Genomic DNA, 50,003 nt, shown 5'->3' on the forward strand with positions numbered 1-50,003 from the left:
ACGCCGGACCAGTGGTGGTGGTGTGGTGCGGGTGGGTGTGGTGGCGTTCAGGTGGTGCGGTGACTCAGCACGGCACCACCGACGACGGCACCGAGATCAGCAAGAAGCTCCCGCAGCGGCAGGGACGCTTGGTCGACCTGCCGGCGTAGGAGTACGCGGGCGAGCGGGGGCGCGTCGTCGAGCAGGATCGGATCGAGCTGGGTGGACATCGCCAGCCCGCCGAGGGTCACGTCGAACGCGTTCAACCGTTCGTGGTTCCGTAACCGGTAGGACAGGCGGGCCCACGACCAGGCGGCGGTGTTCATGTCCGCCGGCACGTAGGCGGTGCGCTGCCGCCACCACCGACCCACCTGGTGCTGGCGCAGCAGCCCGAGCTGCCACATCCGGGTCGCTACCTGCTCATAGGCGGTGGTGCCCAAGAACGCCAACCACGTTCGCGTCGCCGTGTGCTGCGGCTCCGCCAGCAGACGATCGAGGACAAGATGTTGCAGCCAGTCCGCCGGCGGCGACGGGTCGATCACCCGCACATGCCGGCCCACGAACGTGATCCGCCCCTCCCAACCCAGCTCCGCCAACAACGCCGCAGCCAGACCATGCGCCGTCGCGGACTCGAACAGACGCGACCGACCCGTCTGATCGTCGTGCGCCAGATAGAAGAACTCGTCCGCCAGACGCATCGGTGGAGCGGCGGCACTACCCACCGCACGCACCGGCCGAGACGGCCCCACCGACTCGGAATACCCACGCAGATACTCCGGGTAGCTGTCCGGAGCGACGAAAGGTGTGGCGTTCACCGCGGCTGACCTTCCTCAATCGAATCGTCACAGGAAAGGGGAAACCCGAGCTGCCGAAGAAGCTTCCGCCCACCGGCATGACGACCAAGCTCCTCGACCGCCCAGGCGTACTGCCCACACCGGCCCTGCCGGCAGTGGAAACAGCTACCGCCGTCGCAATGCTGCAGCGCGCTGCCACGCGCCGACTCGAAACGATCAACAGAGCAGTCACCGTCGTCGGTGCCGGTCATGAAGCGGAAACCTGACGGTGCAGCGCATCGACCTCGACCCGCACCTCCATACACGGCGGATGCCGCTCGACGTGCGGGTAGTCGCACTCGGGACGATGCCCGAGAACCCACACCCACTCGGTACTGCGATTCGGCAGGTCACGAACCCCGACAACGGTGACAGCAACGGGAGTGCCCGGAGTCAGATCACGGCCGTAAGACCAATCGCCCCCATCGAGCCGCAGCAGGGCGCCTGTCGGGACATCAGGCAGATGCCGAGGACTCCGATTCACGGCCACGTCGCCCCTCACCCCGAACCCTGCCGCAGGCCGAGCTCCGGGAAAGACCCGCCGTGACCGACCCAGAACGTGCGGGCGATTTCGTCGGTGTCCATAGGCGGCGAGGCGTCGTCGCTGTGCCCGCTGAGCGCGGACCCATCGGCCTGAGCACCGAGCGTCACCGCGTCACGGCACTCGATGCCGAAGGGCTTGAACGACTGCTCGTCATCGCTGGGGACGAACCACTTGACGCGCACTGCCCTCACCTTCCGAAGCGGTTCGAGATGCGCGGCCGGGGCCCTCCCCGGCACCGACCGCGCATCTGGCCGATGGAACGCAGTTGCCTGTTGCCGAACGGTCGGCCGACACTGCGCCCGGCTTACTCGTAACTCCGGCGAATCCCTGGCCTTGAGGGGGACGAGGTCAACGTGGAAGCCGGTTTGAACCATGGCAACAGGTGCCGCTGGCATGGAACCCGCGCGGCCGGTCAGGACGTCCGGAATGGCTAGGGCTGCGGCAGACGACTAGCGCGACTAGTCGTCTTGGCTAAGGTGAGGCGAGTGAGGGTGGCTGGGCGATGACTGGCGGTTATGCTGCTCTCACTTCCCTCCGTCGATGGGGCTGTCGTGAACGTGGACCGTCTTTCGCAGATGACGCACCCTGATCAATCGTGGTGGGACGAGCCAGCGATGCGAAGTGCCCTGGGGCGTCGCGACGTAGGTCAAATCTTCATGCTGCTGAATCGGCGTCACGGCATGACGCAACGGCGTATCGCCGAGCTTGCTGGATTCGCTGCATCCGAGGTCTACGAGATCACCCGTGGACGGCAGGTCATGGCTTACGACGTTCTTGTGCGAATTGCAGAGGGCTTGGGCATACCGCGAAAATTGATGGGTCTCGGGTATGGAACAGAGTCGACTCAAGAGTGTCGTCCCGAGCCGCTTCCCTTGGGTGAAGCTGAGCAGCGGAAGCAGTTCATTGCTGCGCTGGCCGGCTTCGCCGTGGGCGGCTCACCGGACGTCGAGGTGTGGCTTCCTCAAGCCGGAGAACGGCCCGCTTCGGTGCCGGAAATCGTAAACCCGGAGGCTATTGCCACCGTGCGGGAAATCAGTCAGCGCCATCGAGAGTTGGACGCCGCATACGGCGGGGGCTCATGTCGCGATTCAGCGCGGGGCTACCTGGCCTGGGCGAGCTGTCTCGCCCGGAGTCGCTGCCGTACCCCCGAACTCTCGGCGGACCTACATGCCGAGCTGGCAAACCTGCACAATCTTGTCGGCTGGATGTCCCATGACCTGGGTGAGCACACGGAGGCGCGTCGCCATCTCGCGCAGGGTCTCGTCTATGCCCAGAAAGCGGGCAGCGCAACGCTGATGGCGGACGCCTACTATCGGTTGGGCCGTGTCAGCATTCATCAGAGCAACCCGGCCGAGGCGCTGCATCTGTTCCAGCTTGGCCAGATCGTTGCCACCAACGCGAACTGTCTGATTTCGGTGGCAATCTTGCATGCAAACATCGCCTGGGCTCACGCCAGAATGGGAAACGCATCCGGGATGCGCGACTCTTTAGCGCGTGCTCATGACGAAATCGGCCGGGCCGACACCACACAAGCACCCCAATGGGCACGGTTCTTCTGCGAGCCAGGCGACTTCGAGGGGATGTCAGGAGTCGTCCACGCGGCTCTGGCTCGCTATTCGCGGCACCGCGAGCAACACGCTGCCCTCGCGCTGACCCACGCGGGCCGGGCGTTAGAGAGGCGAACCAAGACATCACGCAGCGGCGCGTTTGACCACGTGACGATGGCGCTGGGGTACGCGCTACTCGGAGAACAAGACAAGGTTGCACCCCACGCCCGAGCAGTCCTGGATGCGGCGCGACATGTGCGTTCCCGCCGGCTCCTCGACCGGCTCAGCGACGTCGCGGACGTCATCGAACCGCGTCGCGACAAGCGGTTGATGGAGGTGGTGACGGCAATCCGGGCGCGCGTGGCAGCGTGACTTAACCTGGCGGGTATGTCGACCACCCTGACCGCTGAGGCTGCCGACGAGATCCAGCGGGGACTCGACGCCGTCCGCCAGCAGGCCGGACTCGCCTCAGGTGAGGCGCGTCTCATGCGATACACGATCAACGCGGTCTACCGGATCGGCGACAAGGTCCTGCGGCTCTCCCACGGCGAGGCGGCACGAGAGCGGGCACATCGAGTGGTCCGGGCGATGGCACTACTCGCTGAACACCAGGTGCCATCGGTCGAACTGGATACCAGCGTTGCGCAGCCCGTGATGGTGGACGAGTGGGTGGCTACGGTCTGGCACTACGTTGATCATTCGACGCACCGTCCCGATCCGATCGAACTGGCTGAACCGCTGGCGCGGCTGCACGCCATCAGCGAGGTACCACCGTTCCTGCCTCGCTGGTCGCCTGTCGCCACGGCGCGGCGCCGGTTGTCCGGGCTCGCCAGTCTTCCCGCTGACGAACTCCTGTTCACGCAACGGTGGGCTGCCCGTGAACTCGCGCTATCTCTCGATGGCCTCGTGGCGCAACTCGATGAGCGCTGTGAGGAACTGGAGCCCCGAGTTGCGTCTGCCAGATGGCAACTGCCGACGGGTGTCGTGCACGGTGACGCACACGTGGGCAACGTCCTCGCGGGTCGATTGTGCGACTTCGATTCACTGGCAGTCGGGCCGCGAGAGTGGGACCTTGTCCCGCTGGTGCACAGCGCCATCCGTTTCGGTGACCCCAGGGAGCCGTACGAGAGGTTCGCCGAGGTCTACGGCTTCGATCTCGCAACATCGCCGTCCTGGCCGCTATTGCGGGAGGTGCGGGAGCTCCAACTTGTGACCAGTGTGATGAACAAGCTTCTCGGCAGGCCGGAAGTGGCGCAGACGCTGGGCCATCGGCTACGTACCTACCTGGCGGGTGACAATTCGACAGTGTGGCAGCGTTACCGATAGCGAACCGATACCCGACGATCGATGCTATCGCCTTCTGTCGGGCCTCTGGCGCGGCGCACAGCAGATGTTGACCCAATCTGTTTGAAACACGGTGGTTCGAGCCATGGCGATCGGGGCGGCAGGGCTTAGGCTGAAGGGTATGTCACCCCGACGTGTGTCCACTTCCCGTTCAACCGCGCCCCGGAAGGTGAGAGAGCCCCGGAGTCCATTGCCTCCGTCCGAACTGGTTCTCTTTGAGGCCGGCGATCTGGAGTCCGAGTCGGAGCTTGAGGGTCGGGCTTTCTATAGCCTGAACTTGTCCGGGCAGGATGCTGACTCGATGGCGTTTACTCAATGCCGATTTCGCGGTGCGGATTTGTCTAGTTGCCATTTAGATCAGGTGGCGATGACTGACTGCCTGGTGACGGATTCCAGCTTGGCGAACCTCCGTACCGACGGTGGAAGCATGACCCGGGTTCGGCTTGCCCAATGCAGGATGACCGGCGTGAACTGGGCTGATGGACTTCTACGGGATGTCACGATCGCGGAGTGCCGCGCCGACTTGTCCGCTTGGCGGATGACGAAATTCGATGCGGTCAGCTTCGTGGAATGCAACCTCAATGGCGCCGACTTCACCAATGCTGACCTGAGTGGAGCAGTGTTTCGGGATTGCGACTTGACCAGTGCGGTATTTCACCATGCCTCTATGCAGGGGGCGCGATTCCGTGGCTGCAACTTGGCTGGCGTGGGTGACGTTTCCAATTGGAAGGGAGCGATTGTGCACCACACCGACTTGATGAGTCTGTCGTACGGGCTCGCGCGAGCCGCAGGGATTCGTATTGAGGACGAGGATTGATGAGATCGGGTAGGCGCGCACCAGTGGTCCGGCGTGCTGTCACCAGTGTCGACTGGCCGGACCCGGAAACGATTTCCGATGGCTCAGCGCGGTTTGTGGGGCTGCGCTACGAGGGGGCTGCGATTCGGGAAGTCGATCTGTGCGAGGCGACGCTTGAGGGCTGCGTGTTCGAGTCGTGCACATTTACCGCTGTGCGGTTCAACTGCGCGAAGCTCGTTGGGTCGACGTTCGCGGCGTGCCGGTTCGCTGGCTGCAACTGGTGGGATGCGTCAGTGACGGACTGCACGCTGACCGCTTCCGTGTTCGACCGGTGTGACCTGTCGGGTCTTGAGGTGGAGGGTGGGGACTGGTCGGACGTCGAGATGTTGGGTGCCGAGTTGGGCACAGCCGAGTTCACGCGGGTGCGGATGCGTGGGGCGAACCTGAACGGGGCCCGGTGTCAGGGTGTCGTGCTGCGGGATGTGGATTTGTCCGGTGCGAGCCTGCGGGAGGCGGACTTCGCCCGCGCGGATCTGCGGGGCAGTGTGTTGACCGCGTTCGACCCGCGGGAGATGGAGTTGCGGGAGGCGATCATCACCGCTGACCAGGCGGTGGATATCGCGATGAGCCTCAACATGTCGGTGCGTGTTTCGTGACGAGGTACGGCCCGAGTTGAAGGTAGGCCAGGTCAGAACGCCGAAGCACGGTGACGGCGTCGGCAGCTGTGCGGGCGACGGGGTTGCCGTGCAGGTTCAGCGAGGTGTTGAGTAGCACGGCCCGGCCGGTACGGACGTGGTAGGCGTGCAAAATCGCGGCGAGACCGGCGGGACTGTCGTCGTCGACGATCTGAGGCCGGCAGCTCAGGTCGGCGGGATGAATGGCGGCGATCATGTCGGCGACGGCATCGGGTTGGATGTCGAATCCGAGCATCATGTAAGGGCTGTGTAGCCGGCCGGGGTTACAGATGTAGCGCAACTGGTGGCTGCGGAGAATCGCGGGCGCGAACGGCATCCAGAAGTCCCGCTGTTTGACGAGCTGGTTCAGGCGGCGGGGCACGTCGGCGTCGGCCGGGTTAGCGAGGATGGAACGGTTACCGAGAGCTCGGGCACCGTACTCCATGCGGCCGGCACAGCGGGCGACGATCTGCCCGTCGGCGAGGAGCCCTGCCACCACGTCCTCAATGCGGTCGGGTTCGTGCAGGTATAGACCGGTGCCAGCCACGGCGTGCTGGGCGGCCTCGGGAGTGATGTCGTCGCCGAGGTAGCAGTCGGCCAGCGGCTGCACGCGGTGGTGGCCTTGGGTGGCGGCGAGGCGGTGGTAGAGAGCGCCCAGCGGGAGGCTTTCGTCACCGCAGGACGGGAACGCGGCGAACGTGTCTACGCAGCCCAGGTCGGCGATGCGCTGATTGACCTTAATGTTCATGAATACGCCGCCACCGGCGAGCACGTCTCGAATGCCGGTGGCGGTGACGGCGTTGCGTGCCCATCGGGTAAGTAGGTCTTCGGTGAACAGCTGCAGGCCGGCGAAGAGGTCGTCGAAGCGCCGACCCCGCAGGTGTTCTGCGATGTCGGGCCAGGCCCGCTCGATGCTGGCGGTGGTGGTGCGTTGCAGCCGAAGGCCGCTGGGGTCAAGGCCGAGGAAGGTATGCAGGATGTCGGCGACCTGCCGGGCCCGGTCGAGGCGGGCGTGGGGGGCCATGCCCATGAGCTTGTACTCGTCCTCGTGAGGGGTGAACCCGGCGGCGTGGGTGAACCAGAACCACAGCAGGCCGATGGAGTTACGCATGTCGGTGCGGGCGATCTCGGTGCGCTGGCCGGCTGTCCAGGTAGAGACGGTCGCGCAGGCGCCGTCACCGAACCCGTCGCAGGTCAGCACGAGGTAGGGGCGGTCGGGGTCGGTGCGTAGCCCGTAGTACGCGGCGGCGGCGTGTGCGGTGTGATGGTCGACGTAGCTGACCCGGGCGTCGGTGAGGCCGTCCTGCCGCAGCAGCTCGGTGATCCGCTGCGGTAACCCTCCGGGTGCGGCGCCCATCAGGCGCTCCTCGGCATCGGTTAGGGCCGGTTGCTGGTGGAAGGCAGCGAGGCGGCGCAGCCATTCGTCGCGAGGACAGTGGTCCACCGGCCCGGAGCGGCTGCCGTAGACGACTTCGGTGACGTCGGCGGGGTCGGCCCCGGCCGCGTGCAGACAGGCGGCGATGGCCTGGTGCGGGAAGCCCATGTAGCCCTTGATACCGGTGAGCCGTTCCTCCTGCACGCAGTGCGTGAGGTGCCCGTCGACGGCGATGGCAGCGGTGGCGTTGGCACCGCCATGGATGCCGAGTAACAGATCACCCATGAGAGGCGGCCTCCCGGTCGACAGTCTCGGTGAGCCAGGCCCACTCGGCGATCTTGAGTTCGGCGAGCCGGTCCAGGCTGCCGGGGTCGACTTCGTGCAGTCCCGCGAGTACCGGCGCCGCAGTCGTGGCGAACCACTCGGTCAGGGCGTCGGCCACGGCGGCGGCAGCCGGGTCCGCGATGGTGAACGCGCGGTGGAACGGGGCGGTGATGAGCAGCTCGTCGGCGGCGATCTGCCGTTCGATGACGGTGCCGGGGATGACCTCCAGGCGGCTGCGGGCCATGAAGTGCGGGATCCGATGTCGGCCGAAGCGGTCCAGGGCGTCCAGCTCGGTGCGGAGCCCGTCGAGGGTTTGCCAGGGATGCCACAGGATGTAGCTGGCCACGGTCGTGACTCCGGCATCGTCGGCGGCGGCCACCACCTCCTGCAGGTGCGTGAGGTCCTGTCGTTTGCCGTAGACGCGGTGCAGGGTGTCCGAATTGAACGACTCCACGCCGATGAGCATGGTACGAACCCCTGCGTCGGCCAGTACGCCAACGGTGTGCGGGTCGAGGGTTTCCGCGCGCACACTGATCGCGAACGTGAGCCTGCTCGCGAGTCCGGCCGCCCGGAGGCCGTCGCGCAGGCCGGTGGCGCGGCGGGCGCACTCTCGACGGGTGCCGCCGAAGTCGGAGTCCGAGAACGCGAACGTCGTCGCGCCAATTGCTTGGTGCAGGTGGGCGATGTCGTCGACGACCGGGGCCATGGGCATGTCCCGCCAGCCGCCGCCGGGCAGGTCGGCGTTGTAGGCGCAGAACGTGCAGCGGGACCGGCAGCCCCGGCTCGCGGCCACCGACACCACCGAGTCGGCGCGGTAAGGCAGGTCGGCTGCGGTGAGCGATCGCAGCGGTGTGTACACGACCAGGTGCGCGCGAAGGTGTGTGAGGAGTCCCGCGACGAACGGATCGGCCCCGAGGGTGGTGGGCCCGGCGACGACATGGTCCACCGCACCGTGCGCTGTCAGTTCTCTGGCGGCGGACACCGCTAGAGGCCCGAAGCCGATGACGGTCAGCCGGGGGTGGCGCAGACGCGCGGCCAGCAGTTCGTCGGCGGTGCGGCGTAGTCGGAGTCCGTACGCGTCCGAGGTAAACAGATGCACCACGAGTACGTCGAACCCAGCGGCATCGTCGAGGGTGCCGGCCAGCGTCGCGGCGGGCCGGCCCCGGTAGTAGGCGTCCAACAGAACGCTGTCGTAGCCTGCGGCGCGTAGGGACGCTTGTACCGCGAGGGCATCACCGTCGACGTGGCGCTGTTTGAAACCGGACTCGTGCAGCGTCGGTGCCCACACCAGCACCCTCGCCTGGCCTGGATCGATCAACGGGGGCACGGCACCTCGCATCGCCGGCACGGGGTGGTCGCCTCACCGCGGAACGGCTCCCATACCGCGGCGTTGAACCACATGCTGTCCAGGTCGTCGGTGAGGAGATTCCCGGCCCGCAGGGACTGGTTCTCCACGCCGAAAATGCACGGGTAGACGTCCCCGCGCTGGTCGACGGCGAAGCCGATACTGCCGCTACCGCACCCTTCGGCCGGGTTGATCGTCTCGATGTCCACGTCGTACGCCTCGGCCAGGCGCTGGCACTCCGGCATCAGCACGGTCAGGATCGTGGTGTCGTCCAACGTCACCGCTGGGTTAGACCGCCCGACCGGCTTCTGCGGGAAGAACTTGAACCGACGCACGCCGGCACCGAGCCCAACCTGCACGACCTGTTCCAGCTCGCCCAGGTTGACGTGATTGACCACGGTGTTGATGGCGACCTCGGTGAACTCGCCGAGGGCGCGAATACCAGCGAGGGTCTTGCCCCAGGAGCCGGGCGCGGCCCGGATCATCTCATGCGTGGCGGCTTGGCCGCCGTCCAGCGACACCTGCACCGGGGACACCCCCAACTCGCGCAGCCGCTCCAGCCGGCCGGCGTTGAGCACCGTGGCGTTGGTCGACACCCCGAAGCCCAATCCCCGGCCGATGATGTCGGCCGCCAAGTCGAAGAACCCCGGCAGAAGCAAGCTCTCCCCACCAGTGATGTAGATGTCCGGCACGCCGTAGTCGTCTAGCCGACGGATGATCTCGTGCCACTGCACCAGACGCAGGAGGAACGAGTCCGCTTTCGGACCGCCGGAGCAGTAGCAGTGCAAGCACTTCTGGTTGCAGACCGTGAAGGGTTGCAGGTGCACCCAGAACGGCTTTAGCACCGCCGTCCGAGGTCGGGCCGCCTCGGCTTCGTCCGCAACCGCGTGAACTCGCATACCCGTCACCGGCTCGACCGGTACGCCGTCGGCTGGCGTGAGAACACCCGCGGAGTGCAGGTCATCGACGATGGTGGTCCACCGGTGCTCGTCGAGGCCGAAACGGTCGCTGAGGGCGGTCTGGGCCAACGGCGGGAACTGCGGGGCCAGCGGCTCGCGTGCCAGCAGCGCGACCATGGCCGCCGCGCTCGGCAGTTCCACGAAGCGGCGGGGCTGAGTGGTGGACCAGGCGAGGGCGCCAAAGTACTCGTGGCGGAACCGCATGTCCGCCATCCGCAGCGCCGGGGGAAGTGGTGACGTCACAAGGGCCTCCCAGACTGAGGACTGCCGGCCCGCGACAGCGATCGCGGGCCGACAGCCGTCTCGATCCGCTTCAATCAGAAGCGGGACGGATCACCGCGCGGACGTCACCGCAGGAACGCCGCCGCCACCCTGAAAGATGGTGCCGGAGTAGGTCTTGCAGCCCAGCGCGAGCGTCGCCTCCGCCACGGAGGAGAACTGCCGGACCTGGTCGGAGCCGCCGCCGGTCGAGGTGGCTGCGGGGGCCGTGGACGAGGTGTTCGGGACCATTGATCTGCCTTCCTACGAGGATTGCAACGACGAGAGTCACTACACCCCGCCTACCCCACGGCGCGTAACCCTACGAGGGGGGCACCACTACGGGGGTCACGCGCGCGGGAATGTCGGCGATACAGTCCATCGACCGGCATCCGCGTCCAACAAGGAGTGCTGTGGATCCGTCGGCGTCAGCTCGGATGCTTCCCCGCCAACTGCTCCGCGACTCCGTCGTGGTGCACGCCCTACGAGACCGGAACTTTCGTGTGGTCTTTTCCTATGCAAAGACGGCGGGGCTGAGCTGGAACGCGATGGCCGCCGCAACCGGGCTGAAAGCCGAACGGATCAGCCTCATTGCCCGAGGCGAAGCACGGATCACCGGCATCGAGACGATCGAACGGATCGCGGACGGGTTACGAATCCCTGGTGCCATGGTGGGCTTGGCCGCGCGCCCCTGGGAGAGCGACACCCCCGTCGCACCAAAGCCCGCGAGGGAGGATGAATCTATGCATCGGCGAAACCTCGTCCGATCCGTCCTCGCCGCTGGACTGACCGCCGCCCCGCTCACCGAGCTGGCCGACGTGCTAGCCAAGGCCGACGATGCCCTGGCCGTCACCGGCCCGGCTGACCTGGCCGGGCTCGAAGCCGCGACAGAGCGGCACAGCTACGGCTACGGCGGCCGGGTTCCCACCGACGTTCTGGCGGACTTGGTCGCCGACGTCACCGACGTGATCCCTCTGCTGCAACGTCCTCAACGCGCCGTCACCCGCGTCGCGCTGACCCGGATCATGGGCCAGCTCGGCGGCATGGCCGCCGTCGTCCTGCACGACCTCGGCAACCAGCGCGAGGCGCACGCCTGGTTCGGGGTCACTGCCCGCTCCGCCGAAGAGTCCGGCGACCAGCAGCTACACGCCTGGATCCTCGCCCGCAAGGCGATGCTGTCGCTGAACTTCGGCGCACCCCACGCCGCAGCCGAACTCGCCGAGCAGGCCCGGGACATCGCGGGACAGGGATCCACGGCCGCCGCAGCCCTCGCCGCCGCCGTCTCCGGCCGCGCCTACGCTCTCGCCGGACGCCGCGAGGAAGCCGCCGCAGCCTTGCGCTACGCCGACCGCCTCGCCGACATGCTGCCCGAGGCCGAACGCGCGGACACCTGGTTCGGGCACTGCGAACAGAAACACCACGTCCACCTCTCCCACGCCCTCACCACACTCGGCGAGACGGACCGAGCGCGGGAGAGCCAAACCCATGCCCTCGCACTCTCCGCCCCCACCAGCACGCTGACCCGCACCCTGCTACGCCTCGACGCGGCAACCTGTCAACACCTCGATGGCCACACCCTCGACGCCTGCCACGCCGCCACCACAGCCCTGACCGGCATTCCCGCCCGCTACCGCAGCGGCCTGACGCACCGCCGCGCCGCGGACCTTTACCGAAGGATCCCCGCCGAACTCCGCTCAAGGTCAGCCGCACGGGAACTCGCCGAGGTGCTTGCGGTGTAGCTGTTCTCGTAGTTTCGGGTGGGAGAAGAGAAACATGGGGCGTGAATGCAAACTACATAGGGGTGTTCTCCTACTGCCCTGAAAACGCGGCAGGCCGCCTCGAAATTAGGTTCAAGAGGGTGCCTGTCGACGGGTCGACACAATCGGAGGAAATTATCGACGAATCTCGATAATTTTTGGAAGGATGAGCTGCCCCTTGGTCTCTCGACCTTTCCTGTGCTCACGCGTCCGGTGGTACTGCGCTATGTCGGAGATGGCGTAGATGGGGCCGTTTGCAGTTTTGGCGACTGGCTTAGGGAAATCCGGTTGTTGCGATAGTTGCTGAGCGCGTTGCCGTGACACCTTAAGTGCGACACCGACTTCTGACAGGGTCATCACTGGCGGCACCGGCTCGGGCTCATGTTCGGGGTGCATCACGACGGCCAGTGGTGGGCAGTGTGGCCCAACCCTTTCCCGCATGCCCGCGATCAGGCTACCTGCTTCCGACATGACCTCCTCCGGGTAGGTGCATTGGTAGCTTCGGGTAACGAGAACTGTGGGTCTGGGTTCTCGCTCGAACTCCGTGACGACCAACTCCAGCTTGTTAGCCGCCTTGTGGAGGGCTGCAAGAGTTGATGGTGTTCGTTCGTATTCGATCTTCACCAGCCAGAAACTGATAGCCACGAAGGATCTCCGTCAGTGTTGTCGGCTACTCGCCTAGCCAGTGACTGAGAAAGCCATGCATGACCGGAAGTGTTGCAGCCGTCAGTAGGGCATCGCCGCTCCTGCTCTGCACTGCCGTGGCTCCCGCGAGGCAGACAGCGGCGATGACGAAGTTCCGCAGCGGGAGTCTGCGAGGGGTTTGCGTTGCCCTCATGGACGTTCCTTCCAGTCCAGTTGATTGGAGACACGATGGCGTCCGAGAGGTAACCTCGGCCATGGTCTTATTGGTATCCAAGGGGTGATGGTCGACGCCGGACAGACTGTGCGATTTCGGCTGTGCCCGCCGGTAAAACAGCCTTGCTCCCCGTCATTGCCCTTGTCGGTGACAAGGATCTGGCTTGTCACCGACAAGAGCAGAGCTGGCAGATCCCATCCAGGTTGGAGCGGGTCACAGCCTGTCGACCAGGCAGGCAGGTGACGAATCACTAGAATCGCTGAGAGCGGGCAAGGCGCGCGGCGCAGAGAGGGTGGCGGCACAAGCTTTCGCCACCCTCTCTGCGGTTCAGTCCTTTTCGGTATTCGGGCCAGGGGTTCGGTTACCGAGTACACGGACAGTGGTGCTCAGTCTGATCGGTAGGTCCTCACCACCTTTAAGGAACGGCTCGATCTCGACGGTGCGGCGCAAGCTTCGACCGGGTCCGTACGCCTGTTGGCGCTGATGGCCGGAGACCCAGAACCGGTGATCCGGCTTTGCCCGGATACGAGCCCTGCCGTCTCCGCTGAGTGGCGGCGGGGTGCTGTTAGGTCTGATTCGTGCGATCTTGACGTCGGGGGCAGGACGGCCTGCCCGCTGGTATGCCTTGGTGACGCCTTTGGGCAACTTCGCGGGCACGGTCTCGGCCATCTGTTGTTTGATCAGCAGCCAGGTGGTGATGAGTGGGCCGAGGGGATGTCCTCCGTCGAGTGTGGTGCGGCGCGGGACGTGCTCGGCATGGATCGGTATGAGCCAGCCGATGTCGTGTCGCAGTGCGGGCATCAGGTCGTCGTCGAGGGCGGTGCCGCCGATGCTGCGGTAGCCGATGATCTGCCACCCGTCGTCGTGGGGCGTCCAGGAGACGGCGGCGAGCTGCTGGCTGTTGCCGATTGGTTCGGGCCAGGCGAGCAGCCCAGCAGGTGAGGCTGTTATGTCGTCGGTGATGGCTGCGGGTGGCTGGTCACCGCTGACTTCGTTGACCATGTCGGTGAAATCCTGGTTGATCCAGTACATGGACGCGCGGTCGAGTTGGCTGGCCAGAGCCTGTCGCTGCTCGGGGCTGTTGATCGGCGCGGGCAGGTCCACCCGGCTACGCAGGAGGCCGGTGAACCGATCGCGGATCTTCGGCAGCATGACGGCGGTGAACCGAGCAGCAGGCCAATCGGTGGTCGTGAGTAGGGTGCGTCCTTCGCGGCCGAGGACGATGCCGCGGTGCAGGGTGCGCAGCACTGTGTAGGCGTCGCTGTCGGGTGGCCAGTGCATGACGGCGGCACAGTGGGCGGTGAGGGCGTCGGAGTCGTCGGCTTCGATGTGGTGGGCGCACCGGGAGCAGACGTGCCACCGGTCGCTGTAGGTGGTGAGGATTCCGGCGTTCAGGTCGCCGATCTGGATGCGGCCGGTGCGGTATGCCCAGATCGGCAGCCCGACGGTGCAGGTGTGGCAGCGGTCGATGACCTGTCCGAGTCCGGTGGCGTCGACGGGCACGACGTGGTGTCGGTCCTCGGTGACGGGATGCCGGTAGACGGTGCGGTCGCCGTCGAGGCGGGCGGTCAGGACGTGCCGGCATACGGCGCATGCGGTGCGGGTGGTGAGGTTCATGCGCCGCTGCCTCGCTGCCGGCGGCGCAGGTCCCGTAGGCGCAGTCCCCGGCGGCGTTGGCGGGTGGGCATGGTCATGCCGGGGGTGTAGAGGACGTGGCGTGCGCCGCCGTGGTGTTTGGCGTGGTACATGGCGATGTCTGCGCGGTGCAGCGCGACGTCCTGCAGCGGGTCGGTGCTGGTCACGCGGGCGATGCCGATGCTGGCGGTGACGGCGGTGGTGGCCAGGCCGGTGTCGGTCTGCACTTGCACGGCGGCGCTGATGGCGGTGGTGATGCGGGTGGCGATGTCGCCGATCGGGTGGTGGCGCACGGGTAGTAGGGCGGCGAACTCGTCGCCGGCGAGGCGGGCGACGGTGCCGCCGTGGACGTGGGTGACGTGGCTGAGGCGGTCGGCGATCTCGGTGAGTAGGTCGTCGCCTGCGTCGTGGCCGTGGGTGTCGTTGACGTCTTTGAATCCGTCGAGGTCGATGAGCATGACGATCAGTGGTTGCGGTCCGCCGGTTTCGGTGATCGCGGTGTGGATGGTGTGCAGGCCGGTGCGGTTGAGTAGGCCGGTCAGCGGGTCGTGGGTCAGCTGCCATGCGGCGTCGGCCAGGTGGGCGCGCATCCGGACGGTGGCCGGTCGGGTAGCGAGGTAGCCGGCGGCGGCGCCGAGTAGGACCGCCACGATGGTGGCGATCACGAGACCTGTATTGAACACTGGGTTCCTCCATCTCATGGAGAACCCGGGACGCTTGCGTTTCCTAGGCGGAGCGTCCCGGGTCCAGGGAACGACAACGGCCCGCCTTCTGGCGGGCCGTGTGGTGTATCCGATTCCGTTAGTTGCGTGGTGGGTCGGTGTGGTCGGTGAATGCCTGCTCGACGACGGTGGGCGGCAGGCCGGCGTGGAGGGCTTGCAGGACCAGGGCGGCCAGCTCGTTGGTGGGGTCGATGTCGAGGGCACGCTCGGCGGCCATGACGGCGAGGACTCCGTCGCCGCACCGCCAGGCGGTGATGGCCAGGACGGTGGCCGGTGCGGGTACCAGGGACTGCTCGACGCGGCGGGTGATGTCGGCCCACAGCGTCACATGCGTCTCGTGCGGTGCGGTGAGCCCGGCAGCGGCGTCCCGCACGGAGCGCCGAGTCAAGAGCAAGGCCAGTGACGCCACCTGGTTGTCGGCGAGTCCGTGGCCGTCGTCGTGGCGGTGCAGCGCTTCCTGGACCGCCCGCACGCCCCGCTCGTGCATATCTGCGCCATCAGTGTGGCTGTGCAGGCGGGCGGCGGCTTCGGTGGTGGCGTGCCGCATGCGGTCGGCGGCCGGGCCGGTCTGGGGTGCGATGCGGGCGGCCACGTCCGCCCGATCTGGTAGGGCGACCAGCCCGGCGGCGGTGGCCTGGACGGCGGTCAGGGAGCTGGTCGGGTCGAAGGGGATCCCCTCCGGCGGGCAGCAGAGCGGCTTGTCGCAGGTGAGGCTGAAGCTGCGGTTGTCGGTGACCCGGATCAGTTCCCGGGTGGTCATCCCGCCCTCGGCCAGCTTCGCAGCAACAGCGTGCAGTGGTGCATCGATGTGGGTGGCGGTGCCGTAGCCGATGATCATCAAGTCGATGAGGCACTCTTGCTGTGCCAGAGTCCCGGCAAGGTGATCCGTCAGCGCGTGGAGGTGGTCATCGGGGGATCCGGGGGTGGGGAGGTCCGCCCGGGCGACGAAGGCGATCTGCTGCTCGTGGTGGGCGACGACAACGATGCTGCCGACGGCGGGGCGGAAACCCAGCAGGTAGGGCACTGCCGTCACCAACTCGGACCGGGACCGAATCGTCAGTCTGTTCGGGGGAAAGGGCATGGGATCTCCATCACTGGCGCGAATGGTGGGGATTCGGGGAGACAGAACGAGCCCTAGAAGTGCCTCGTGCTGCGCACTTGTCGCGCAGCACGAGGCGTTCTTCCGGGTGTCAGGGCAGCTCGATCACATCGGCCGGTTCCTGGTTAATAGTTCGCCAGGGCCAGAGGTAGGCGCCGAGGCTGTACCGGCCGTCGGCGTCCGGGGAGACGCGGTCGGCCTCGACGAGGCGGGTGGTGTTGCCGTCGTCGGTGTCCCAGGAGATGACGGCGGCGTCGGTGTTCCAGGTGATGACGGGGTGCTCGCCGGGCATGTCGCCGTCGCGGATGCGGTCGAGGTCGTGGGCGATCTCGCGGGCGGTCGGGTAGTCGAAGCGGGCCAGGACGCCGCCGAGGGCGGTGTAGTCATCGGCGACCAAGGCCGGGTATTCCAGCTCGAACACCTCGTCGGCGGTCACGATCGCGGGTGACCAGGTGGCCTCGGGTGGGGCGATGTCGTCGCGGTGGTCGAGGACCTGGAGGCCGTCGGCGGTGTCCAGAGCGGCGGGGTCGAGGGCGAACCAGTGCTGTTTGGCGCCGTGGTGCAGCAGATTGATCAGGGATCGGCGGTGGGGGTCGCGGTAGCGGCGGTTCAGGCGCAGGAACCCGGTGCCACCTTCGGGCTGACCCGGTGTGCCGATGGTGTCGGTGGGTGTGTGCCGCCAGGTACGGGCCTGCACGCGGCGTGGTCTGCCGTCCTCGTCGTACCAGATTGGTACGCCGTTGGAGCTGATCCAGTCTCCGGAGGGCTCGGAGTCCCAGATCAACGCCGGGCGGGTGGCGGCTTTGGCGAGGACCTGCTGGCCGGTGATCCGGTGTTCGGGGGCGGTGAGGGCGTGTTCGGCCAGGGGCAGCACGTCGTCGAGGCGCCACCACAGGCGCTTCGGTGGGGCGGACATGGACATCTCCTTCTACGAGAAGGACCCGCATGGCCAGGTGGTGGCCGTGCGGGTCCTGAATGACGACGGCCCGCCAGGAGGCGGGCCGTTCTTCGTGATCGATGCCGGGTGGTGCACGGGCACCGCCGTACGGGTGTGCGGCTTCGGATTGCGGCGATGTTCGCTGGTGCAGTGGGTGTGGTGGTCAGTCGGTCGGTGGCGGCTGGTGCGGGGGGCGGGTGGGCCCGTTTGGGGGCGGTAGGTCGCGCACGAGGTGATGGGCCAGCCACGAACCGGCGGTGGGCAGGACGATGACGTACGTCGCGCCGGCACGTGTGCCGTGCGACCACACTCGGCTGGTGGAGGGGTTGACCGATGCGACGACGACCAGGCCGCGACAGATCATGGGCTTGCGGACCCGGGCGAGCAGGTCGGTGCCGATGATGATCAGCGGCCGGAGTCGGGCGTTGCGGCGGCCGGCGGGGATGGAGTCTGCGTACTCGAACTCGTAGCCGGCCTGCTGTTCGACAGTGCGCAGTTCCGTGCGGAGCAGGCGGCTGCCGGTGATGGCGATGGCAGGGAGCCATCGTGCGGACATGAGGAACCTCCCTGGTGACGTGGGCGATCGGGTGAACCCGGCGGAGGTGGTGGCATCGGTTGATGCCAAGCCGGTTGTCGGTCAGGTGGCGGGGCGGGTGCGGTGGCCGGTGGCGGGCGGGGCACAGGCGGCACAGGCGGCGCATGTGGGGCAGGTGGGGCAGGTGGGGCCGAGGTCGGGGTGGTAGTCGGCGTCTCATGCCTCACACACGATGTACTGACAGGTTCGGCACTCGCCGGAGGCGATGCTCGGGAGGTGGATGCCGCAGTAGCCGCACGGGCCGGTCAGGCAGGTGTCGGTGTGCCGACCGGGCCGGTGATGCTGGCAGGGATGCAGCGGGGCTGGAGCATGTCGTCCTCCAAGGGACAGCACGGAAGGGACGGCCACCGGGTGGTGGTGATCGCCTGTGAGATGGGAGGCCGCGCCCGGTCCGCGTACGCGACGGGGCGTGGTGGGGCGAGTGCCGGATCCGAGGCTGGCGGCGGCGGCCGACCCGAGAGGGTGGGCGCGATGCCGTCGCGGAAGGCGTCAGATCAGGGGCACAAGGAGAAGAGGAAGGAGAACCTTCAGGCTAGCCACGGCCGGAGTCGCCGGGAGTGGATGTCAGGTTCGGCCGTCTGGCAGAACCTGACAGCCTGACCGCAGCAGCGTCATGTCAGGTTTGGCCCTGTGCACCAGTACCCGCCGAGCCGGTTCACTGGTACCGGGTGGGGACTGGTCGCGTCGTCCATGCTGTCGGTCCTGCGGCACCGCTGGGCCCGCTTCGGGCTGGCAGCTGGCGGATCCGTAACTGGCGGCAGAGGACAGCCATGAGACCTGTGGGCGGGCCGCCGCCCGCCCACAGGTCAGGGATGATTCGCTGTTAGGTCGAGAAACCGTGCTCCTGTCGGGGCCCTAGCTGCGGCGTAGGACCAGCACGTCTTCGTGCGCGATGAGGTGCACGGGGATGCCGTCGTCTCTGGACCTGCGGACGGCCAGGAGGCCGAACATGTTTGCTCGGTGCACGATCTGTCCGTCGCGGACGGCGGCGAGCATCGCCGCGCACCGCTGCACCGGTACCAGCCCGACCGATCGGGCGACCGCGAGGAGTTGGCCGGGCAGGTCGATCAGGTCGTTGCGCTGACGCCGGACAGGTCGACAGGTGACGACCACGGACCCGCCGGGACGCAGCAGTGGGTAGCTGGCGGCGAGGATTGTGGCGAAGCCGTCGAGTAGGCGGGACCAGCCGCCGTAGGCGAGGTTGCCGCGTTCCCGGTCCCCGTATAGGTGGTCCCGTTTGCGGACCCCGGTGCTTGTCGTCCGTACGAGTCCGTGGGTTCCGCGCCCGTACGGCGGCGACGTGAGCACGAGCCCCACCTGGCCGACCGCCGAGGCCGGCACCAGATCGAGCAGGCGGGTGGCGTCGCCGGTGAACACCTGCGCCGTCCCGGCCGCGCCCTGCGACGCGGCGAGCGCGACGTTCGCTTCGGCCAGGGCGGTGAACCGGGGTTCGATGTCGATCCCGATTCCGTGTCGGTCGAGGTACATGGCCTCCACGAGGGTGGTGCCGGACCCGCACATCGGGTCGAACACCAGATCTCCCGGTGCAGTGTAGGAGTTGATGGCGTGTGCGGCCAGGTGGGGCAGCATCTTGCCGGGGTGGCTGGAGGTCTGCGGCGCGTAGCGGCCTCGCCGCTGGTCCCGGGCCGGCTGCTGGCAGGTCAACCACACGGAGGTGATCGGCAGGTCGTCAGTCATCGGCGCCGCCGGTGTCGGTCGTGCTGCGGGTCAGGATCAGCACGTCGGTGTGGATGTCGAGTTGGGTGCGCTGGCCGGGTCGGGGTGGCCGGTCGGCCGCCACGATGTGCTGCAGGTACGCCAACCCCGTTCCCTTCGCGGCAACGATGACGTCGACCGGGAGGACGGGGTCGCCGTGCGGCAGCAGCACCGCCACACACCCGCCCGGCACGAGGCTCGTACGGCAGCGGGCGAAGAACTCGCCCGGCGACGTCGCGTCGTCGAGGGGCCAGCCGGTGACGATCAGCGTCGCCGGCTCCCGGCCCCAGCCGAGCTGCCGGGGCATGTCCAGGTGGCTGCGGCGGTGCGCCGCGATGACCGCGCGGGCCAACTGTGGTCCCACGGCCAGGTCGATGACCAGATCGGAGGGGTGGGTGAGGTTGTGGACCAGCCGCACGCCCATCGCGTTGGACATGGTTTCACCGCCCTGTGGGGCGGGGACCGGCCAGACGGTGATCGGCACGGGCGGGTCACCGGACACCACATCCCCCACAGGGATCGGTGCGCGGCGTGGGTTGCTGTCGGTCATAGGCACGGTGGCCCCCGGACAGGCGAGCGTACTGACGATTCCCAGGGCCGTGTTGACAGGCGGATCGAACCCACCCCCGACCTGACAGAACCAGTCACACCAGCGACCTGACAGCCCGATCGGCGGACGCGCGGGCCGCGCTCAGGGCGCAGAACCTGACAGGACCAGTCACGACCTGTCCGGCTCTGACAACCAGTTGTGGTGTCAGGTCGGGCTGTCCCAATCGGGGGCCTCGGAGCCGTCGCAACGGGCGACAGGCTCCCTGCCGAGGGGGGACATCACCATGGCAACGACCACCCGTACCCGGATGGCGGAGACGGCGCTGACCACCGCCGAGACCGCGTTCGCGTTGCTGACCTGCGAACCCGCGCCGCTGGTGTTCGACGCACGGCGCGTGCCGGGCATGCCCGATACGACGATGCCGCTGGACGAGTTGCGCAAGCTGGTCAAGTTCGAGCGCTACGACAGCACCACCACCGACGAGCTGTGGCGGCAACTCGCCCACCACGCCCGCGAATGGGGACCCGCCTGGGTCGTCGGCGCCATCGGCGTCGCGCTTCCGGCGTTGACGCACCTCGCGGCGAAGATCAGCCGCGGCCACGCCCGGCACGCCGACGACGTCGACTCCGAAGTCCTCGCCGGGTTCCTCGATGCCCTGCGCACCGCCGACCTCGCCGCACCCCGGTTGTGGCTACGGCTGTGCTGGGCCGCCTGGCGCGCCGGCACCAGCGCTGTCACCGCCGACAACGGCGAGGAACTGCCACTGGACCTAGCCAGCGGATCACGCACGCCGAGGATGCCCTACGGGCACCCCGACCTGCTGCTCGGCCGGGCCGTCGCCTCCGGCCTGATCACCGCCGACGCCGCCGAACTGATCAGCGCGACCCGCTTCGGTGACGCACTGATCGAACAGCTCGCCGCCGAGCAGCACCTGACCCCCGGAGCCCTCCGGATGCGCCGCCGCCGCGCCGAGCGCATCGTCGCTGCCGCCGTCGTGCGAGGTCAACTCTCCGACTCAGTCCGATCCTCCTGCCACCGTGCCGCAGATGCGGCTTGACTTTCGCAATCCCCTGGCGCCTACGGCGGCTGCCTTGTTTGGCACTGCGGTCACTGCTCCTTAGGCTCACGCTAGGTGGCCTTGGTGGACCTGACCTCTCGACAACGGGCTTGCGCCTACCGAGAGGAAGCGACAATGGATAGTTACGTTCCCGGCCCCACGCCTTCGATTCGCCGGCCCGATCCTTGTTGGGGCGCCGGACGGCTCGTCGCTCTGATCAACGCGGTGCTTGCGGGGGTCGGCGGGGTCTACCTGACCACTGGCTCGGTGACGATCACCATCGTGGCCGCCGTGATGGCGGTGACCGTCGTGGCTCTGGTCCTGCTGGCACAGCATTGACCAGGCTCGGAGCCATGTTGGGGCGCGCTCGAAGATTTCTGACCTGGTTGCCTCACGCTGGACAGCCTTCCTGGACCGAGTACGGCAGGGAAGGTTCGTACGGTTGTTGCTTGTTTCGGATTCACGATCGGAGGTAGGCCCGGGTGGAGACCGACAAGGGCCTGGCGCAGGCCACGCCCACACCGCGGGTCAAGCGTCAGATCGACGCCCGAGAGGAGGTCGCTGCCTTCTATCGCACCGGGTACCGACAACTGATTCGGGTCGTGATGTTCGCAGGGGCCAACCGGCACGAGGCCGACGAGGCGACCGCCGCGGTGATGAAGGAGATGCTGCAGCGCTGGAGCAAGATTGACGATCCAGTCGCCTACGCCCGCCGGGCGGTAATCAGCAACTTCGTCAAGGAGAAGTCTCGCAACCTCGACCGGATCCGCCGGCGGCAGGTTGAGAAGCACGCAGGCACTCCCGAGCAGCGCGAAGACTCGGGCATGACTCTCTGGGAAGACCGCGAGTGGGTCATGCAGTTGCTGCGCTCACTCCCACCGGGGCAGCGCGACGTGATGGCCTTCATCGTCGATGGCTTCACCCCCACTGAAATCGCTGCGGTGCTCGGCCGCTCACCGGCCGCGATCCGCCAGAGCCTGCGCGATGCCCGGCTACGCCTTACCGAGTCGCTACAGCGCGAAGAGGCCGCTGAGCGGGCACAGCTGGCCCACCCCAGCCATGCTCGGAAGGAGGGACGATGACCATCGACGACGCCACCCGATACCCGATGGACGATCCCGAGCCGCTCGGTCAAACGTTCGGCGAGGTCTTCGACCTGGTCGACGAGACCATTGAGGGCATCACCGACGCAGAAATTGAGGAGCGGCTGCATCAGCTGCTCGCCGACACGACCGAGCCGGTCGAAACCTTCGACCTAGACGAGTTGGCTCGTGTGCTCCGCAGCTACGGATGGGACATCTGCCGCCGCCGGGAATCGATGTTCCACGATCTACTGAGCCCGGACTGGGACGAGGTGCACTGCGCATTGGAGTCGGCCTATAAGGAGCTGGCGCTTCGGCGGGCCCAGGCAGAAGTCGCTCGCCGGGAGGCGGCCGAGCAGGTTGCCGCGCTCACGGCCGCGCGACAGCAGGCGGCAGAAGTGACCAACGGAATTAACGCGTATGTTGACGCGGCACTAGACCGGGCCCAAAGCGTGCTCGATGACGCCCAGGTGCAGGCCGCCCGGCTGCTGGCAGCTGCCGAGCAGCAGGCCGCGCAAATCATTAGTACGGCCCGGCTCCAGGCAGCTCCCGCCGAGGTGACGCCTGTAAACGCATGGTCCGCGTTCCGCCGGGCCGACCGCTCGCTCCTGCTTGTCGCCGCACCCCCAGGAGGCGGCAAGACTTACACGCTACTCACGGCATTAGAACGATACCTCGCATTGTTGGGCAACGAACGTGGATCCTCCAGTAACGGATGGAGGTTCTGGCGGCCCGTCGGCCTCAGGTCGCTGTGGCAACCACTTGCTAACAAAGCCGAGTTCAGGGATGCCTTGGTGTCGCGCAAGCTGGTGCAATTTATTCAGACCACGTCCACTTGTTCACCTGAGTCGAGGGCCAAGCGAACGTTTTGGACGGAGGGTGCGTTCCGCGAAGTATTGACGGACTGGGACTCATCGGCCCGAGGCCGCCTGCGCGACGCCCTGCAGAGGTGGATCGCAGTCGCTTCGGTGCCAGCGCCACTCACCGGGTCTTTCTGCCGCTCGGTACAGATTGACTTGAGTCACAACGGCGAGACGCCGGTAGGCCTGTGCGTGGTACTAGACGAGCCGAACATGCTCCTCGTTACCCACGCCACCCAGACAGATCCGGAAGGCCAAGGAGAGCGCAGGCAGGCGACCGGTTCCTTGCCACGCAACTCCCCACTTCCTCCCAACCTCAATGAAGGCATCGAAACCGAGGGCAAGAGAGAGTTAGAAGGATTGGGCGATATCCAGTCATTCTGGCAATGCTTGGAATCAGTAGGCCAAGCGTTGTTGGAAGCCGCGCCGACTCTGACTGTGTTTTACACGCACGCAGACGCGGTAACGACCTGGCCAATGCCACCTCGGCTCGATCTTGAGAACCTGCGGCACGCCGAGTACAAGCAGCCGGCTCAGGCGGGTGATCACAGCACTGCAAAGCCTGGCCGGCCGGAGGTCTACGGCTTCTCGGGAAGAGCGTAATCGGGGGTCGGGCGGCAAGCAGCGTGCGGGCTGTCGTGCCGTCATTCCAGGTAGCGTGTCATCGGAGCATGATCCCCGGCTGGTGGCTCAGGCATGGGTCCGGCTAGCAGAGCTCGGCCATTTCGGTATCGATCGCCACTTCGACGGCTGGCCGTCGTGGCCTGACCTGACCAAACGCCTGGTGGCAGCGAGCCAGCGAATACGTAGGACCACGCAGCGAGGGAGGCGTTTAGAGCGAGCGGCTGGACTTGCGGTATAGCGACCTCGGCGACCGCCGCACTTCACGGGGACGTTCACCTACTCTTCGTGCCCACCTCAGCCTTTGACTCGGCGAGACTAGACAGCAAATCTAGCCGGTTACGGCAATTAGCGCTTTCCCTGGAGTATTCAGTGAACTTGACTGCGTATACGATGAATTGGCTTGACGGTCAACCTCAGGTCCCCCGAGAGAGGGGTGCCGACAGCAGCGAATGGAACATCGACGCACACAATGAGTCGATTGGAGCGGTGACTAGGGCTTTTCTTTCGCTCGGGCGAGCTGGATCCATCGAACTAGCCGAACAAGTGCTTCGGGATGAGCGTCGGCATATCGGCGGGTCGGAGCGAATCAGTTACGCGCAGCTTGCTGCAGCCACAGCCGTCGTGGCAGGCGAAAAAGGAATAGCAATGTTACTTGACGTGGCAACGAGCGGGAGTTTTGGATCATGGGCCGAGTACGCAATCGAGGCCCTGTGGCTCGCCAGTGCGGGGAAGCGGCTTCCGGCCGAGGGGTATATGTGGTCAGTATCAAGCGAGGAATTCCCCATCACGGAGACTGCTCGAGATAGGGCACGGGATGCCCTAGATGAACTCATCCTTTCCTCGAAAGAGAATTCTGTCCTCTTCTCTAAGATCATAGGAATAATCGGCAGAGAAGCCATCAAAAATCAAGTGGTCGACGGAGTAAACGACTTCTTCCAGCACGTAATAAAAGTGCTGACCGCGGGTTCCATTGCAATCCCGGCACCACTGCTAGATACCTTTGAGAATCTAATCTCACAAGATCTACCAGAGGAGCGGTATCAAGAATTTCTTAAGGCCCACCCTACGGTACTCGATCCGCTGGCAGCGGAGGTGATCGCGAAGCACCGCCTCGGCGACGACTACGTGACAGATTTCGTCATACGTCGCCACGATTTGCGCTACTTGGTCGTAGAAATTGAGAAACCGCAAGATCGCATATTTACCTCGAAGAACGACTTCTCGCGAGAGTTCACTCACGCCCTAGGGCAGGTGCTGGACTTTCAGGGATGGGTCTCTGAGAGTGGAGACTATGCGCGAAAGAAAATGCCTGGCATTGAGAACCCGCAAGGCTTGCTGGTGATGGGCAGAAGATCCTCTCTGACAGCTCAGCAAGAGACGAAGCTTCGGCGTTGGTGCATGAACAGCAAAACGATCGATGTTGTGACATTCGATGACCTCGTCACGTCCGGCCGCCGCCTTCTCAAGAGCCTTCATTCACTCGTCCTTCAAGATCGACCCAGAAACTAACAGAACCGAAAAGGTCACGACCAAACGATCGCTACCTATCTGTCCGCACAAGGCTTCGTACCAACGCCGCGTAGGCCAGCAGGCGGATCGTGCAGGTCGCTGGCCGTCGCGGCGGGCAGGTCGATCGCTTTGCGGACGTAGCACCTGACAGTGGCCGGTCGTGTCAGAGTGTGACAGGTGTGGGCCGGGTTCGATCGGCCTGACAGTCGGGATCTGGGCGGTGCATGTCATCCACGACATGCCCGCCCGGTGGGGACCACTCCTTCCGGCGAGACCGATGGTTCGGCATGGCTGGCGCGGCGTACTGACACCGCGATCCCTGCACCACACGTGAGGGAGGAGCGCCCCCACCCGGACCCACACCGGCCTCTCGTCCTGGTCCCCACCGCGGCGGTCCCGCAGATCCCTGTGGAGCGCCGCAATGCACACGACTCTCTCCGTTCTGTCTGACCTCGCCGCCGCACCGCCGATCGCGGCACCGAACAGCATCAACCAGGTCATCTCCAACATCACCGGCTGGATCATGGGGATCATCGCGTTGGTCGCGACGATGTTCCTGGTCATCGGTGGCCTGCGTTACATGGCGGCCGGAGGCGACCCGGCCCAGGTCGAGCAGGCCAAGGGCAACTTCAAGTCCGCGCTGATCGGGTACGCCCTCGCGGTGCTGGCTCCGGTGGTCCTACAGGTGTTGCAGGGCATCCTCGGCGGCTGAGGTGGTCAACTGGCTGATGAACGGCCTGGTCGGTTGGCTCGCCGAGACGGTGAACGTCCTGCTCGGCGGCCTGCTAGCCTTCCTCACGTCGTCGATCTTCGTCTCACCGGACGTCACCGTGTTGCCGCAGGTGCGGTCGATCGCCGGCAACAGTGCACTGGTCGTCCACGCATGCTTCGTCGTCGCGGTCATCGCCGCCGGCATCGCGGTGATGCTCGGTGATTCGGTCGAGACCCAGTACCAGGTCAAGCACCTGGTACCCCGGCTCGGAGTCGGGTTCGTCCTGTCCGCGTTCGCCGTTCCGCTCACCGGCGTGCTCATCGAGATAGCGAACGCGTTGACGGTGGCGATGGCCGGTGAGGCCGCACCCACCACCGAGGCCATCACGTTCGTCCGGGCGCGTGTGGCGTCGGCGATGACCGACCCGAGCAACGCCCTGCTGATCGCCGTCATCGGGCTGCTCATCGTCGTGCTGATGTTCATGCTCATCGGCGGCTGGCTGGCACGGATAGGGATGCTGGTCATCTTGGCGGGAATCGCGCCGGTGGCGTTGGCCTGCTACGCCACCCCGTGGACCCAAGGCGCGGCCGAGCTGTGGTGGCGCGCTCTGTTGGGCTGTCTGGCCACGCCCGCGCTGCAGGCGGTGGCGTTCTCGGCGGGTATCAACCTGCTGGTCGATCCGGAGTCGAACCTGCCGATCCTGCTCGGCCTGCCGAGCTCGGACACCCTCAACCTGCTGCTCGTGATCGTGGTTCTGTGGACCACGGTGAAGATCCCGAGCGTGATGCGCCGGTTCGTCTCCCAGCAGGGCCGTGCCCCGAACATCACCGGCCTCATCCTGCGCACCGTCGCTTTCCAAGGGATGACGCGCGGCATGGGCCGGCGTGTGCCCGTTCCGTTGCCCCGGGTCGACAGGAGTTCACCTACCCGTCACCACTATCGCCGGCTGCGCACCGTCTACCTCGACCGGAGTGGCACATGACCGACCTCGATGACACGACTGTCCGCGCCGTCGTCCCGGCGAATGTCAACGAGCCTGATCGCATCGCGTTCGGGCTCACGTTCCGGCAGCTCGGCATCATCGGCGGCGCCGGCCTGGTCGGGTTCGGGATCTACCGCACCTTGGGGCACCTGCTGCCGCCGGTCGCGTGGATCGTCGTCGGGGTCCTTGTGTTCGCCGTCGCGGTCGTGGTGGCTCTCGGCCGCCGCGATGGTCTGCCCTTGGACGTGTGGTTGCGGCACGGCTTTGCCCTGTCCCGCAGCCCTCGGACGCTCGCGCCCGGGGGCGCGCGGGCCAGCTCCGTCGCGGTGGTCGCTGGTAAGCCGAGTGTTCCGGCGCCGTTGCGGTCGCCGGTCACGGCGGTCAGCCCGGCCGGGGTCCTCACCTGCGAGGGCACACAACGGGTCGTGATCGCCTGCGGCACGACCAACATCCACCTGCGCACCGGCAGCGAGCAGGGCGCGCTGTTGGACGGGTTCGGTCGGTTCCTCAACAGCCTGACCCGGCCGGCGCAGATCGTCGTGGCCGCGCAGCGCCACGACCTGACCGCCCACGCGCACGCGATCGCCGACCACGCGCCACGCCTGCCGCACCCGGCGTTGCAAGGCGCCGCCGACGACCACGCGCAGTTCCTGCTCGACCTCGACAGCGAGCGTGACCCGCTACGCCGCCAGGTCCTCACGGTCGTCACCGGCCAGCAGGTCGCCGACACCGCCGTGCGCGCCCTGTCCGGGCTCGGTGTCGAAGCCGCCGCCTTGGACGGGTCGGCCGTCGCCTCGGCCCTCGCCAGCGCGGTCGACCCGTTCACCCCACCCGTGCCCGGCCCGCGAGCGGTGCCCGGCACCCCCATCACGCTACGGAGCACACCATGAACCTGTTGAAGCCCAGGAAGAAGAGCGCGGCCGGGGATGGCATGCCGTCCCCGGCCGCGCTGTCGGTCACACCGTGGCACGTGCAGGTAGGTAACGGCTACGCCGCCACCTACGTCGTGTGCGGCTATCCGGCGGAGGTCGGCCCGGCCTGGCTCGATCCGCTGCTGTCCTACCCCGGTCGAGTCGACGTCGCGGTGCACATGGACCCGGTGTCGCCCCAGCTTGCCGCGCCGATGCTCAAACGACAGCGCGCCCGCCTCGAATCGTCACGCCGCCTGGACGCCGACCAGGGGCGCCTCGGTGACCCGATGGTGGAGGCGGCAGCAGCCGATGCCGCCGACCTCGCCGAACGCGTCGCCCGCGGGGCGGCGAAGCTGTTCGACGTCGGTATCTACGTCACTGTGCACGCCCGCACCCTCGACGAACTGGCCACTGTCGCCGCGGGCGTGAAGTCCGCCGCCGCGTCCGTTCTCCTGGACCTGCAACCGGCGACGTTCCGGCATCAGCAGGGCTGGATCTCGACCCTGCCGGTCGGGGTGGACCCGCTGCGGATGCGCCGCATCCTCGACACCACCGCCCTCGCCGCGGCGTTTCCCCTGGCCTCAGCGGATCTCGCCGCTCCCGCCCCGGGTGTTGTCGCCCCGCCTGAGGGGGTGCTGTACGGGGTCAACACCACCTCCAATGGGGTGCTGGTGTGGAACCGGTGGGCGCAGGACAACCACAACTCCGTCGTCCTCGCCCGGTCAGGCGCGGGCAAGAGCTACTTCGTCAAGCTCGAAGTGCTGCGGAACCTCTACCAGGGCACGACCGTCAGCGTGATCGACCCGGAAGACGAGTACACGCCCCTCGCCGAACACGTCGGCGGCACCGTCGTGCAGCTCGGCCAGCCCGGTGTACGGATCAACCCACTCGATCTGCCCGCCGACGACCGGCCCGACACCCTGACCCGGCGTGGCCTCTACCTGCACACGTTGATCTCGGTCATGCTCGGCGCACCGCCGCCCCCGGCCGAACGCGCCGCCCTCGACCGGGCGATCACCGCCACCTACGCCACGGTGGGTATCAACGGCGACCCGGCCACCTGGACCAGACCGGCGCCGCTACTGCGGGACCTGGCCGCCACGCTCGACGCCGACCCCGACCCCGCTGCCGGACAGCTCGCCGCTCGTCTCGCGCCGTGGACGAGCGGGAACTTCGCGGGCTTGTTCGACGGGCCGACCACCACCACACCGAGCGGGCATCTGGTGGTGTGGTCGCTGCGGCACCTGCCCGACGAGCTACGCACCGTCGGCACACTGCTTGCCTTGGACTCGATCTGGGCGGGCATCGACACCCCGACCACGAGTTCACGCCGGCGACGCAAGCTCGTCGTGGTGGACGAAGCCTGGCTGCTGATGCGCGACGGCGAAGGCGCCCGGTTCCTGTTCCGGATGGCCAAAGCAGCCCGGAAGCGGTCCGCTGGGCTGTGCGTGATCACCCAGGACGCCGCCGACGTGCTGTCCACGGACCTCGGCCTGGCGGTGGTATCCAACGCCGCGACACAGGTGCTGATGCGCCAGTCCACACAGTCCATCGACACCGTCGCCGAAGCGTTCCACCTCACCGCCGGAGAATCCCGGCTCCTGCTGTCAGCACCCAGGGGCGAGGGCCTACTCGTCGCGGGCCGCAACCGGATCCCCTTTCGCAGCGTCGGGTCGACAGCGGAGCATCGGATCGCTGTCACGGGTATCGGGGAGGCCGAATGACCACCTCCCCGACCTGGCCCGCCGAGGTGTGGCAGTGGGTCATCGCCCGGCCCTGGCTCGGCTTCCTGGCTGCCGTTGCGATCGTCGCGACGGTGTTCGGCCACGATCAGGCGCTCGTGTGGCGGCACCGCCGGTTCGCGGCCGGTGCGCGGTGGCTCGCCATAGCCGCCCCACCGGAGGTCACGCCGGAGGCTGCCGCCACGTTCTGGACCACCGTCATGGGGGTACTGACCCCTTCGGTGTGGCGGCGCAGGGTGTTCGGCTATCCGCATGTCGGGTGGGAGTACACCTGGACCGGCCGTGCCCTCACCATCCGCGTGTGGGTGCCCGGAACAGTGCCGCCGGGTGCGGTAGAGGCCGCCGTCCGGGCGGCCTGGCCCGCCGCAACGTTGACCGTCGAGGATGCCGCCGTGCCGATCCCGGTTGAGGTCGGTGAACAGGTAGGTGGGGCGCACTGGCCGCAACACACCGACGGGCTACCGCTGCGGGTCGAGCACGACAGCGATCCGCTGCGGGCGCTGTTCGCCGCCGGTGCCGAGGTCCGCCACCGCGAACACGCGTGCGTGCAAGTCCTGGCCCGCCCCGCACCCGCCCGCCGCGTCCGCGCCGCCCGCCGAGCGGCAGCAATCGCCAGCACCCATCCGCGCGGGCAGCCCGACATGGCCGCCCGCGCGGTGTCGGGAGCGGCAACGCTGGCCGCCACGCCGCTGCTGTGGCTCCTCGACGCGTTCGCCCCCGGCCCGTCCCGTCCGCGCACCCCGCCTGTGGTTGGGCGTGGTGCGGAGCGGGATCCGGTGGCCGGGGCCGACGCGCGGACGGTAGTGGAGAAGGCGGTGCGGGTGCCGCACTTCGAGGTCGCGGTCCGATTCGCCGTCGCCGCCGACCCGGCCAAGACCCCACCCGACGAGGAGCGGGCGCGGCAGATCCGTGAGCGTCTGGTCGGGTTGGGGCACACAGTCGCCTCGGCCGCCGCCGTGTACACCGGCCCGAACCGGCTACGGCGGATGAAGATGCCCCAACCCGTCGCGACCCTCGCCGGACGGCGGCTGCGGCGGGGCTTCCTGGCCACCGTGCCCGAACTAGCCGCCCTCGCTGCGCTTCCCCTGGACCTGGCGGTGCCTGGTCTGGATCGGGCGCGCGCCAAGGCGGTGCCGGCACCGGTGCAGGTGCCTGCTGGCGGGCGGGGCGTGAAGGTGCTCGGCCGGTCGCATATCGGCCGTCACAGCGTCGGCCTGCGGGTGACCGACGCCCGCCAGCATGTGCACGTGGTCGGAAAGACCGGCGTCGGGAAGTCGACGCTGTTGTTGAACATGATCCTCGGCGATATCAAAGCTGGCAGGGGGACGCTGGTTATCGACCCGCGCGGGGACCTGGTCACCGACATCCTCGACCGACTCCCCGCCACCCACGCCGACAAGATCGTGATCATCGACCCGAATCAGGAGAACCCGGCCTGCTTCAACCCTCTCGATGACGGCGGTGATCGACACCTGGCGGTGGACAACCTGGTGGGGATCTTCGCGAAGATCTTCGCCGGTCAGTGGGGGCCACGCATGGACGACACCATGCGGGTCGCGTGCCTGACCCTGATGCGGCACGCGAAACCGACGTTGAGTCTTGTGCCGTCGCTGTTGCAGGACCGGGAGTTCCGGGGCCGGTTCACCCACGGCCTGGACGACCCGGACGGGCTCGGCGGATTCTGGCTCTGGTACGACGGCATCAACGAGCAGTTCCGCGGACAGGTCATCGCCCCCGTCCTCGCGCGACTACGGGCTTTCCTGCTGCGGGACTTCGTGAAGTCGGTGATCGGTAACGCCCATTCGTCGTTCGACATGGGCACGGTGCTCGACGGCGGTGTGCTGCTGTGTCGGCTACCGAAGGGTGTCCTCGGGGAGGAGACGACCCGAATTTTGGGTTCGATGATCGTCGCGCGGGTGTGGCAGGCCGCCATCGCCCGCGCCACCATCCCCGAAGACCAGCGCAAAGACGCTGTGCTTTACGTGGACGAGTGCCAGAACTTCCTGACGCTGCCGGGCAGTGTCGGGGACATGCTGGCCGAGGCGCGCGGCTTCCGGCTCGGCCTGGTGCTTGCCCACCAGGACCTCGCCCAACTACCCACCGACGTGGCGGCGGCGGTGTCGGCCAACGCCCGGTCGAAGGTGTTCTTCACCGTCGACCCCGCCGACGCCCGAGAACTGTCGAGGCACACCAAACCCGAGATGGACGAGCACGACCTCGCTCACCTCGACGTGTACACCGCCGCCGCCCGGCTGCTGGTCGGTAACCGGGAGCTGCCCGCGTTCACCTTTACCACCAACCCGCCCGTGTCGATCGTGGGTGAGGCGACCGCGATCCGGCAGGAATGCGCCGCCGCTCACGCCCGCAGCGAGGGTGAACCGCCGATGCAGCAGCTCGCCCGCACGGCGATGAAACGGCGGCTGAATAACCGCAACCGCTGACCGTCAACCCAGCGAGGTTCCTCGTCCGAGGGCTCGGCTGGGTGCGGCGTCGGGGGCTCGTCTGGGGGTGTCCGCGACACGAGGCCCCAGACGAGCCATCCGGGTGTGACCTGTCAGGTGCCTGACCTGCCCACACCCGGACCATGACGAGTCCGTGAGCAAGATCGACTCATCCAGACTCCCTACGGGAATTCTCTCTCCACCAGGGGGAACCGCCTATGCCGTCATCACGTTCTCCTGGCCTGCTGGCTATCTACCCACACATCACTAGCCGTGACCGGCTTCTGCTCCAGCTCCTCGACGACCACCAGGTCCTCACCACCGACCAGATCCACCGCATGCTGTTCCACGCCCGCCGGACCTGTCAGATCCGCCTCGGTGAGCTGGCCGCCCTGGGCCTGCTGGACCGGTTCCGGTTCCACCGCGCCGGAGGCGGCAGCCACCCGTGGCACTGGACCCTCGGCCACCAGGGGCACCGATTCCAGGCCGCCGCCCACCGCCGACCTGAGCCCACCCTGCGAGCGACCCGGCAGACCGTGCACCGCCTGTCGGCCAACCCCCACCTGCACCATCTGCTCACCGCCAACGAGTTCTTCGTCCGCCTCACCGCCCACGCCCGTCACCATCCCGGGACGCGATTGGACCGTTGGTGGTCGGAGAGGGCCACGACGAAGCAGTTCCGCACGATCACCGCCGACGGGCACGGCCTGTGGAGCAGCGGCGAGGTCACGGTGGGGTTCTTCCTGGAGGCCGACACCGGCACCGAGCCACTCGGCCGGGTGGTGGCGAAACTCGACCGGTACGCGCTGCTGACCCGGCGCGGCGGCCCCCGCTACCCGGTGCTGTTCTGGCTTGCCAGCGAACACCGCGAGGAACACCTGCACCAGCACCTGGACGACGACGTGCCGTGTGCGACAGCCACCCACACCGCCGACCCGGCCGAAGCGGTCTGGCTCCCGGCTGGAGCGACCATCCGGGTACGGCTCGCCGACCTGCCCAGCGACCACGGCCAGCCGGTGGCGGACAACCCGAACTACGACGACGGCCTCTTCGTCGCCTGACAGACCCTGACAGCCACACGGCGGTTCCTGTCACCGCAGTTCAGAGGCATGGTGGCGATTTCTGAAGGCTGGGTGCTGTCAGGTCACGACGCTACGGTGCAGCTTCTTCTTCCTGCTCGCACCGCCGCCCCGTCTGTCCCCTTTCGGATCTGCCCGCGCCAGCGGGATCACCTACGCCCACCGTTTGGTCGGCTCGTGATCCACTCCCGCGCCATCCAATGGCAGCTTCCCCGGCGCAGACGCCGCGATCCGGTGGCACCACCCCCACCCCAACCCACCCTGCCCTGCCCTGTCGTGAAGGGAGCACCCCCGCCATGCCCATGCCCACCTCGACCACCGGACAGGTGGTCACCGTCTGCTTCGCCCCCGGCGTCAACGCCGATTGGTTCGCCGCCTCGGAGAAGGTCAATGACCTCCTGGAGGCCAACGGCACCCCGGCCCGCCGCTACCACGTCCGCCACCGCGCACTGGTCGGCTGGCTGACCCGCTTCTTCGGCTACTACCTGCTCGACGCCGCCCGCCGGTTCGGCGCGGTCACCCTGGCCGCCGGAGGTCGGAAGAGCCGCCTCGACCTGACCCGTACCGCCGCGACCGCTGCCCACCACGCCGCGATGCGGTGGCGGGCCTGGAACATCCACATCAACGCCACCACCAGACCGGCCCGGCCGTGGGAGGACTTCCTCGCCCAGCACCACGCCGACCCGGGCAAGGTCAGCCTGAACGAAGCCCGTCGCCGCTTCGAACAGCAACCCCGCATCGTGGCGATGATCGCCCACCACTTCGACCCCTACGAACTGCCCGTCTACCAGGCCGGCGAAGCCACCTACACCGGACTGCACTGGCGCACCGCCCTGATCGGCGACGCGCTGATCACCACCGAAGGGCGTCTCCTCACCCCGGCCAGCGACTCCGTCGCGGACCGATTCCGGTTCCTCAACCAGGCATGCGCCTACATCCGCAGTCTGCGCGCCGACGCGCGGCTGTGCGCCATCACCATCAGCTAACCGAACCCCGCCGCCCAACACCCGAAGGCCGGTCGCAGCCCCCTGCTGCGACCGGCCTTCGCCACGCACACACCCCGCCAACCAGTAAAGGAGATCCTCCGGTGTTCCTGACCGATCCGGCGCTGCGGCGTATCGCCGCCGACACCAACGACGTCCTACCCGAACCCCTGTGGCGCCACGACACGGCCACCCCCGACCCGGTCGGTGACATCGCCCGACTCCTGCACAGAACCGCCCGTGAGTTCACCGACAGCACCACCGCCCTCGACGCGGCCCTCACCCGCGTGGACGCCCTCACGAGCCGAAGCCGACGTGGCCTGGCCGCCCGCGCCGACCTCCACGTCGCCGGCTACCACCAGACGCTCACCGACGCCCTCACCGCCCGCGAACGCCACCTCGTCCTCGGCGCAATGCTCATCACCACCTACCGGGCCTGGCGCCACCACCGACCCGCGCTCGACACCGACAACGAGCGGTACCTGCTGCTGTACCGGGGCGACCCGGCGAACGGTGTGGCGACGCTGCGCCGACGGGAACAGGACACCTGGCAGGTGCAGCCCGACAGCAACGCCGCGAGCGCCTTCGACGTCCCCTACCCGAACCGGGTGGTGGGCGAGGTCACCGACACCGCACAGGGCTGGACACCGACCGCCTACATCGGCCCCCTACACCAGCCCACCCCACCTGGCATGACGTATCCGCTGCCGGTGGTCGGTGACCTCGCCGCAGCCTGCCGGGCGCTGCTGCGCTGGTGGCACCTGCGCCACTCCGACACCTGGCGCAACCGCACCCCGGACCAGCTCACCTCCGGCGAACTCACCCACCTCACCAGCTAGGGGGAACTGGTGCTGCACCTCGACGCGATCACCCGCTGGATCACCCAGGCCACCGGCCGCACCCTCGACCAACACGCCACCGACCCCGTCCCCGCCGCCGCGCACCTACCCGACGCCGCCGACAACCTCCGGCACCTGCGCGCCGAACTGCTGGCCGCCGTCGACCAGCTCCGCACGCTGCTCATCAACGGCGACGACATCACCGGCCCACCCGCCACCATCACCGGCACGGTAGAGACGTTCAGCGAGCTGGCCCGCGCCTACCGCACCGCCCGCGACCGCGTCGACACCCTCATCGCCGACCCCACTCGCACCACGTACGCGCGCACCCATCCCGGGCAGGTGGTGCAGCGACGCTACGTGCAGCCCGGCGAGAGCGTCCTGGTGGTCCTGCCGCACACCGACCACTGTCGCCGCGAACACCTCGCCGGACACTCCGCCCACATCACGGTCACCATCTCCGACGCCCGGCTACGCCTACCCGGCAGCGTCAGCGCGGTACGGCTGTCCCACACCGACGCCGGTATCTACCGCGACCCCACCGATAACCGCCTCTACACCCTGCACCCCGCCGCCGACACCGGCCGCTGATACCCGCACGGCGTACCACGCCGTCCGAAATTGCCAGGCCGCAATGGCACAACACGGCACGGCAGCGCGTTCCGCGCCTGCCGGACGTGCTGCTGTCCGCGACCCGGCGTACTGCCGCCCGGCACTACACGGAGCCGGGCTTCCACCAACCCCTTTTGGAGGAAAACCTGATGGATTACCAGTCCCTGACGCCTGCCACGCAGGCGGTCCTCGACGCCCTCACCGACCTCGGTGAGGGCACCGCACCCGATCTGGCTGACAAGGCCGGTAAGGCCCGGTCGACCATCGACAAGGCGCTGAAGACCCTGGCTGAGGCCGGACTGATCGTGGCGGTGGACACCGACGCCGACCCGGCCGAGGGCACCCCCACCCGCTGGACCCTCGCCGCCCCCACCGACGCCACCGATCCGACGCCGGACGACACCACCAGTCCCGGTGACGAGCACACCGCCGGCACGGCCCCATCCGAGCACGGCGAGCCGAGCCCAGTCGGCGAGCTGAGCGATGGCGACGTGCACGGCGAGCCGGACCATGGCGGCGACGAGACTCCTTACACCGAAGGCACCGCACCGGACGCCGACACCGCCGATCAGGGCGGCGACGCGGACGAGTCGACCGACCTCGGCGACGCCACCGGCAGCACCTCGGACGCCACCGGCAACGCGCCGGACGACGCCGGTGAGCGCACGGGCGAGGACGCCACCGAGCAGACGGCGCGGCCGGTTGCCGTCGTGCAGCCGGTACGGCCGGGTGACCGCAAGGTCATGGCGATCAAGGGTGTGCTGGCCGACCACGGCGACGACGGCGCGACCCTGGACGTGATCGTGGCCGAGAGCGGTATCGGGCACGCCACCGCGACGCGGCTCTTGACCGCGATGGAGCAGGCCGACGCCGCCCGCCGGCTACCCGGCCAGCCGCACCGCTGGATCCCGGGCCCGACCAAGGCCAGCGAAGTCGACCCCAACCCCGAGCCGCCCCGCTGCCCGCTCTGCCTCCAGGTCATCCGAGCAATGGCGACCGCGCCGGACGCCACCGCGGCGGTGCAGCCGCTGATCCGCCCCGACGGCACGCTCCACATCGTCGGACCAGACGGCGAAACCCACATCATCGCCCTGCCCACCCGCACCAGCCCCCGCGCGGCGAGCACCGCCCGCCCCGTGGCCCGCGTCAGCGGCGACGGGACCGTCAACGCCGACGGCAACCAGCCGTTCGCCCGGGGCGAGTTGGAACGCCTGACCCTGGACTACCTGGCCGCCAACCCCGGCAAGTCGATGACGCCGCAGGACATCGCCACCGGGCTCGCCGCGCAGCTCGGCCGGCAGGTCAGCAACGGGGCGGTCCGCAACAACCTCACCAAGGCCGCCGCCGCCGGCCGGATCCTCCTGGTCACCGACAGCCCGCTGACCTTCGCCCACCCGGCACCGGTCGACACGAGCAGCAGCGGGCAGGCAGACGACAACACCGAACAGTCCTGACCCACACCAACCCGCTGCGGGGCCGAGCCGTGCGCTCGGCCCCGCAGCCGTATCGAGAGGAGAACCCTGTGCCGCACGAACTGGAGATGTTCACCGACGGGACGACCGCCTTCGCCAGCGCCCGCCTGTCGGCCTGGCACCAACTCGGCACCGTCACCCAGGACACGATGAAGGCCGAAGAGATCATGGCCGCCGCCCGGCTCGGTGACTGGGGTGTGCGCACCATCCGCACCGTCGGAATCGACATCGTGGATGGGGTCGAGGTGCAGATCCCCGCCGACGACAAGCGGATGACCGTCCGCCGCAACCCCGTCACCGGCCAAACGGAGTATCTGGGGATCGTGGGCACCGACTACACGGTGGTGCAGAACGAGCAGTGCGCCGAAATGCTGGACCGTCTGGTCGATCAGGTGGGTGGGGCGCATTTCGAGACCGCCGGGAGCCTGCGTCGCGGCAAGTCGGTGTTCGTCACGATGAAGCTCCCGGATGCGATGGAGATCGCCGGGGTGGACCGCCTGGACCTGTACCTGATCGGCACCACCTCCCACGACGGGACCGCCGCGCTGCGGGTGGATGCCAGCCCGATCCGGGTGGTGTGCGCCAACACCCAACGGGCCGCGTTCGCGCACTCGGTCGGGCACTACACGTTCCGGCACACCTCCAACGTCAACTCACAGATCAGCCAGGCCCGCGAAGCCCTCGGACTGATGTGGACGTACATGGAGACGTTCGAGAAGGCCGCCGAGCGGATGCTCCAGACCGAGATGACGATGCGTGAGTTCGAGAACGTGGCCGGTCAGGTGTGGCCGGTCAAGGACCACGCCTCCGACCAGACCCGCAACAACGCCAAGCAGCGCCTCGGCACGCTGAAATACCTGATCCGCGAATCCGACACCCAGAAAGCCATCACCGGCAGCCGGTGGGCCGGATACCAGGCCATCACCGAATACCTCGACCACTACCAACCCGCCAAAAACGCCACCGCCCGCGCCAACCGCGTGCTGACGGGCAACGCAGGTGATCTGAAGGTGACCGCCTTCGACCTACTGAAGGTCTGACCTCACTCGTCCAGCCTGCCGGGGCAGCGGCCATTCCGGGCCCTGCCCCGGCTCCTTCTTTAGAGGGAGACATCCCATGGCACAGCGCACGGCGACGTGCGGATCGGACCGGGCGGGAAGGCGATGAGCGGCCACATCCGCCACCCCAGAGACTTCCGCCAGTCGGTATGCGGGCTACCTGTCGCCGACGTCGACTGGTGGGAGACCGAGGATCCGCCACGCTTGGACAGCACCTGCGAGTACTGCTACACCCTGCTCCCCGAAGCGCAACGACCCGACGACGCGAACCACCCGCCCGACGACGCCACGCTCATCGACACGCTGCGGCGGATCGTCGCCAACCGGCAGTACCTCAAGATCGACGGCGTGATCGTGGACGTGTGGTCCGCCTCCGTCACCGTCCAGATCTGGGACCTGCTCCGCGACGACAAGCGACAACGCCTACTGACCCTACCGCCACACGAATTGATCCTGCGCTGCATCGCGATCTACCGCCACGTCACCAAGAACAGGGGCGGACAGTGACCGGGCCTCAACCGGGGCAGTGGTTCCACTTCGGGCCATGGGTGTTCTCCATCAACGCAGCTGAGGCGCTGATCGCGACGACGCCCCGCAACACCCAACCCCTCGATGTCACCACCTGGGCCGACGCGTACGGCCTGACCCGACTCGACGACCCGCACACGGTCAACCTCATCGGACCCACCAGCACCGGCCTCGACCGGGCCTACGCCATGACCACCAACCTCGCCAAACCACTGATCGTCGCCCAGCTCACCATCACCGGACAGCCACAGGCGCCGCTACTCATCGACGGCATACACCGCCTCTACCGAGCCTGGCGCGAACGCGTACCGCGGCTACCGGCCTACCTGCTCACCGCCGAGGAAACCCGCCAGATCCAGCACAACACCCTTTTAAGCCCCGGTCGCACCACCATCGCACCACCGCACTGACCACCAGCCTGCCCACTGCGTACGCCTCGGACGCCACCGCACCGCCGGCGGCGGCCGAGGCGTACGCCATTTCACGACGCGGGAGGAACCCGATGGCCTACATCCAACCGTGGCGGCGGCTCTGCGACTGCCGCTGCCTCGTCCACCACCAACGGCCCCGCACCACCTACAACGACCCCGACTGCGCCTGCACCATCACCTGCACCACTCAACCCCTCACCCTCCTCGCCGACCCCTGGCACTGCGCCCTCTTCCTCGACCACGGCGGCGACCTCTGGCACGTCCCCGCCATGACCAACAGCACCTTCGACTGGGCATACGCCGCAGAAATCGACAGCCGACACGACCACTACGACGCCAGCCGGCTCATCGAGCACCTGCTCCGCCAGGCCGCCCACGTCCTCCACACCTCCACCACCTGACCCCCCAACCCGCACGGTGGGCCGCCCACGTGGGCGGCCCACCGGCCCTATTCGTGCTTCACGACCTTTCACGAACCGAGGAGACAGCGATGTATGGCACCAACCGCAGCGCCGACGAGCGCGCCTGCCACTTGCCACCTGCACCAGCCCACCCATGGCCCTGCTCGCCCCACACCTCAACGCCGCCCTGCGCTCAGCCACTACGCCACCCTCCGCCGGCCGCGCACCCGCGCGTAGACCGGCCCTTTCTCGTTTTCACCTGAGGGCAACGTCCATGACCAAAGTCATCGTCGGCGTGGTCGCCGTCGTCATCGTCGCCTGCCTCGGCCTGCCCATGCTCCTCATGTCCGCCGTCACCGGCAGCGGCCCCGGCGGATGCGGCATCACCGCCCCTGCCCTGCGGCCCACCGGGCAGCAACCCGACCCCGGCACATGGGACACCGAGCAGCGCGACATCGCCGCGACCATCATCGACGTCGGCGTCGCCACAGCCGTACCCCGCTGGGGCTGGGTCATCGCCATCGCCACCGCCATACAGGAATCCGGCCTACGGAACCTGCCCTACCTCGGCGACCGCAACGACCACGACTCCATCGGCGTATTCCAGCAACGACCGAGCCAAGGCTGGGGCAGCGTCACGCAACTGGCCGACCCCGCCTACCAAGCCAGGAAGTTCTTCGACAAGCTCCTGACCGTCCCCGGCTGGGAGTCGATGCCCCTCACCCAAGCCGCCCAGACAGTCCAAGTCTCCGCCTACCCCAACGCGTACGAGACATGGACCACCGACGCCATACACCTGGTCGAGCAACTCGCCGGCACCCTCACCGACTGCACCACCGACACACCCGCCGCACTCCCGGACGGATTCGCACTACCCGCCAACACCCCACCCGCCGTGACCACGGCCATCACCTGGGCCGTCCGGCAACTCGGCACCCCGTACCACTTCGGCGGAACCTGCACCGACCCACACTCCGGCGACCCCACCAAGCAATGCGACTGCTCATCCCTCATGCAAGCGGCCTACCGGACAGCCGGCATCACCATCCCGCGTGTCACCACCGACCAAGCCCGCGCCGGACAACGAGTAACCGATTCAGCGTTCCTGCTGCCTGGCGATCTCATCCTCATTCCCGGCAGCCAAGGCACCATGACCAATCCCCGCCACGTCGGCATGTACCTCGGTGAAGGACTCATCATCCAGGCACCGACAACCGGTGACGTCGTCAAGATCACTCGCATGGAGAAGTGGTCCAATCAGATCGCCATGATCCGCCGTATCGTCCCCTGGTGATGCCGGTCGATAGGCCTCAACATGTAGGAATACCAGGAGTGCGAGAGCCGGCCCCGAGCGCACAGTTCGCCTGTTGTACCGACACTCCTACAGGTAGGGCAGGCCGGGAGAGGGCAGCGCCTCAGGATTCGGGCGGGGCGCGGCGAGGTCGAGTATCGATGACATAGCTTTAGATGCCTGGATGGCGTGGGCGCGTGGCAGGTGAGTGGCCGCTAAGCCCTGTGCCAGCGCCGCAGCCCCGAGACGACGGCAGCATCCCGTGCAGCCGGTATCAGTTGAGGTTGCGTTTGTCGCCGTACATCCTCAGTTCGATATGGATCTAGGGCCCGTGCAACGCCGACCGGCCTAACTCCAAAAGATTCCGAGGGCGGACCGGCTCCTCCGGCTGGACTATCAGGCGAGCTGGCGCAGGAGTGCACGGGCTAAGAGGTCATCGTCGCGATCGTCGTTCCATGTGAGTACTTCAATTCCGCTGGAGAATCCTGGGTTGGAGGCATTGTACTGCCGCACCTCGTCGGACAAAGGCGCGTTGGTAACCAGAAGCCCTCGTTGGTCGCCGGCGAATCTATCTAGCTGCCTTCTAGCGTCCGCGATCTCGCTCACCCCGAGGGCGCCACCACTTCGGTACTTTACCTCGATCACAACACTCCGACCGTCTTCACCTACAAAAGTGATGTCCGGGCCATTGTTGGCGCTCGCCTTTATATGACTGCGTTCAAACTTTCGCTGCAAGGCTTCTTTTATTCGGGAAGCGTACACTGAAGCCGGATGGTCGATTTTTGGTTCATTAGTAAATGCCTGTTGCTCATAGTTGAGCTGACTCGAGATGCTCTGGTGGTCCTCCTGGCGTTGCTCTACCTCGACTTCCCGCGTAAGCGCCGCATCGACAACGTCGATGGATGCATTCGCACCCCGCAGAAACGCAGCCACCAGCCGACGCAGTCTCGATCCGTCCTGACGGCGCAACCCCAATTTGAAGACGGTCGTCCAAGAAGCTTCACGCCGGTTAACTACTCGTTCGAAGACTAGGAAGTCCACCTGTCGGGGAAGTATACGCGCGGCCAAGGTTGATTGCATGATCCGCCACGTCAGCTCTGCATAAGCTTCCGCATAATCCGGCGGTTTCGGCAAAAAGGCCCCGACAGCATCGACTCTGAGGTGGGCAGGTGCGTTAGCCGCCGCAAGCAAGCCGGCGACGTAACGATCAATTGACTCGGAAAATCGTCGCGCCTGATGCGATGGAACGATCCCTTCGGCAAGGCTTTCTTCGACTAGCGCGAAAAACTGGTCCTTGCTAAGCGTGAAACCAATTCCGGCGATCGTGATTGTGTTCAGCGTCAGGAGGCTGGTCGCCTCACACATCAACCAGCGAATAGCGGCCGAGTCGTCATCGTCATGCTTTGGAGTCCATCGCCTGCTAAGTCGCCGCATTAGGTCGATAATTTGTTTGACCGCGACGAAGGGCTTGAGGAACCAAACCTCGCTCCGCAGAAACCAGAAGGCGCGCTCCAGTTCGGGATCGCGCTTACAGGTTTCCTGCACGCGTTTGACGGTTTCCGCAGCTGCGATGCCTTGGGAGCCGAGATTTTCAAGCCCTGCGACCGACTCCTTTTCGCGGCGTTCGAAGTCGACAAGAGATTGCGCGGTAATACCGAGAGTGCGTCCAAGATTCCTGACACGGTCTGAAGGAACTAGAGCGGTGGTGAGTTCCCCCGTGTCCGCCTCAACAACTTGCTTTAGCCCGCTCAGCCAAATTAGGCGATCAAGAGGCTTCGGGGCGTTTCGGCTGGTTCCGGTCTTCACTTCGCCGATATGCTTGGTGGATGCCAACTGAGGATTGAAATCGAACGCCACAAGGTCCAAATCGGTGATCAACAGCGGATCTGGGTGATAGTGCCTCTCAAGGTTGATGCCGCGCCGCGCGAAGTAGCCCTCCCAAAACCAGAGTTGCGCGACGCGTGCCTCCATCTCATGCCCGAGATCCCCGCTACTCTGACTACGGCCGCTGCTGCTGCCCTTAGAAGCCGAACGGGCTGTCGAGTCTCGCTGCACGCTGTGCCTCCTCCCTCAAGCTAAGTACGGCCGACCTCGTTACCTCATCTGCGGCTGCATCATCCGGGATCGCGGCGCGGTCCCCTTCCGGCGTGACGAACGTCCCCGGCGCATGTCGCAGATTTACACCCACCGGTCCGCCCGTCGGCATGTTGCCCACATGGGCCGTCAGCCAGTCCAGCCCACCCTCAACGACCTCTTTTTTGATCAACTTTAGAACGCCGCGACCATCGTTCGTCTCCTCCACGCGAACGATGCCGTGCGCCTCAACAAGGTGGTAGTCGGTCGCGATGTTGGATGCAGGCCCAACCTGGCCGCGGTCGAGCAGCGCTCGTACGAGGACCGTAGGGCTCTGAATCCTGCCACCCCAGGCTTCGGCCTGCTCTTTCCCAAAGAGGATATGCGCGACGAAGAGCTTTCGGAGGTGGAGTGCTTCGGTGGTCGTGCGAAGGTCGTCTTCGGTCTGGGAGAGCGGCGAGAAGACGTAGGTCTTGCTTCGTCCCCCTCCCAAGCTTGACTTCACGGTGGCGGCCTGCACCAGGCCAACCTTTCTCGCACTGGCAAGGACGCTGGGCGCAGCTCCGAGCTGGTCAACCAGGATGCCGGGCCGACTAGATGCCTGCTCGCAGAGCCCAAGAAGGACGTCTCGCTCGTTGGGGGGCAGGTTGCGAAGAAACTCCGCAATCTTGACCTGCCCGGTTCCCCAGACGTGCGGGTTGAAGATGACATCTTCGCTGAGCTCAGCCGACGGGATGCGGCGATTGATGCCGACCGCAAGAGCCAGCCTCAGACCGGCCGCTGCGGCTGCGTCTCCCAAGCCTCGACGGGTGATTTGGTCGAGATGCTGCGACTCGGCGAGCGGCGCCCAAGCCGCGATCTCGACGCTATGAAGTACGGCCAACTCCGGGTCGCTGGGGTTGAGCAGGTGCAAGACCTGGAAGGTTTGCTCGATCACATTGCTTGTGACACCGACGAATTCGTCAACGTGCAGCAGCTTGCCGTCCGTGTCGAGTCGGTAGTCAACTACATCCGCCTTCTTCAGCTTGGGTAGCACCTCGTTCAGCAGGTCTCGTTCGCCGAGGCCGCCTTGACGGGCATACTCGCGCGCGAGGGCTCCGCTCACCTGGCTGCCATGCCCCTGAAGCTTGGTAGCAAAGTCCATCGCTTGCCCAGCGAGCAGCAGGGTAGCGATGTCTGCTCGGACAACTGGGTTCGTCACCGTCGGCGCTTGTTGAAGGATGAACAGGACAGCTCGACCAAGGCGGCGACGGGTTGCGTCGTCCTGCATAGAACTCTGCATGGACCAGGACCTCCGAGCGAGCGAGGGACGGCAGCCTACGGATTACGCAGCAGGCGTCAGAAGATCCTGCCATCATCTGGTCACTCTGTGCACACCCGTTTCGGCTGAGCTCCGGTGCCCCTTCTGTCGTTTTTAGTGACTGCCACGGCCCGCAGTGACTGCGGCGGCACCGAGGCCGAGGAGCGTTTCCGGCGTAGACGGCGGCCCAAATGTGCCAGCCGAGTGCGGCAGCGACCGGTACCGCGAGGGGACATCGCCCCAGCCGAGGTGTCCGCGAGACCGATGGCCGGCACGGTGAAGCATCCTACGAGGTCAGACCCGCGACGATGGCACGCCGCCATGCCGCCATGCGTGCGGGTCATCGGCTGCGGTGAGCAGGCCGACGAGGCCGGTGACGGCCGTGATCCGGTGCGGCAGTCGCATGACGGCGAGGTCGGCGAAGGGAGCATGATCATCCCTGCTGCTCACCATGCGAAGGCGGCCAGCGTCCAGCCGGTCCGCCCGGACAGTGGGACCGCGATGACCGCTAAGTGCGGCGTTGATGACCTCGACGGCGTATGGGGTGCGCCGACGCGCCGGCCGCATCCGTGCAGCAGCCGGGTGGGAAAACGGCGTTCGGCCACAGGGGTTGCCCGCACACGCGGGCGGTTCGCCGTGGTTGGCAGGCGGGCATGCTGTGAACGGCGATGGCCCAGCGGAGGACCGGGGACGAGGGCCAGTAGGGGCACCAGGCGTGTACGTGGTGGCGCGGCGTGCCGGTCACTCAACGGTGAGGCTGGTGCGGAGTTGGGTGGCCAGCGTGACCGTGTCGTCCTGTGGTGCGGCGTCGAGGTCGGCGAGGGCTTTGGTGAGGGCGCGTAGCAGGGTGCGGATGCCGTGGGCGTCGCCGAGGGCGTGGCGGGCGCGCATGCCCTTGCGGTAGGTGGCCTCGTTGTAGCGGTCCAGGCCGATGGCTTTGTCGAGCAGGTCGGATGCGGCCTGCGGGTCGTGGTGCAGCAGGTCGTCGGCGAGTAGGAGGTGTGCTTCGGTGCCCCAGCGGCGGATGGTCTCGCGGTGCGGTTGCAACCACTCGTAGTCCTGGCCTTCCGCCAAGGGTGCGGTGTAGAGGTCGCATGCGGCGGTGAGTAGCTCGCGGCGGCGCGGTTCGGTGGCGATGGTCGCGGTGCGCATCAGGTCACGGAGCCTCCATACGTCTATGTCCACGGTTGTCGGGTCGAGGCGGTACCGTCCGGCGACCTTGATGACGTAGGCGTTCTTCGTGTCGGCGGTGCCGGCGCGGCCGAGTACGTGTCGGAGGTTGGAGGCGTTGGTGTGTACGCGTTGGTCGGCTTGGCTGATGCGGGCGTCGGGTTCGAGGTATTCGCCGATCTCCCGGGTGGCGGCTCCGTCGGGGTGTACGGCGAGGTAGACCGCCAGTTCCAGGGCTTTGGCGCGTAGCGGTCGGCCGGGTTGGGTGATGTTGTCGATGCGCGGCGGTCCGAGCACCCGTAGCTGCGCCTTGACGGTGGTGGAATCGCGTGCCGGCTGTGGGATGGCCGATGGTGGTTCGTCGGCGGTCTTGGTCTGGTTCCGGCTGACGTGGAGCGGGTCGGGCGTGGCCGGTATGGCTGGTGAGGTGATGGCGGGCGGTTCGCCGGTGTGTGCCTCGCGCAAGGTGGTCAGGAACGCGACCGTGCCGGCCGTGTCGAGCACGGCGACGCGCTCGCCGAGTGGCGATTCTGCGGCGCTTTCGGGATTCCGGGCGTGACCGTCGGTGGTGACGGCGATGGTGGGGCCGGGGGGCCAGGTACCGAGCAGCAGCGCGGTGATGTCCAGGTGCGCACCGGTACGGAGGGTGCCCTGCACGCGGTGGAGGATGTCCGGTGCTGGTGTGAGGCTGATCAGCAGCACCGACGGAAGCGCCTCCTCGTCCGGAGCACGGTGGCGTAGGTCGGTGAGGCTGTGCTCGTCGAGGATGCGGGTGCGGTGCAGCAGCATCGCGTCGACGAGGTTCAGGGCGTGGTCGAGGTCGTCGGCGATGTGCAGGCGTGGCCATGGTGTGAGCGCGGTCGGGTCGAGGCCGGTCAGGGTGTTGAGGGTGGCGTGGTCGATGACGACCTCGCCGCGACGGTTCGGCTCTCGGGGCCCGCCGGAGGCGAGCATGGTGACCAGAGCGGCCCGCGCGGCGGCGGGCGCGCCGTCGCCGACGAGACCGACCCCGCCAGGTGGTGGCAGCGATACGTCGGGGACGGTGCCAGCTCGTTCGGTCAGGTCTTCGGCGGCCGGTAGGTCCCGGTTGCGGACCACCTGCCGGTGTACCTCGGTCACTGCTTGGGGCAGCGCGGGTGGGGTGTCGGTGCCGGCATTGCCGGGCGGGTGGGGGGTGAAGCGGCGGCGGCGTTGCAGCCATGCGAGTGCGGCGGCGGCGCTGATCGCTGCGGCCAGTGCCCATGGCAGGAAGCTGCCGCCGGGTAGCTGTATGCCGTCCCGGTCGGCGGCTGGCGCTGGGACGGTCTGCTCTGGGATTGGGCTCGGATGGACGCTGCCGGTGGGTGCGTCGGCGGTCGGTGTCGGCGGTGCCGGTGTGGCGGCTCGAGCCGGTGGCGGGACTGTGCCGGGTGTCGTCGGGGTGGTAGGCGCCTTGACTCCACTGTCCGTGCCCTCGTCGTGCGGGGACGGTGGTGTGGGTGGTTCGACGGGGTCGGGTGTCGGTTCGGTGGGTCGGCGGGGTAGTGGTGGGGCCGGGGTGGCGTCGGCAGGTGGTGTCGCGTCGGCGGGGAGGCGTAGTTCCCAGCCGGGGTAGATGAGGTCGCAGTCGCGGAGGGTGCCGCCGACCTTGGGGAAGTGGCGGTGTTTGTTTAAGGTGCAGATTTCCGGCCATCTGTCGGTGTCGCCGAGCCAGGCGGTGGCGATCTTGGACAGAGTGTCGTGGCGCTCCACGGTATAGACGTAGCGAGTTTCGCCGACCCTGATGATCGCCGGTCCCTGGGCGGCGGGCTGCAGTGGTAGGGCCTCGGTGCTGCCGGTCGAGGTGATCGTGACGGGTGACCGGTCGCCGCCGGTGCCGGGGATGTGGGTGGTGGAGGTGACCGCGAGGGCGGCGGTGCCGGCCAGACCGAACACCAGGCGGTGCAGTGGTGCCGGCAGCCGCAGCACGGGGATCCGCCACCGGGTCACCGCGGCGACCAGTTCGGCGAGCAGCAGCATGGCGAACGCCGCCCAGAGCAGCCACAGCGCCCACACTGCGAGGCCGGTGAGGATGTCGATCGTGAAGCGGCCCTGAAGTTGGTCGAACCAGACGGTGAGCTCTGGCCAGGTCGGTAGCCGCCGCAGCGGGTTCCCCCCGACGAGCCACAACACGGCTGGCGCGCCTGCCACGTAGACCACCATGCCGACGCCAGCGCGGATGATCCGCACGGCGCGTCCTCGTGCTGGTAGCGGTGGGACCTCGCGCGGGGTGTAGATGGTGGGGCGAGTGCCGTAGTCGGTCAGGCGGCTGGACTGCGTGGACTTGTCCGGCATGGACGCACCCTCCCCCGATGGCGGTCTTCTGACTTGTCCCGCATACACGACGATTCACGCGAACGGCCATCCCATCGAGAAGGATTCTCACCATCCGCACACAAAGGATCACTATCGGACGTATGTGGTTGACGCGGTGCCACGCGAGCGGGTGACACTGCCGGGCATGTCCAGCGGGGGACCACAACTGTCGATCGACTTCAGCTCGCCCACCGCGATCGCCGCCATCATCGGCCGATCCGGAGCCCGCATCCCGGTCCTCATCGGTGGCCGGCACATCCTGCCCGCCGGCATCGTCGTCGACTCCGCCGGACACCTCTACTTCGGTGTCGACCCCGCCGCGGCCCAAAGCCTGCCTCCCGGACACCAATTCGTGTCCGACCCGGTCAGTATCCCCAGCACCCCGCCGCCACCGGCGGAGACGGATACGGTCGATGCAGTGGGCCTCCTCTCCGGGCTCCTGCGACACATCGCCGACCACGCCACCCACCAAGTCAGTGCGCCGATCACGTCGCTGACCGTCACGATCCCGACCAGTTGGGGACCGCGCCGCCGCGACCTGCTCACCGACGCCGCGACCCGCGCCGGACTACCCGCCCCAGCCCTGGTCACCGCCCCGGCGGCCCTTACCGCCTACGCCACCACGCTCGGGCTCAACGCACCCCCCGGCACCTGCCTGCTCACCTGCCACGCCGACCAACACCCCGCCACCCTCACCGTCCTCCAAGCACACACCGACGGCTACACCGAACTAGCGACCCACCCGATCGAACAACCCCACGACCTGGACCAGATCCTCACCCACCACGTCATCACCACCGCCACCACCACCGACGACCCACTCCGCGCCAGCCTGCACCACCCCGAACCCCCGCCGGAGACGGCAGCGCTCCGCGACGCAGTCCGGCAGGCACGACACACCCTCGCCACCCACGACCGCGCCCCGGTCCTGCTTCCCGCACCACGCACACCAGCGGTCATCACCCGCGACGACGTCACCACCGCCGCACAACCACTCCTCAACCACATTCCCGCCGCCGTCGACGACATCCTCGACGCCGCCGACATCGGCCGTGAGCACCTCGCCGCAGTCGTCGTCCGCCATGCCGGCCCGGTACCCGGGCTACTCGACACACTCACCACCGCCACAGGTACGACCGCCGGCGCCATCGAGCAACCTCACGCACTCGCCGAGGGAGCACTCACCCTCACCACCCCACACCACCACCCGACCAACACCCAACTTCCCCGCGTACGCCTACGGCTCACCGACCTCATCGCCGTAGTCCTCCTCGGCGGATGCTCCCTATCCCTCCTCCTCCACGCCGTGCACAGCGCCGACATCCGCACGCTCCAAGGACGAGTCATCGGCGTCATCATCTCCATGCCCCACCTCGGCGCCGCCGGAGCACTCGCCGCCCTCACCGCCTACGCCGTCGCCCACCTCGCCCCCACCACCTGGCTCACCGAACCACCCACCGCCGGCGAACCCACCACCAGCCGCCTAATCCGACACGCCTACCTCGCCGCCGCCGTCGCAGGCCCCATCACCGCCGCCCTCTACGGCCTCGCCGTCGGCACCGCCGTCAACTACCAATACCGACCATTCCTCAACTGGACCCTCGCCTGGGCCCTACCCCTCGCCACCTGCGCCACCCTCATCGCCCTCACCGCACCCCGCATCCCCACCCACGACCTACCCCAATGGCTCACCCGCGCCCGACCCCCCACACTGCACGCCGCGATCGCCACCACCGGCATCATCCTCATGATCACCGCACTCACCCAGATGCCTATGAACAGCACCGGCGTCGGACTCATCGGCAGCACCGGAGCCGCCCTCATCGGCATCGCCACCGGCCTGACCATCACCCGGATCCCCACCATCCGAATCATCGCCGCCACCGGCCTGGCCATCGGCTACGCCCTCGTACTCACCTGGCCCAACCACGGCGCCCTCATCATCGGCTACCTCATCGCCCTCACCTGGTGGGCAATCCACCTCACCGCCCACACCCTCCGACTCGCCTTCCCCGGCCTCAGGACGATGGTCGAGCGAATTGCCGACAGCCGGCCGAACACATAACCGCCAGGCGAGGTATCCAACCCAACCGAGCGATCAGCCGATCAGATCGCTCGGTGTCTGTGCTCGCTCATGGCGTACTTGTTCGAGCATTGCAGTGTCGGATGCGAGGTCGGGATGGCCCACCAGGCGGTCAAGGTCAACGACGCACTCGAGTTCGCCGATCGCCTCATCCAGATTCCCCACAACTCGGTGAACCATAGCGACGTTATACCGGGTGACTGCTTCGCCGACGGGGTTGCCGACCTGCTGGTGGATGGGCAGGGCCTGCTCGAAGTAGGTGAGGGCCTGCTGCCAGTCACCGAGCCCGTTGTAAGCGAGACCGATGTTGCTGAGGGTGGCCGCTTCGCCGACGCGGTCGTCGATTTCCTGGCTAACTGGCAGGGTCTGCTCGAAGTAGGTGAGGGCCTGCTGCCAGTCACCGAGCCCGTTGTATGCGCTGCCGATGTTGTTGAGGGTGGTGGCTTCGCCGACGCGGTTGCCGACCTGCTGGTGGATGGGCAGGGCCTGCTCGAAGTAGGTGAGGGCCTGCTGCCAGTCACCGAGCCCGTTGTATGCGCTGCCGATGTTGTTGAGGGTGGTGGCTTCGCCGACGCGGTTGC

At 67.3% G+C, this 50,003-nt stretch carries 45 protein-coding genes; 27 read left to right on the forward strand and 18 right to left on the reverse strand.

Going from position 1 to position 50,003, the window contains the following annotated elements:
* Nucleotides 1-47 precede the first annotated feature (47 nt).
* Nucleotides 48-677 carry a GPP34 family phosphoprotein gene (locus ACIBO1_RS07575; protein ID WP_396742347.1) on the reverse strand — a complete coding sequence of 210 codons (630 nt, stop codon included), beginning with the start codon at nt 675-677 and terminating at the stop codon, nt 48-50.
* 104 nt (nt 678-781) lie between these two features.
* On the opposite strand from ACIBO1_RS07575, the gene ACIBO1_RS07580 reads away from it, so the two are divergent.
* Nucleotides 782-1,039 (forward strand): hypothetical protein, encoded by a 258-nt coding sequence (locus ACIBO1_RS07580; RefSeq protein ID WP_396742349.1) that lies wholly within the window; start codon nt 782-784, stop codon nt 1,037-1,039.
* Nucleotides 1,040-1,310: 271 nt separating this feature from the next.
* Here ACIBO1_RS07580 and ACIBO1_RS07585 read toward each other — a convergent pair whose 3' ends face one another.
* Entirely contained in the window at nt 1,311-1,538 is a 228-nt protein-coding gene (locus ACIBO1_RS07585) for a hypothetical protein (protein WP_396742351.1), read from the reverse strand.
* 369 nt (nt 1,539-1,907) lie between these two features.
* Here ACIBO1_RS07585 and ACIBO1_RS07590 point away from each other — a divergent pair, with 369 nt between their 5' ends.
* From ACIBO1_RS07590 to ACIBO1_RS07605, 4 genes are all read left to right on the forward strand, one after another.
* A complete protein-coding gene (locus ACIBO1_RS07590; RefSeq protein WP_396742353.1) occupies nt 1,908-3,275 on the forward strand; it encodes a helix-turn-helix domain-containing protein in 1,368 nt (455 codons plus the stop codon).
* A gap of 15 nt (nt 3,276-3,290) precedes the next feature.
* The gene (locus ACIBO1_RS07595; protein ID WP_396742355.1) at nt 3,291-4,229 is read left to right on the forward strand and encodes an aminoglycoside phosphotransferase family protein; all 939 of its coding nucleotides are present in this window, start codon (nt 3,291-3,293) and stop codon (nt 4,227-4,229) included.
* 139 nt (nt 4,230-4,368) lie between these two features.
* Nucleotides 4,369-5,064, forward strand: coding sequence for a pentapeptide repeat-containing protein (locus ACIBO1_RS07600; RefSeq protein ID WP_396742487.1), 696 nt, complete (start codon nt 4,369-4,371; stop codon nt 5,062-5,064).
* A gap of 23 nt (nt 5,065-5,087) precedes the next feature.
* Entirely contained in the window at nt 5,088-5,699 is a 612-nt protein-coding gene (locus ACIBO1_RS07605; RefSeq protein ID WP_396742357.1) for a pentapeptide repeat-containing protein, read from the forward strand.
* Here the strand turns inward: ACIBO1_RS07605 and ACIBO1_RS07610 are convergent.
* The 4 genes from ACIBO1_RS07610 to ACIBO1_RS07625 all read right to left on the reverse strand — a co-directional run bounded on the left by ACIBO1_RS07610 (nt 5,674) and on the right by ACIBO1_RS07625 (nt 10,230).
* A complete protein-coding gene (locus tag ACIBO1_RS07610; RefSeq protein WP_396742359.1) occupies nt 5,674-7,377 on the reverse strand; it encodes a carbamoyltransferase C-terminal domain-containing protein in 1,704 nt (567 codons plus the stop codon). The genes ACIBO1_RS07605 and ACIBO1_RS07610 overlap by 26 nt on opposite strands.
* Complete coding sequence (locus tag ACIBO1_RS07615) at nt 7,370-8,734, reverse strand: B12-binding domain-containing radical SAM protein (RefSeq protein WP_396742361.1); 1,365 nt, start codon at nt 8,732-8,734, stop codon at nt 7,370-7,372. The genes ACIBO1_RS07610 and ACIBO1_RS07615 overlap by 8 nt, the downstream gene beginning before the upstream one ends.
* Nucleotides 8,731-9,963, reverse strand: coding sequence for a radical SAM protein (locus tag ACIBO1_RS07620; protein WP_396742363.1), 1,233 nt, complete (start codon nt 9,961-9,963; stop codon nt 8,731-8,733). The genes ACIBO1_RS07615 and ACIBO1_RS07620 overlap by 4 nt, the downstream gene beginning before the upstream one ends.
* 90 nt (nt 9,964-10,053) lie before the next feature.
* A complete protein-coding gene (locus ACIBO1_RS07625; RefSeq protein ID WP_396742365.1) occupies nt 10,054-10,230 on the reverse strand; it encodes a hypothetical protein in 177 nt (58 codons plus the stop codon).
* A 251-nt stretch (nt 10,231-10,481) separates the two neighbouring features.
* Here ACIBO1_RS07625 and ACIBO1_RS07630 point away from each other — a divergent pair, with 251 nt between their 5' ends.
* Nucleotides 10,482-11,717 (forward strand): hypothetical protein, encoded by a 1,236-nt coding sequence (locus tag ACIBO1_RS07630; protein ID WP_396742367.1) that lies wholly within the window; start codon nt 10,482-10,484, stop codon nt 11,715-11,717.
* A 153-nt stretch (nt 11,718-11,870) separates the two neighbouring features.
* Here ACIBO1_RS07630 and ACIBO1_RS07635 read toward each other — a convergent pair whose 3' ends face one another.
* From ACIBO1_RS07635 to ACIBO1_RS07670, 8 genes are all read right to left on the reverse strand, one after another.
* Nucleotides 11,871-12,380 (reverse strand): hypothetical protein, encoded by a 510-nt coding sequence (locus tag ACIBO1_RS07635; protein WP_396742369.1) that lies wholly within the window; start codon nt 12,378-12,380, stop codon nt 11,871-11,873.
* 541 nt (nt 12,381-12,921) lie between these two features.
* Nucleotides 12,922-14,097 carry a hypothetical protein gene (locus ACIBO1_RS07640; RefSeq protein WP_396742371.1) on the reverse strand — a complete coding sequence of 392 codons (1,176 nt, stop codon included), beginning with the start codon at nt 14,095-14,097 and terminating at the stop codon, nt 12,922-12,924.
* 110 nt (nt 14,098-14,207) lie between these two features.
* Nucleotides 14,208-14,912: a GGDEF domain-containing protein gene (locus ACIBO1_RS07645; protein WP_396742375.1), complete on the reverse strand. Its 705-nt coding sequence runs from the start codon at nt 14,910-14,912 to the stop codon at nt 14,208-14,210.
* A 118-nt stretch (nt 14,913-15,030) separates the two neighbouring features.
* Nucleotides 15,031-15,984 carry a DUF4192 domain-containing protein gene (locus ACIBO1_RS07650; RefSeq protein WP_396742377.1) on the reverse strand — a complete coding sequence of 318 codons (954 nt, stop codon included), beginning with the start codon at nt 15,982-15,984 and terminating at the stop codon, nt 15,031-15,033.
* Nucleotides 15,985-16,141: 157 nt separating this feature from the next.
* Nucleotides 16,142-16,966, reverse strand: coding sequence for a hypothetical protein (locus ACIBO1_RS07655; protein ID WP_396742379.1), 825 nt, complete (start codon nt 16,964-16,966; stop codon nt 16,142-16,144).
* Between the two features lie 184 nt (nt 16,967-17,150).
* Nucleotides 17,151-17,543 carry a hypothetical protein gene (locus ACIBO1_RS07660; RefSeq protein WP_396742381.1) on the reverse strand — a complete coding sequence of 131 codons (393 nt, stop codon included), beginning with the start codon at nt 17,541-17,543 and terminating at the stop codon, nt 17,151-17,153.
* An 894-nt stretch (nt 17,544-18,437) separates the two neighbouring features.
* Entirely contained in the window at nt 18,438-19,280 is an 843-nt protein-coding gene (locus ACIBO1_RS07665) for a TRM11 family SAM-dependent methyltransferase (protein WP_396742383.1), read from the reverse strand.
* A complete protein-coding gene (locus ACIBO1_RS07670) occupies nt 19,273-19,734 on the reverse strand; it encodes a hypothetical protein (RefSeq protein WP_396742385.1) in 462 nt (153 codons plus the stop codon). Before ACIBO1_RS07670 ends, ACIBO1_RS07665 begins: the two co-directional genes overlap by 8 nt.
* Before the next feature lie 397 nt (nt 19,735-20,131).
* On the opposite strand from ACIBO1_RS07670, the gene ACIBO1_RS07675 reads away from it, so the two are divergent.
* The 20 genes from ACIBO1_RS07675 (at nt 20,132) to ACIBO1_RS07770 (ending at nt 40,465) form a co-directional block, all read left to right on the forward strand.
* On the forward strand, nt 20,132-20,905 hold the full coding sequence (locus tag ACIBO1_RS07675; RefSeq protein WP_396742387.1) for a hypothetical protein: 774 nt from the start codon (nt 20,132-20,134) through the stop codon (nt 20,903-20,905).
* A gap of 135 nt (nt 20,906-21,040) precedes the next feature.
* Nucleotides 21,041-21,244 (forward strand): hypothetical protein, encoded by a 204-nt coding sequence (locus ACIBO1_RS07680; RefSeq protein WP_396742389.1) that lies wholly within the window; start codon nt 21,041-21,043, stop codon nt 21,242-21,244.
* 143 nt (nt 21,245-21,387) lie between these two features.
* Entirely contained in the window at nt 21,388-21,987 is a 600-nt protein-coding gene (locus tag ACIBO1_RS07685; RefSeq protein ID WP_396742391.1) for an RNA polymerase sigma factor, read from the forward strand.
* Complete coding sequence (locus ACIBO1_RS07690) at nt 21,984-23,450, forward strand: hypothetical protein (protein WP_396742393.1); 1,467 nt, start codon at nt 21,984-21,986, stop codon at nt 23,448-23,450. The genes ACIBO1_RS07685 and ACIBO1_RS07690 overlap by 4 nt, the downstream gene beginning before the upstream one ends.
* Before the next feature lie 390 nt (nt 23,451-23,840).
* Complete coding sequence (locus tag ACIBO1_RS07695) at nt 23,841-24,980, forward strand: Shedu anti-phage system protein SduA domain-containing protein (protein ID WP_396742395.1); 1,140 nt, start codon at nt 23,841-23,843, stop codon at nt 24,978-24,980.
* 406 nt (nt 24,981-25,386) lie between these two features.
* A complete protein-coding gene (locus ACIBO1_RS07700) occupies nt 25,387-25,692 on the forward strand; it encodes a pilin (RefSeq protein ID WP_396742489.1) in 306 nt (101 codons plus the stop codon).
* A gap of 1 nt (nt 25,693) precedes the next feature.
* Nucleotides 25,694-26,674, forward strand: coding sequence for a conjugal transfer protein TrbL family protein (locus tag ACIBO1_RS07705; protein WP_396742397.1), 981 nt, complete (start codon nt 25,694-25,696; stop codon nt 26,672-26,674).
* Complete coding sequence (locus ACIBO1_RS07710; RefSeq protein WP_396742399.1) at nt 26,671-27,564, forward strand: PrgI family protein; 894 nt, start codon at nt 26,671-26,673, stop codon at nt 27,562-27,564. The genes ACIBO1_RS07705 and ACIBO1_RS07710 overlap by 4 nt, the downstream gene beginning before the upstream one ends.
* Nucleotides 27,561-29,309, forward strand: a complete 1,749-nt coding sequence (locus ACIBO1_RS07715) for a VirB4 family type IV secretion system protein (RefSeq protein WP_396742401.1) — start codon at nt 27,561-27,563, stop codon at nt 29,307-29,309. Before ACIBO1_RS07710 ends, ACIBO1_RS07715 begins: the two co-directional genes overlap by 4 nt.
* On the forward strand, nt 29,306-31,768 hold the full coding sequence (locus tag ACIBO1_RS07720; RefSeq protein ID WP_396742403.1) for a type IV secretory system conjugative DNA transfer family protein: 2,463 nt from the start codon (nt 29,306-29,308) through the stop codon (nt 31,766-31,768). The genes ACIBO1_RS07715 and ACIBO1_RS07720 overlap by 4 nt, the downstream gene beginning before the upstream one ends.
* A 218-nt stretch (nt 31,769-31,986) precedes the next feature.
* Nucleotides 31,987-32,829, forward strand: a complete 843-nt coding sequence (locus ACIBO1_RS07725; protein WP_396742405.1) for a replication-relaxation family protein — start codon at nt 31,987-31,989, stop codon at nt 32,827-32,829.
* A gap of 314 nt (nt 32,830-33,143) precedes the next feature.
* Nucleotides 33,144-33,833, forward strand: coding sequence for a hypothetical protein (locus ACIBO1_RS07730; protein WP_396742407.1), 690 nt, complete (start codon nt 33,144-33,146; stop codon nt 33,831-33,833).
* Nucleotides 33,834-33,934: 101 nt separating this feature from the next.
* Complete coding sequence (locus ACIBO1_RS07735; RefSeq protein WP_396742409.1) at nt 33,935-34,669, forward strand: hypothetical protein; 735 nt, start codon at nt 33,935-33,937, stop codon at nt 34,667-34,669.
* Between the two features lie 9 nt (nt 34,670-34,678).
* The gene (locus ACIBO1_RS07740) at nt 34,679-35,260 is read left to right on the forward strand and encodes a hypothetical protein (protein ID WP_396742411.1); all 582 of its coding nucleotides are present in this window, start codon (nt 34,679-34,681) and stop codon (nt 35,258-35,260) included.
* 170 nt (nt 35,261-35,430) lie between these two features.
* Nucleotides 35,431-36,735: a helix-turn-helix domain-containing protein gene (locus ACIBO1_RS07745; protein ID WP_396742413.1), complete on the forward strand. Its 1,305-nt coding sequence runs from the start codon at nt 35,431-35,433 to the stop codon at nt 36,733-36,735.
* Nucleotides 36,736-36,803: 68 nt separating this feature from the next.
* Nucleotides 36,804-37,793 carry a DUF932 domain-containing protein gene (locus tag ACIBO1_RS07750; RefSeq protein ID WP_396742415.1) on the forward strand — a complete coding sequence of 330 codons (990 nt, stop codon included), beginning with the start codon at nt 36,804-36,806 and terminating at the stop codon, nt 37,791-37,793.
* A 222-nt stretch (nt 37,794-38,015) separates the two neighbouring features.
* Complete coding sequence (locus ACIBO1_RS07755; protein ID WP_396742417.1) at nt 38,016-38,318, forward strand: hypothetical protein; 303 nt, start codon at nt 38,016-38,018, stop codon at nt 38,316-38,318.
* Nucleotides 38,315-38,749: a hypothetical protein gene (locus ACIBO1_RS07760; RefSeq protein ID WP_396742419.1), complete on the forward strand. Its 435-nt coding sequence runs from the start codon at nt 38,315-38,317 to the stop codon at nt 38,747-38,749. The genes ACIBO1_RS07755 and ACIBO1_RS07760 overlap by 4 nt, the downstream gene beginning before the upstream one ends.
* Nucleotides 38,750-38,841: 92 nt before the next feature.
* Nucleotides 38,842-39,171 (forward strand): hypothetical protein, encoded by a 330-nt coding sequence (locus tag ACIBO1_RS07765; RefSeq protein WP_396742421.1) that lies wholly within the window; start codon nt 38,842-38,844, stop codon nt 39,169-39,171.
* A 274-nt stretch (nt 39,172-39,445) separates the two neighbouring features.
* Nucleotides 39,446-40,465, forward strand: coding sequence for a C40 family peptidase (locus ACIBO1_RS07770; RefSeq protein ID WP_396742423.1), 1,020 nt, complete (start codon nt 39,446-39,448; stop codon nt 40,463-40,465).
* Between the two features lie 393 nt (nt 40,466-40,858).
* On the opposite strand, the gene ACIBO1_RS07775 is transcribed toward ACIBO1_RS07770, so the two are convergent.
* The 3 genes from ACIBO1_RS07775 to ACIBO1_RS07785 form a co-directional block, all read right to left on the reverse strand.
* On the reverse strand, nt 40,859-42,517 hold the full coding sequence (locus ACIBO1_RS07775; RefSeq protein ID WP_396742425.1) for a hypothetical protein: 1,659 nt from the start codon (nt 42,515-42,517) through the stop codon (nt 40,859-40,861).
* The gene (locus tag ACIBO1_RS07780; RefSeq protein ID WP_396742427.1) at nt 42,483-43,817 is read right to left on the reverse strand and encodes a hypothetical protein; all 1,335 of its coding nucleotides are present in this window, start codon (nt 43,815-43,817) and stop codon (nt 42,483-42,485) included. Before ACIBO1_RS07780 ends, ACIBO1_RS07775 begins: the two co-directional genes overlap by 35 nt.
* Nucleotides 43,818-44,576: 759 nt before the next feature.
* Nucleotides 44,577-47,318, reverse strand: coding sequence for a transcriptional regulator (locus tag ACIBO1_RS07785; protein ID WP_396742429.1), 2,742 nt, complete (start codon nt 47,316-47,318; stop codon nt 44,577-44,579).
* Nucleotides 47,319-47,484: 166 nt separating this feature from the next.
* Here ACIBO1_RS07785 and ACIBO1_RS07790 point away from each other — a divergent pair, with 166 nt between their 5' ends.
* A complete protein-coding gene (locus tag ACIBO1_RS07790; protein WP_396742431.1) occupies nt 47,485-49,404 on the forward strand; it encodes a hypothetical protein in 1,920 nt (639 codons plus the stop codon).
* Nucleotides 49,405-49,437: 33 nt separating this feature from the next.
* Here the strand turns inward: ACIBO1_RS07790 and ACIBO1_RS07795 are convergent.
* Nucleotides 49,438-50,003: tetratricopeptide repeat protein (locus ACIBO1_RS07795; RefSeq protein WP_396742433.1), on the reverse strand; the 566-nt coding region annotated here is incomplete at its 5' end.

It is taken from the genome of Micromonospora sp. NPDC049903 (genome assembly GCF_044460945.1).
Classification (GTDB): Bacteria; Actinomycetota; Actinomycetes; order Mycobacteriales; family Micromonosporaceae; genus Micromonospora.

What these genes read in the sequence shown, in the direction of transcription:
- ACIBO1_RS07575 (WP_396742347.1), bottom strand. Translation starts at nt 677, where the DNA reads ATGCGTCTGGCGGACGAGTTCTTCTATCTGGCGCACGACGATCAGACG.
- ACIBO1_RS07595 (WP_396742355.1), top strand. Translation starts at nt 3,291, where the DNA reads ATGTCGACCACCCTGACCGCTGAGGCTGCCGACGAGATCCAGCGGGGA.
- ACIBO1_RS07600 (WP_396742487.1), top strand. Translation starts at nt 4,369, where the DNA reads ATGTCACCCCGACGTGTGTCCACTTCCCGTTCAACCGCGCCCCGGAAG.
- ACIBO1_RS07610 (WP_396742359.1), bottom strand. Translation starts at nt 7,377, where the DNA reads ATGGGTGATCTGTTACTCGGCATCCATGGCGGTGCCAACGCCACCGCT.
- ACIBO1_RS07625 (WP_396742365.1), bottom strand. Translation starts at nt 10,230, where the DNA reads ATGGTCCCGAACACCTCGTCCACGGCCCCCGCAGCCACCTCGACCGGC.
- ACIBO1_RS07655 (WP_396742379.1), bottom strand. Translation starts at nt 16,966, where the DNA reads ATGTCCGCCCCACCGAAGCGCCTGTGGTGGCGCCTCGACGACGTGCTG.
- ACIBO1_RS07660 (WP_396742381.1), bottom strand. Translation starts at nt 17,543, where the DNA reads ATGTCCGCACGATGGCTCCCTGCCATCGCCATCACCGGCAGCCGCCTG.
- ACIBO1_RS07665 (WP_396742383.1), bottom strand. Translation starts at nt 19,280, where the DNA reads ATGACTGACGACCTGCCGATCACCTCCGTGTGGTTGACCTGCCAGCAG.
- ACIBO1_RS07670 (WP_396742385.1), bottom strand. Translation starts at nt 19,734, where the DNA reads ATGTCCAACGCGATGGGCGTGCGGCTGGTCCACAACCTCACCCACCCC.
- ACIBO1_RS07675 (WP_396742387.1), top strand. Translation starts at nt 20,132, where the DNA reads ATGGCAACGACCACCCGTACCCGGATGGCGGAGACGGCGCTGACCACC.
- ACIBO1_RS07680 (WP_396742389.1), top strand. Translation starts at nt 21,041, where the DNA reads ATGGATAGTTACGTTCCCGGCCCCACGCCTTCGATTCGCCGGCCCGAT.
- ACIBO1_RS07690 (WP_396742393.1), top strand. Translation starts at nt 21,984, where the DNA reads ATGACCATCGACGACGCCACCCGATACCCGATGGACGATCCCGAGCCG.
- ACIBO1_RS07710 (WP_396742399.1), top strand. Translation starts at nt 26,671, where the DNA reads ATGACCGACCTCGATGACACGACTGTCCGCGCCGTCGTCCCGGCGAAT.
- ACIBO1_RS07715 (WP_396742401.1), top strand. Translation starts at nt 27,561, where the DNA reads ATGAACCTGTTGAAGCCCAGGAAGAAGAGCGCGGCCGGGGATGGCATG.
- ACIBO1_RS07720 (WP_396742403.1), top strand. Translation starts at nt 29,306, where the DNA reads ATGACCACCTCCCCGACCTGGCCCGCCGAGGTGTGGCAGTGGGTCATC.
- ACIBO1_RS07725 (WP_396742405.1), top strand. Translation starts at nt 31,987, where the DNA reads ATGCCGTCATCACGTTCTCCTGGCCTGCTGGCTATCTACCCACACATC.
- ACIBO1_RS07730 (WP_396742407.1), top strand. Translation starts at nt 33,144, where the DNA reads ATGCCCATGCCCACCTCGACCACCGGACAGGTGGTCACCGTCTGCTTC.
- ACIBO1_RS07745 (WP_396742413.1), top strand. Translation starts at nt 35,431, where the DNA reads ATGGATTACCAGTCCCTGACGCCTGCCACGCAGGCGGTCCTCGACGCC.
- ACIBO1_RS07765 (WP_396742421.1), top strand. Translation starts at nt 38,842, where the DNA reads ATGGCCTACATCCAACCGTGGCGGCGGCTCTGCGACTGCCGCTGCCTC.
- ACIBO1_RS07770 (WP_396742423.1), top strand. Translation starts at nt 39,446, where the DNA reads ATGACCAAAGTCATCGTCGGCGTGGTCGCCGTCGTCATCGTCGCCTGC.
- ACIBO1_RS07780 (WP_396742427.1), bottom strand. Translation starts at nt 43,817, where the DNA reads ATGCAGAGTTCTATGCAGGACGACGCAACCCGTCGCCGCCTTGGTCGA.
- ACIBO1_RS07785 (WP_396742429.1), bottom strand. Translation starts at nt 47,318, where the DNA reads ATGCCGGACAAGTCCACGCAGTCCAGCCGCCTGACCGACTACGGCACT.
- ACIBO1_RS07790 (WP_396742431.1), top strand. Translation starts at nt 47,485, where the DNA reads ATGTCCAGCGGGGGACCACAACTGTCGATCGACTTCAGCTCGCCCACC.